Below are 53,962 nucleotides of genomic sequence, written 5' to 3'. Positions count from 1 at the left end.
TCACGCCTTTCACGTAGCCGGAGGATATGCAGACCAGCAGGCCTTCCTTGGTGGCGATCAGGATGTCACGCAGGCTGAACCGGGACAGCAGGGACGCTTCCACGTGACGTGAGACTGGCCCGCCGTCGAAGAAGGGTTGTCCGGCCGCGGCGATGGCGACCACGTGGGCGCCGGCGAGGCGCAGCCCGAAGCGCTCCGCTCGCTCGGCGAGGGCACCCACGTCACGGCGTCCGTGGAGCAGGTCGTCGATGAACTCCCGGCGAAGTGCCTCCTCGCGGCGGATCATCAGGCGCTGGGCCGCCTCGTAACCCTCCACCAAAGCCACGATCGACCGGTCCGCGGCCTTGAAGACCGCTTCCCCGGCGGACCGGAGCTCCTCCGCCCGCCTGCTTCGGACGATGCCTGGCAGAGCGGGCCACGCCAGCCATGTCGCGCTCAGGTGCACATCGATGATGGCGCGCAGGGGCACGCCGTCCCGCGCCGCGGTCCCACCACATTCCCGCATGCGGGCCAGCGCGGCCGCTCCTGGGCGTCGCCCGGTCCGACTGACGTCGGCCAGCAGTGGGAGATAGTCCCTCAGCCACTGGGCAGGAACACCCCCGGCGTCAGCGCTGGCACGAGCGGCGATCTCAGCGAAAGGCAAGTGATCCGCGTGTCCGCCGGTGCCGTGCTGATGTTCCCTGTCCCAGCAATCAGTCATAGTTCCAGATTCTCCCGAAATGGGACTGTTCGGCAAGATAAGGATGGCTATAGGCAGATTTGTCGGTTCCTGCTTACCGAAGTCCGGCAATGGGAGTTGCAGCGATCAACCGGAGAAGAAGCGGTCTGGAATGGCTGGTCCCTGCGGCGGGTCTCACGCCTATGCCGGCGACCACGGCCACGTGCTGCACACGGATTGAGGGTCACACCGGCTTGTTCCGTTGCCCGTGCCGCGCATGGTTCACGCGACCGTGGTGGGCAGGATGGTGACGGCCGGCGCGGTTGCCATGATCGACATGGTGGTCCAGGGGAGCGACGTGGCTCTGATAGACATCAGGAATGCTGTCACCGTCCTGGTCTGCGGTCTCGGCCTCGTGCAGGCGCCGGTAGACACGGTTACGCAGGCGCAAGATCACAGACGCCAGCAGCGCTGCGGCGACAGAGCCGCCGAGCACGGCTATCTTGACGTAGTCGCCGCGCGCGCCACCGGCGCCGAAGGCCAGGTCGCCGATGAGCAGCGACACTGTGAAGCCGATGCCGGCCAGAATCGACAACCCCAGCACATCGACCCAACTCAACCCCTCGTCGAGGTGAGCACGGGTGAACCGAGCCACCAGCCAGGTCGCGGCCATGATCCCGATGGGTTTGCCGACGACCAGACCGACCACGATGCCAAGGGCGACCGGGTCGCTCAGGGCGGTGAAGGCACCGTTCAGCCCACCCAGCTGCACGCCCGCCGACAAGAACGCGAACAAGGGCACCGCCACCCCGGCTGAGAGCGGCCTGAACCGGTGCTCGAAGTGCTCGGCCAATCCCGGCCCGGTTTCCGGCCCGCCCGCGCGCCGGCTGCGCATGACCGGCACGGCGAAGCCCAGCAGCACGCCGGCGACGGTGGCATGCACGCCCGAGGCGTGCACCAGAGCCCAGACCGTTATCGCCAGCGGCAGCAGCAGCCACCAGGAACGCAGCCGGTGCTGCACCAGCACAGTGAAGATCGCCAGTGGAATCAGCGCCACCAGCAACGGCATCAGCGCGAGGTCGCTGGTGTAGAAGACGGCGATGATGACGATCGCCAGCAGGTCATCGACCACGGCCAGGGTCAGCAGGAACGTGCGCAGCGCCGCGGGCAGGAATCGGCCGATCACCGCGAGCACCGCCAGCGCGAAGGCGATGTCGGTCGCGGTGGGGATCGCCCAACCTGCGGCGGCGCCGTCGACGTTCCGGGTGAGCAACAGATAGAGCGCGGCCGGGACGATCACGCCTCCGAGGGCGGCGGCGACCGGCACCGCGGCCCGCCGCGGCTGGCGCAGATCCCCGGCGACGAACTCGCGTTTGAGTTCCAGGCCGGCCACGAAGAAGAAGATCGCCAGCAGCCCGTCAGCTGCCCAGGTGGCCATGTCGAGGTTCAGGTGCAGCCAGGCAGGGCCGATGGTGAAGCTGCGGACCTCCTCATAGGCGGCTGACCACGGGGAGTTGGCGCACGCCATGGCCAGTGCCGCACCCGCCAGCAGCAGGGCGCCGCCGATGGTCTCCTTGCGGAGAATGTCTGCGATGCGACGGGCTTCAGCCCAGGAGCGCCGTCCGAACAGGCGGGGTGCGCTACGCGCGGGGCCAGTCATGAATACTCCACGTTGTACGGCAGGCGGGACCTCGTCCTCCTGCGACCGAGCCGAAACGTTGCGACCGCTTCAAGGTCGTCGCCGCAAGCGGCCCGGCTCGGTGCCGGCGCCGCATCGGCTCACGCGGCTGCAGACGTTCACGCAGGTGCGACCACACCCTCGCCTGCACTCGCGACACGTGCACCTGGCAGACGCCACATTGCGGTGCGAGCCCCGGCCGGCGTCGGTGGCCATGCACCGCGACAACGACGCCACGCGCGGAGGTGCCGTCGAATCTCACCCAGGATCAACGGGACCGCATCAACAGTGAAGGTGCCGCCCCTGCTGATGTCGAAGCTGTCATGGGCCCTCACGACGCCGACATGGCCCCACTGGATGAGATCCATCCGCCTCTTGCCATGCGCGGCCCAATGCGCCTCGCCACACCGTGACGTCCGAACCGTCACAGCAGTTTTCTCCAGCACAGTTTCACCCCCGGCTGTTGTCCCCAACCGAAGACTGCCGGGAGAACGCGACATACGACTAGGACTACCGGCCGCAGCCCTGACGGGTAGTACGTTGCCGCACAACGGCAACTTCCGCAGTCCCGCTCGGCCACGGCCGGCCCGACGGCGGCCCGGGACAGATCGTGGGTACCGCAGCGAGATGATCTCCTGCATCTTGGCTCGCGCCTGCGGGGTCTCTGCATCGCGCCGCCCATCTGTGCGATGCCACCGTGATCCGCGGCCACGAGACCGAGATCGACACCGGCGTCGGTGCGAACCGTGGGAGCAGACCATCGCGGCGCTGTTGCGCAGCGCCTGCCGCACGCCCGCCACTACTCCACTGAACCGGCCGACAGGGCCTTGAGGCGGAAGGCGTGCACGGCCGCGCTGATCCCTGCGGCTACCTCCGGCAGCGGGGCGGCCGGGCAACGCTGGAGCGCTGTCCGCGATGGGCGGCGCTCGCGCCGCTCCCGTCCCACCGCCTATAATTTAGACATAATTCGAATCAGGAGGGGTTGTCATGACCGTCCCCACCGGCCAGTGCTGCGCCCCGATCGCCCGTGAACCGCTGGCCGAGGACACTGCTGCCGAACTCGCCGTCATGCTCAAGGCGGTCGCCGACCCGGTACGGCTGCGCCTGCTGTCGATGATCGGCTCGCACGCCGGCGGCGAGGCCTGCGTGTGCGACCTGACCGACGCCTTCGACCTGACCGCCCCCACGATCTCCCACCACCTCAAGGTCCTGCGCACCGCCGGGCTGATCGACGGCGAACGCCGCGGCACCTGGGTCTACTACCGCATCATCCCCGAGGCGGTGAACAAGCTTGGCGCCCTGTTCGCCCCGCTCACCGAGTCCACTCCTGGACCCGCCCCCCGGCCTGCGGCGGGACGCACTGAGCTGGAGCTGCTGCCCGCATGACGGTCGCCCCGGCCCGTCGACGTCCAGGTGTCGGCGGCGGGTCGGCGGGCCTGGCCGCCAGCTACTATCTGCGCCGCGCGAGAGCCGACTTCGTCATCCTCGACGCTCAGGACAGCGCCGGCGGCGCTTGACGGCACCTCTGGGACAGCCTGCGCCTGTTCTCGCCGGCCCAGTACAGCTCGCGGCACACATGTGCACACCGCGCGGCGAGCGCGTGATCATCGAGATCGACGGCCGCGCCCTGTTCGACCTGGCCACCCGCCGCCACCGCCCGCCCAGGCGGGCGAGCAGGCCGGGAGCATGGCCGTCCCGCCCGTGCGCGAGGCCCGCGAGCGGGGCGTGCTCAAGGCCAGAGCCCATGTCCGTCCCGCCTGCACCTGCTCGGCTATGGCGACTGGACCGGGCCCGCCTCGGCCGCCCTGATCGGCGCCGGCTGTACCGCCCGGCAGCTCGCCGCCGAGATCACTCACCCAGCCGCAGTACGCTTCGCGCCGCGCCTAGCAACTAGACCCATCATGATTAGATGCTCATCTATCTTGACGGATATCAAAATGTTCTGAGATCGTGGCATCTGCTTCGACATTCATCTAATTTTTGGCTGGGGTGGGCACTCCGCCCTGCTCAGTAGGGAGACACGATGACGAACCAGGCCGGCGGCGGCTTCCTCGGGAACCTGGATGAGGCATTCGCCCCGCCCGCTGCGGGAGGTTGCTGTGGCGGCCCCTCCGCCCCCACCGGCGAGCCATCCGCCCTCGCAGGGCAGAGCGCGGAGCCGGCCGCCGCCGAGCAGGCGGCTCATAGAGGTTGCTGCGGGCAGGACCCGGCTCCGGCCGGTCTCCGGGCCGACTCTCAGGCCGGTTTTCAGGGTGCCGCCGGGTGCTGCGGATGACCTGCACAACATCCGACCTCGGCCAGGGCGAGCCGGATCTGGCCGCTGTGGTGGAGGCGGTGTCGGCCACTCGCATGCACGCCACGGTGCGCGAGCTGGCCGGCGACCGCTACGCCGGGCGGCGTGTGGGCTCGCCCGGCGGCCGCGCGGCCGCTGTCTGGCTCGCCGAGCAACTCGGCGAGCTGGGCGCGCAGGTGCAGGTGTCGGAGTTCGACGTTGCAGGGCTGCGCGAACTGTATGAGACGCCCGTGCTCGAATGGAGCAGCGCCGGGCAGACGCGGCGCCTGGAACACCGCCGTGACTTCGTCGAACACCTGGCCTCCACCGAACTCTCGCACCCGCGCACCGCCCTCCTGACCAAGGCCCCCGAGACCGGCTCCGAGACCGGCTCGCCGGCCGGCCTGCGCGGCCGATGGGTACTGGCCGACGCCACCACCTGGGGGCGAGCGTGCGAGCTGGCCGAGGCGCAGGGCGCGGCCGGAGTGCTGACCGTACGCGGCACCGACGCCGAAGGCTGGATGCCCAAGCTGATCGCCGGTCCGGCTGCCCGCACGGTGGCCGTCATCGCCGTGCACCCTGAGGTCCACAGGCGCCTGGCCGAAGCGCTGGATGGCGGCCCGGTTCAGGTGACGGGCTCGATGCCGTTGCGGCAGGTCGCCACCCGAGGCCGCAACGTCTACGCCCGCTTCTCGCGCCCTCCTCGTACCGAAACGAACACTCTGACCGGCAGCCCCGCCGACGGCGGCAGAGGCGGCACCGATCACGGTGGCGCGCAGGCCGGGCTGCGCATACTGCTGAGCGCGCACTACGACGGCGTCGGCGACGATCCCGGCCGGCGCCTGCCCGCGGCCGCCGACAACGCCTCCGGGGTGGCCGCGGTCCTGGAGGCCGCTCGCGTGCTGGCGGCCGCTGCGCCACCCGGGGAGCTGGAGCTGACGGTGGCCTTCCTGGACGCGGAGGAGGCGGGCGCGTGGGGCTCGGCCCATCACGCCGCCGCCCTGCCACCGGACACGCTCGTGATCAACCTCGACGGTGCCGCGCAGTTGCACGAGGCCGCCGCTGTCGAGGCGGGCGGACCCGCCCACGCTTTGCTGGCCGCCCTGGACCAGGCCGCCCGCCTGACCGGCGTGCCATTGAAGGCGGGCGCGATGGCCTCCGACAACCGCCGCTACGCCGCCGCGGGCCTGGCCTCGATCGGCATCGGCATGGGCATGCCCGGCTACCAGACTCCAGCAGAGACTCCGGATCGCGTTGAGCCGGACACACTGATGGCCGCCGCCCGGCTGCTGGTGGCGACCGTCATGCTGCTCAACGCGTAGGAGGAGCGCCAGAGCGGGAAACAGCTCTCGTCACCTGGGCCATCAGGCTGGCCAACGCCGGTTCGATGGCTGACCGGAGAGCTGGCCAGTTCACAGTCCGGATGATGACGGACGACGGCCAGCGTGGTGGGGCGCTAGCCGGTCGGCGGCGCGCCGTCTCGCGCGGCGAGGGCGGCGAGAGCCTCGGCGCACCGCCCAGTGGAGGAGTTCTCCTGGTCGCCGCGCCGTCGTGATCGTCCATGTACGTGATAACAGTTCGTTGTCACGTACATGGATGGCCTGGGCGAGAAGGAAGAACCGGGCTTCCGCTCGCCTAATTAATCGAATATCGTCGATGAACGATGAACGAGAACAAGGGGCCCTTGCCGCGTGCGGAGGCCGAGGAGTACGCGAGCTGGTTCAAGGCTTTGGCTGACGCCACCCGCATCCAGATCGTTTCGCTGCTGGCGCGGCGGCGCGCGCCGATGAGCGTGGGGGAGATCGTGGCCGCTTCCGGGGTGGGCCAGTCCACCGTCTCCCACCATCTGAAGATCCTGGCCGAGGTGCGGTTCGTCCTGATCGATCGGCAGGGCACGTCCAGCCTGTACCGGATCAACGAGAACTGCGTGAACTGTTTCCCGACCGCCGCCGACGTGGTCATGGGCAACCCCGTCCCGGCAGCGCCCACCTGCGAGTGAAGGAGCCTGGTCATGGCGCACGACGAGATCATCGACCACTACTCGGCCCTGGCCCGCGCCGCGGACGCCGGCCGGACGGTCGCCGACTGCCGGCAGGACGCCTTCGTACAGGGCGGCTTCGGCGCGGCCGGCTACGACGACCTGACCGTGCTCCCCGAGGGGGCGGTGCGAGCCAGCCTGGGCTGCGGCAACCCGGTGGCCGTCGCCGACCTGCGACACGGCGAGACGGTGCTCGACCTCGGCTCGGGCGGCGGCATCGACGTGCTGCTGTCGGCGCGCCGCGTCGGCCCGTCCGGGACGGCGTACGGGGTGGACGCCAGCACGGACATGCTGAGTCTGGCCCGGCGCAACGCCGAGCAGGCCGGCGCGGCCAACGTGGAGTTCCTGCACGGCACGATCGAGGCGATCCCGCTGCCCGGTCACGCGGTCGACGTGGTCATCTCCAACTGCGTGATCAACCTGTCCGGGGACAAGGCGGCCGTGCTGGCCGAGGCGTTCCGGGTACTGCGGCCCGGCGGCCGGTTCGGCGTCAGCGACGTTGTCACCGCGCACGTCCGGGACGAGCGGGCGCGGCAGCGGGCTGAGCAGCGCATCGGCTGCGCGGCCGGGTCGCTCGCCGTACGGGAGTACCGGGACCTGCTGGCCGCTGCCGGCTTCGTCAAGATCGCCATCACGTTGACCGCCGATCACGGCGACGGGGTGCACTCGGCCATCGTCCAGGCCGTCAAACCCGCCATCGGGCCCGGCCTGGAGATCCGGCCGATGCGTGAGGGCGACGCCGCCGAGGTGCTGGCGATCTACCAGGCCGGGCTGGACACCGGCCAGGCCAGTTTCGAGACCACCGCGCCCGGCTGGGAGGGGTTCACCGCGAGCCGGTTGCCGCATCTGCGGTATGTGGCGGCCGATAGCGACTCCGGCGAGGTGCTCGGCTGGGTGGCCGCCTCGGCGGTCTCCGGCCGCCCGGTCTACGCGGGCGTGGTCGAGCACAGCATCTACGTCCACCCCGGCTGCCAGGCCCACGGCATCGGCCGCGCGCTGCTGTCGGCGTTCATCGCCGCAGCCGATGACGCCGGCGTGTGGACCATCCAGTCGGGCGTGTTCGGCGAGAACGCCGCGAGCCTGAGTCTGCATCAGGCGCTCGGTTTTCGGATGGTGGGCACGCGCGAACGCATCGGCCGCCACCGCGGCGTCTGGCGGGACGTGCTGCTGATCGAACGCCGCAGTGTTGTGATCGGAGCCTGAAAGACCGCAAGGGCCGCCGTTGGCCCGGCGTTCACCTGCGCGACCTATCCCGGCCGGCTGAGAGCAGCCACCCTTGTTCCAAGCAGGTAGAGACAGATGTCAATATAGACATACGTCAATTTCGATGAACATCTATACGGGAGGGTAGTGGATGGAACTGCTGGAGATCTTGGAGTGCAGCCCGCCGCTGACCCGCGAGCCGCTGGACGCCGAGCAGGCGGCCGGGGTGGCACGGGTGTTCAAGGCGCTGGGCGACCCGGTACGGCTGCGCATCCTGTCGATCGTGGCCAGCCGCGCCGGCGGCGAGGTGTGCGTATGCGACATCACCGACGCCTTCGAGCTGTCCCAGCCCACCATCAGCCACCACCTGAAGGTACTCAAGGAGGTCGGCCTGCTGACCTCCGAGCGGCGCGCCTCGTGGGTGCACTACCGGCTGGTGCCCGAAACGCTGGGCGAGCTGTCGGCGCTGCTGACGTTGCCCGCTGGTGGGCCCGCTGGTGGGCCCGCCAGCGGGTCTGCCAGCGGGTCTGCCAGCGGGTCTGCCAGCGGGTCTGCCGGCCTGCCGGGCGCTGCAGCGGCGGTGTCACGGTGATGTCGGCTCGACCCGCACAGGCCACCGCGCCACCGGCCGGCGTGATCGGCGCTCTGTCGATGCTGGATCGGTTCCTGCCGGTGTGGATCATCGCGGCCATGGGCGTCGGGCTGCTGCTCGGGCGTCTGCTGCCCGGCCTGGACACCGCGCTGGACGCCGTCAAGATCGGTGAGATCTCGCTGCCGATCGCGCTCGGCCTGCTGTTGATGATGTACCCGGTGCTGGCCAAGGTCCGTTACGACCGCCTGAACACCGTCACCGGCGACCGCCGTCTGCTGGTCTCCTCGCTGGTGCTCAACTGGGTGCTCGGCCCGGCGCTGATGTTCGCGCTGGCCTGGATCTTCCTGCCCGACCTGCCCGAGTACCGCACTGGACTGATCATCGTCGGGCTCGCGCGCTGCATCGCCATGGTGCTCATCTGGAACGACCTGGCCTGCGGGAACCGGGAGGCCGCCGCCGTTCTGGTCGCGCTCAATTCCATCTTCCAGGTGGTCGCGTTCGGCGCGCTGGGTTGGTTCTACCTGCAGGTGCTGCCCGGCCGGCTCGGCCTGCCGGGCTCGGAGCTGGAGGTGTCGGCCTTCGACATCGCCTTCTACGTGCTGGTCTTTCTGGGTATCCCGCTGGCCGCCGGTTACGCCTCGCGCAAGCTGGGCGAACGCTCCCGTGGCCGCGACTGGTACGAGCAGCGCTTCCTGCCGCGCATCGGCCCGATCGCCCTGTACGGGCTGCTGTTCACCATCGTCATCCTGTTCGCCCTGCAAGGCCACACCATCACCTCCCAACCGGCCGATGTGGCCCGCATCGCGCTGCCGTTGCTGGCCTACTTCGCCCTCATGTGGGGCGGCGGCTTCCTGACCGGCAAGGCGATCGGCCTGTCCTACGACAAGACCACGACGCTCGCCTTCACCGCCGCCGGCAACAACTTCGAGCTGGCCATCGCGGTCGCGGTCGGCGTCTTCGGCGTCACCTCCGGCCAGGCCCTGGCCGGAGTGGTCGGCCCGCTCATCGAGGTTCCCGTCCTGGTCGCCCTGGTCTACGTCAGCCTGGCCGGCCGCCGCCTGTTCACCCGCAAGGAGCCCACCCGTGCCTGACCGCACCCCCGACAAGCCCAGCGTGCTGTTCGTCTGCGTGCACAACGCCGGACGCTCCCAGATGGCCGCCGGCTGGCTCACCCACCTGGCAGGAGACCGCGTCGAGGTCCGCTCCGCCGGATCGGCGCCGGCCGATCAGGTCAACCCGGTCGCCGCCGAAGCGATGCGCGAGGTCGGCATCGACATCACCGCTGAGCAGCCCAAGGTTCTGACCGTCGACGCCGTACAGGCCAGCGACGTGATCATCACCATGGGCTGCGGCGATGCCTGCCCGATCTTCCCCGGCAAGCGCTACGAGGACTGGAAGCTCGACGACCCGGCCGGACAGGACATCGAAGCGGTCCGGCCGATCCGTGACGACATCCGCCGCCGTATCGAGAAGCTGCTGGCGGAACTCGTGTCGGCCTGATTCTCCGCCGCAGTCCCCGTCGTAATCAGGTGGTGGGCCTGCGTCATGTCCGGGGCACGGCAGGTGATCCAGACGCGCGCACCCGGCCACCCCTTGCTGTCGTGGGTGAGCTACGGCGGCGGGGAGCGGCGGACGGCCGGGTGCAGGGTCGTTGACGATGCCGTGGGCACCCTACGCGTGTTCGGCCGCGCTACATTCCGCGCTTACCTCGGGCCATCTGGTCGGCGAGGTATCCGGGGTGGGGGGTCAGGCCTGGATGCGGGCCATGAGCACGGCGATGTCGTCCTCGGCCGGCGCGTCGCCCACGATGGAGCCGATCACTGCCGCGCACACCCGTTCGAGCGTCGCCGTCTGCAGTGTCGCTCGGACGAGGGCGTCGCCGAGCCTGGCCATGCCCGCGTCGAGGTCGGCCTGCCGCGTCTCGATCAGGCCGTCGGTGTAGAGGGCCGGCAGGGTCCCGGCCGGCAGGTGGAGGTCGTGCGACTGGAAGGTGCCCAGCCCCACGCCGATCGGAGTGCCGGTGGGCAATGACGGGAAGGTCACGTCGCCGGACGGGGTCACGATCGCGGGCGGCGGGTGCCCGGCCGCGGCCATGGTGCAGCGGCTGGTCTGCGGATCGTAGACGGCGTACAGGCAGGTGGCACCCGTGGCGTCGAAGCCGCGGGCGTCGTTCGCCATCAGGTGGTCGAGGTGGGTGAGCAGCTCGTCCGGCGGCAGGTCCAGGTAGGCCAGGGTGCGCACGGCGGTGCGCAGCCGGCCCATGGCGGCTGCGGCGTTGATGCCATGCCCGGTCACATCGACGACGACTAGGGCGATGCGGTCGCCGGGCAGGTGGATGGCGTCGTACCAGTCGCCTCCCACCCCCTCGTGCGTGTCGGAGGGCAGGTAGCGCGAGGCCACCTCGACGTTGCTGCTGCCGCACAGGTCGTGCGGCAGCAGGTCGCGCTGGAGCGCGAGCGCGGTCAGCCGCTCGCGCGTGTACTGGCGCGCGTTGGCCAGGCTGAGCGCGGCCCGCGTGACCAGCTCCTCAGCCAGGAGGAGGTCGTCCCTGCTGAACGGCGCCGGGTTGGAGGTGCGCCCGAACACCGCGACGCCGAGCACGTCGCCGCGCGCCTCCAGCGGAATGACGATCAGCGAGTGCATGCCGGTCGCGTGGATGGTCCGCGCCCGGTCGGGGACCAGGTCCAGCCAGGTACCGGGCGAGGTGTCCAGCACGGGCTCGAAGTGCGGCCGGCGCGAGTGCAGGACCTCCATGAACGGGGATCCCGGCGGCACGAACACAGTCTCCTTGCGCTCCCGGAGAGACTCGGGCACCCCGTCGTGCACCGAGGCCGCGCCGGCCCGGCGGAAGACGGGGATGCCGGCCTCTGTCGCGGCCGGCCGCTGCAGCGGCTCTGCGCCGGGGAGCATCGCGTCCGGAAGATCGACGGTCACGTAGTCGGCCTGACGTGACATATACGGTTACACCGCGTGTACGCGCAAGGATTTTCGGCACGGCCCTGTCCAGGGCCGGGGATCTACCAGAACTTTCGGCCCGCGCCCGCGCCCCGGCACCTACCCGGACCGAACTCGAGGAGCTGCTGTGGAGGCCCATGCAACGGACGCTTTGGCCACAATCGCGAGGTTCGGTTCTTCAGCTCGCCGTCCATGCCGGATGCATCAGGAGCTCAGGCCGGCGCTGATCAGCCAGATGTGTTCGCAGGTCGCGGAAACCTTTGTGCGGCTTCTCGCAAGAGTCTTGCGAAGCGTGGTGGAAGGTCCGCTCGATCATCCGGCTCAGGGCGCGTCAGACGACCTGCGCGGTGGCAGGACGGTGATCTCGGTGGGGTTGACGTGGCGGGGCGGGGCGGCGACGAACGCCTCCGTTGCGACGGTTACGGCCTGTGATCACGCGGCGGCGTCGTCGTGCGCGGTGGCGGCAGACTTCTCACGCCAAGATGCCGCGTCCTGCTCGATCCGGTCCAGTTTGACCTGCAGCCGCTCGAGAGTGTCGGGCCCGAGGTACAGGTGCCCCGGCAGCTTGTCCTGGCAGGTGACCTCGTAGATCAGAGCGGCGCTCTTGACCGGGTCGCCGAGCTGGGTGTGGTTGGCCGTACCGGCCCAGTCCAGGGTGACATGGGCGGGAGTGCCGTCGTAGGCGCCGATGCGGTGCTTGGCGGTGGACAGGGAGCTGGCATCGAGGAAGTCGGTGCGGATGACACCGGGCTCGACGACCATGCACTGGATCCCGAACGGTGCCAGCTCCGCCGACAGCGCTTCGCTGATGCCCGCGACGGCGAACTTCGAGGCAGCGTACATGCTCACCCCAGGCTCGCCCTCGAAACCGGACCGGGACCCGATGTTGACGATCTTCCCGCGACCCGCGGCGCGCATGCCCGGCAGCACGGCGCGGATGAGGTTGGCCAGGGCGAAGACGTTGAGGTCGAACAGGGAGCGCGCCTCGGCGTCGGTGATCTCCTCCAGCGCGCCGAGCAGGCCCCGGCCCGCGTTGTTGACCAGGACGTCGATGCTCCCGAAGCGCTGGGTGGCCGACTCGACGGCCTGGACGATCTCCTCGCTGCGGGTAACGTCGAGCCGGACGCCGAGCACCCGGTCGGACCGCTTGAGATCGTCGGGGAGGCCGGCCGGGTCACGGACCGCCGCCACCACGGTGTCGTCGTGCGCCACGGCGGTGCGGGCGATCTGCAGACCGAGTCCCCGGGAAGCGCCGGTGATGAACCACGTGGACATGTGAACAGCTCCTTCGTGCTGATGGGGAGAACGGGCCGGAACTGGTCGCGGCGCGGTGCGCCCCGCTTCCGGCCTGGCTTCCACTGAACCAGCTCTGAGCAGCGATAACAGGCTCGAATATAGCCCAAGCGATCGGGGGACAAACTGGGCCACCCTTGCGGAGCGGTGCCCTGCGGGAAGCGGCGACACTGGAGGTATGGAGCGTGACCACACCAGCGCCCCGCTCGCGGGGTTCCTGCGCTCGGCCCGCGCCCGGCTCAGCCCGCACCAGGCCGGGATCGACGAGCCGGCGCTGGGCCGGCGCCGCGTGTCCGGGCTGCGGCGCGAGGAGCTCGCCCGGCTGGCCGGAGTGAGCGCGGACTACTACACCCGTCTGGAACAGGGCCGCAGCCGCAGCGCCTCACCCGAGGTGCTCGACGCGCTGGCCACCGCGCTCCACCTCGACGACGCCGAACGCGAGCACCTGCACACCCTCGCCCGCCCGCAGCCCGCCCGGCGCCGTCGGCGACCGCGCCCGCAACGCGTCCACCCCGCCACCTGGCGGCTGCTGGACACTCTGGAGGAGGCGCGCCGGCCCGCCTTCGTCCTGGGCCGCCGCCTGGACGTCCTGGCGCACAACCGGCTCGCCGGACGCCTGATCGCCGATTTCCGGGCCATGCCCGCGGACGAGCGCAACCAGGCGCGCTTCGTCTTCCTCGATCCACACGCGCGCGAGCTGTACGGGAACTGGGCCGCCGTCGCCGCCGACACGGCTGCCATGCTCCGCCGCGACGCCGGCCGCCACCCCGACGACCCCGCCCTGGATGCGCTCGTCGGCAACCTGTCCATCCACAGCGAATCATTCCGCCGCTACTGGTCCGACAACAAGGTCCACCAGCGCACCACCGGCAGCAAGGACTACCACCATCCCCTCGTCGGCGACCTCACCATCACCTACCAGGCCCTCACCCCCGCCGACGACCCCGACCAAACGCTGTTCATCTACGACGTCGAGCCCGGCAGCTCGTCCGAGACCTCGCTGCACCTGCTCGCCCAGTGGAACGAGCAGACCACTGACAACCACCTCACCACGAACAGAAAGGGGTGACGGGCATGCGGACGAAGAGTCGCGTCAGTGAGTTGGACGGGAGCTGCCTGGGGGCCACCTCGAACCCGTCACCGGGCCTCGCCAGGAAACCGCCAGAGGTCTCGCCGCCATCAGGCGGCGGTTCAGCACGCGGCCTCTCATCGGCGCGGTCCCGCTCCCGGCAGGCGGATCACAGCCGGATCAGGTCGGCGACCTCCTCGGGCAGGCCCGGTGAAGTCATGACATGGCCCATCCCGGACACGACGTGCAGTATCGCGCCCGGAATCGCGGCAGCAGGTCAGGGGCGTCCATCCACGCGGCCCGGCCATGGTCGGCCGCGGCCGCCGGGTCGGCAGCCCGCGACAGCGCCAACTCCGGCATCGCCCGGGCGGCCGGCTCGTCGAACGGCCGAGCCGCCCCGTTGAAGACCCGGAACAAGGCCACGTCGGACTCCACACCCAGCGGCAGCCCGGCGGCCAGATGCGCGAGAACCGCAGGCGACGGCGGCGGCAGATCATCCGGGTCGGCCGGCTCCCCGGCCCTAGCCCGTGCCCGCAGGCCAGCCATCCGACCCATCAGTTTCCCGGGCTGATCTCGCGTTCGACCTGGTCACGTCCGCCGAACAGCGCGTGGTCGCTCAGGGCCGCCGAGATGACAGGGGCCGGTCAGAGGTTGGGACCGGTACGGAACCTCACGGCGTGCTTCCTATCCGACCTTGAGGGCCAGCTTCCCGACATAGTGATCCTTCAGGGCACGATGCGCGTCTTCGACCCGCTCCATCGGGAAGGTCCGGGCGACGTGGACCTCGAAGGAACTCGCCTGGACGATCGCGTTCAGCCGATCGGTGGTGGTGCGGCTCCGATCCCCGTCGTAGTAGGACACCGGCGCGCCCGGCGATGTCGCGAGCACGGGCAGGACACCGTTCGGCCAGGCGATCCGTCCCGAGTTGTTGATCGCGCGAAGAGATCGTTCAGCGATCTCGCCTCCCACGGTGACCAGAGCCGCATCGAGCCCGCCCGGTGCGAAATCGAACGCCGCAGTTAACACATCGTCTTTGCGGCCGTCGACGGCGTGGTCAGCGCCCAGCCGCCGGGCCAGGGCGACACCGTCGTCACCCGAGGCCACGGCCAGCACTCGGATGCCGTTGTGCCGCGCCAACTGCACGGCCAGGTGGCCGATACCCCCGCTGGCCCCGAAGACCATGAGCGTCTGGTCCGGCCGCAGGGCGAGCAGATCGAGGCCGCTCAGTGCGGTCAGGGCATCCCAGGCCATCGCGCCGGCCTGCTCCGTCGGCAGCCGATCGGGCACGCGCGCGACGTACTCCGCCTCGACGACGCCGTACTCGGCGTAGAAGCCGCCACGCGGCACCGGCATCGTCGCAGCGTAGACACGCTCGCCCACGTCGAACCGGGTGACGTTGCGCCCGACCGCGGCCACCGTGCCCGCCGCGTCCCAGCCGAGGACATAGGGGAAGGCCGACGCGACGCCGAAGGCGCCGTCGTAGTCCCCCTCGCGCTCGACCGCGTCCCAGGATCCGACCCCTGCGAACTCCACCCGGATGAGGACGTCGTCGTCGCCGACCTGCGGGAGTGGTATCCGGCGCGCTGAGAGTTCGTCGATTCCGCCGAAGCGGTCAAGGACGACCGCGTTCATCTGCGGCGCCACGTTCGCGCCGCCCGCTCTGCGCTCGGCTCTGCTGTCCATCGGCCCTCCATGTTATTTGAGTGAATCAAGCATCATTGGACCACAGCTATTTGAGTGAATCAAATAACTCCGCTAAGCTGGCGGCCATGGCGCTGCCGAACGGCCCCGTAGCCACCTCGTCCAAGGCCGAAGCCGTCTTGTTCGACCTGGTGGACATATATGACCGCGCCTACGAAGCGGCCGCGGCCGAGGTGTCGCTCAGCTCGGCGCAGGCATGTGTGCTCGGGCGACTCGACGAGCGACGCGGCATGGGCGCCCTGGCCGAGGAGCTCGGCTGCGATGCCTCCAACATCACCCAGATCGTCGCGCGTCTCGAAGCGCTCGGCCTCGTGACCCGCGAGCCGAATCCCCGGGATCGCCGCGCACGACTCGTCGCGCGAACTCCCCGAGGAGACGAGACCAACCAGCGGTTCGCCACGGCCTTCACCTTCGCCCGTAGGGCGGTCGGACGGCTCTCACCCGACGAACAGGATCAGTTGACGGCGCTGCTGCGCAAAGCGCTGGGCTGACGCGCACCCGCGGCCGGTAACCATGTTCGGCGTCGTGGGGCTGCTGGTCACGGCGTGCGCGGGGGAGGGCCCCGGCTCCGACGACGCCGCTGCCCGGCCGGCATCGGCTGCCACCGTGCTTCCGCAGAAGTTGTCCGAACCGCCCGCGATGCCGGAGGAGGAGCCGTCTCCTGCCGACGACGCCACGTTGAGCGAGAATCTGGCGTACGAATTGCGCCGCAAGACCCTTGACATGGCCGAGGCCGCGGGCGAGGTCACCGCCCGGTGCCCCCAGAAGGTGGCGTCGAAGAACGGTACCCGGGTCACGCTACCGCGACAGCATCGACTATGCCCTCGGCGTCGTCCACGAAACCCTCGCGGCCGCTGCCGAGGGCAACCCCACTGACCAGCCCCGACTTCCCGAGGAGCGCGCCGTGCCACTGCCGTGGATCCCGCTCGACGACCCGAGTGTGCTGGCCCCGGCCAAGGCCCGCCAGCAGCTCGCTCACGACTGCGCGTTTCTGCCGACGTGGGACGAGCCGACCGACAAGGAACGCGAGGGCTCCCTGCCCGATGCCCGCAACTACCTGGAGTCGGCGGTCAACGCCGGGCTCGTCCCGGCCGTGGAACTGATCGACAGCGGCTGGCGCGCGCGAGCCTGACCAACAGCAACGACGAGATCGAGCGGCAGGCCACCGCCATGGCCACCGCGGCCGCCGACCTCCCGCCACGCCGTGAACATCATCGGCTGTCGGCCAGCTTGACCATCGTATCGAGCAGCGTCGTGTAGACAGTGCTGGGTTCAGCGGATTCCTCCCAGCTCGACTCCTCCCCGGCCGCCGGACTGGTTTCCGCCGCCGGAAAGAACAGCCACCACAGGTTGTGCCACGGGTCGAGGAACCGGGCGATACCGTACCCGCCGTAGAAGGGAGACGCCGGAGTGACGACGGTCGCACCGCGTTCGACCGCTCTGCGCATCGTCTCCTCGGGGTCGGCGACGTACACCTGGGTCAGGGCCGGGGTGAACGGCCAGCCGGTCTTACGGTCAGCGACCATGAGCAACGAGTTGCCGAGTTTGACTTCGGCGTGGATCAGCGTTCCGTCTCCGGCGTAGAAGTCAGGGGTGCGGGCTTCCTCCCGCTCAGTCCCATCAAAGACAGCGACGAGGAAGTCGATGAAAGACGCGGCTCCGTCAACGACAACGAATCCGTTAACGGTGTTCTCACCTCGGGGTTCGGGATCTTGCTTAGTCATCTCCATGCCGCGAGGCTAGAGAGAATTGCGGTCAGCTTCTTGCCGCGATAGCCGGCCCCAGACGACGCCCTGCCGGCTCCTCGGCCGCCCCCATCAGCAGGGCCGGGCCGCTGCACGATCATCGCCTCCGGCACGAACGCGGCCTTGGCACCGCGCAGTGCCCGCAGGAACTTCACCGCCTCCAGCACGCTGCGCTCGGGGGTGCCGGCTTCCAGCTCGATCGCCTCCTGCGCCACCGTCCGCGCGGCCGCGTCCAGCCGCCCGGTCACGGTCTGGAAGAACCCGGTGTTCACCTCCGTGCGGATCGCCTCCTCGGCGACCTGCCGGACCCGGGCCGCGTCGTGGACCACCCCCAGCCGCTTGCGGACGAACGCTCGATGTCGGCTGGCCGACATCGGCGCCGCTCGCCGCAACTCCACCTCGTCGGCCAACCCCAGCGCACCGCGAACGTGCCCGACCACTACCGCCGGAACGTCCCAGACCTTTCGGGAAGTACCCGGGCCGCTGGTATGACTTCAGCCACACCGCTCACGCCCACAGATGGTTCTCATCCTGCGTCCGGCCACGCGCCCACTCGATCTCGGCCACTATCGGCGTGAACGCCTCCGCCGGCTCCCGCGCCGACGCCAGCCTGGCAAGTCCCGGGCGCGCAGTCCGATCAGCCGAGCTCGCCCGTAACCCCCAAGGCCACCACCAACACGACGACGATCGACCGTCAGGTTCCGCAGTGTCCCTCGGCCGTTCCCCGAGAGGGCGCACAGGGCTGTCGTAGGCGGCGATCGGGAGCACGTAGGCCGAGGTCTGCGCGCCGACGGCACGCCCGTTGCCGATCCGATGCGCCTGGGCGGGCTGCGCGCGCATTTACATACATGTGGTATGTATGTAATCTCCTGAGGGATATTTCCAGGAGGAACGCTTATGCAGGCGATACAACAATCGGCGTGGGGCGACACCGAGACCATGGCGCTGGTCGAGGTGGCGAAACCGGCGCCGGTCTTCGGCGAGGTGCTCGTCAGGGTCGTGGCGGCCGGGGTCAATCCGGTGGATGTCTACACACGCCGCGGGCAGGCGTACAACCGGGTGCTCGACCTGCCGTTCATCAACGGCTGGGACGTCGCCGGGGAGGTGGTGGAGACCGGCTACGGCACGCCCCGGTTCCAGCCGGGCGACAGGGTTTACGGAATGCCGTGGTTCCCCCGCGCGGCAGGCGGCTACGCCGAGTACGTCACCGCCCCCGCCCGTCATTTCGCCCGTATGCCGGAGGGCCTGGCCTTCACCGAGGCGGCGGCGCTGCCGCTGGCCGGCCTGACGGCGTGGCAGATGCTCGTCGAGGTCGCCGCCCTCGCCCCCGGACAGCGGGTCCTGGTCGCGGGCGCGGCCGGAGGCGTGGGGCACCTGGCGGTCCAGATCGCCAAGGCCCGCGGCGCGCACGTGACCGGCACCGCGAGCGCCGCCAAACACGCCTTCGTCCGCGGACTGGGCGCGGACGAGGTGATCGACTACACCACGGCCGAGGTGTCCTCCGTGGTGCGGGACGTGGACGTCGTCATCCAGATGTTCGGCGGCCGGGCGGCACTCGCGACGCTGGAATGCCTGCGGCCGGGCGGCGTCCTGGTCAGCGGCCAGGCAGCCTGGACTCCGGGGTTGCACGAGCGTGCCGGCGAGCTCGGCGTGCGCGCCGTGGACTACCTCGTCGACCCCGACGGGGCGGGGCTCGGCGCGCTGGCCGAGCTCGTCGCCGGCGGGCGGCTCAAGGTGCATGTCGACGCGGTGTTCCCGCTGGCGCAGGCGCTCGCGGCCCACGACCGCATCGCCGACGGCCACACCACCGGCAAGATCGTGCTCGCCGTGGGTGAGCCCGCGTGAGACGAGGAGACACGGAGATGTCCGAGAAGCACGTCACGCCGACCGAGGTCGTACGGGCCTACGCACGGGCGAAGAGCCGTGCCGACATCCCGGCGGCGATGCGGTTCTGTCACCCGGACGTCGTCTTCGAGACGATCGCCCTCCGGGCCGTCGCGACCGGCTGGGACGAGGTCGCCCGGCAGAACACCGCCTTCCTGCGCGCCTTCCCCGACTACGGCGTGGAGTTGGAGTACCTCGTCGAGGCCGGTGAGCTGGCCGTCGGCGCCGGGACGGTCCGGGCCACCATGATGGAGAGCCTGGTGGGGATCGAACCCACGGGCAGGTCCTTCGCACTGCCGTTCGCCTGCCACTGGACCGTGCGGGACGGGCTGATCGCACACGAACGGTTCTTCTTCGACTTCCATCAGATGTGCGAGCAGCTCGGACTGTCCACCGAGGCCTCGGCGGCACAGTTCACCGCCTGGCGCGAGCGTGCGGAAGAGGCGGCGCGATGACGACGTACGTGCTGGTTCATGGTGCTTGGCACGGCGGCTGGTGCTGGCGCCGCGTGGCCGCGCGGTTGCGGGAGGCCGGGCACGAGGTCCACACCCCGACGCTGACCGGCCTCGGTGAGCGCGCCCACCTGGCGGGGCCCGAGATCGGCCTGCGGACGCACGCTGACGACGTCCTGGGCCTGCTGAGGTACGAGGATCTCCGGGACGTCGTGCTCGTCGGGCACAGCTACGCCGGTCTCGTCGTGCGCGAGGCCGCCGACCGCATGCCGGAACGCGTCTCCCGCATCACCATGGTCGACGCCTGGGCGGGCCGGGACGGGGAGTCACTGGACGACCTGGCCCCCGCCTTCTTCCGCGACTGGATCGAATCGGTCACCGTCGACGGCCTGATCCCGCCCGCCCCCGCGGCCACCGTCGGCGTGACGGAACCGGACCAGGTCGCATGGCTGGAATCCAAGCTGACGTCCCATCCGCGGCGAACATTCTCCGAGCCGGCCCGGTTGTCCGGGGCCGTCGACGCGATCCCGTGCCGCGCCGTGCTCTGCACACCCGGTGGCCCCATGCCGTTCGCTCGGATCGCCGACGAGCACGGCTGGGCGGCCACGGTCCTGGACGCCGGCCACGACGCCATGGTCATCGCACCGCGCGCCCTGGCGGACGTCCTCCTGCAGGACGCATGCGGCTCCTGACCCGATGCCAGGAACGAAATCCCGTACAGAAAGGTGCGACGTGGCCGAGGTGAAGATCGGTTACCTGCTGCCGACCCGCGACCGTGCCGCGGGCGGTGACGACGACCTGGCCCGGCTGATCGAGCTTGCCCGCCACGCCGACGTACTCGGGTTCGATTCCGTCTGGACCGGAGACAGCCCCCTCACCCGGCCCCGCGCCGATCCCCTGCTCCTGCTGTCCGCTGTCGCCGTCGCCGCACCGCGGCTCACGATCGGCACCGCGACGATGCTGCCCGCACTCCGGCATCCGATCCTGGTGGCGCACCAGCTCGCCACGCTGGACCGGCTCGCCGGCGGACGGCTGATCGTCGGGATGGGAGCCGGATTCCCCACCGCCGGCACCCAGGTGCAGTTCGACACGATCGGCGTCCCCTTCCGGACCCGCTTCAGCCGTCTCGAGGAGTCGATCGAGGTGATGCGGCGGTTGTGGAGCGGTAAGGACGTGTCGTTCACCGGCCGGCACTTCGACTTCAGCGGGGTCACTCTCGCGCCCGCTCCGGCCCGTCCCGGCGGCCCGCCGATCTGGCTGGCGGGAAGCGGCGAACCCTCCCTGCGGCGGGTGGCCCGCCTGGGCGACGGCTGGTTGCCCTATCCGCCCGACGTCGCCGACTACGCTCGCGAGCGGGCGGCCGTCCACCGGCTGGCGCCCCGTCCGGTCACCGCCGCCCTGTACGCGACACTCTGCCTTGACGACGATCCCCAGCACGCGCGCACGCTCCTGCGCAAGAGCATCGAGCGCTACTACAACGCCCCGTTGGAGACGGTGGAGAGAATCCAGGCCATGTTCGCCGGCCCTCCGGCGGACGCCGCCGCCTGGCTGAACCACTACATCGGGGCAGGGGCCGGGCACCTCGTCATCCGCCTGGCGGCCGGCGACCACCACGCGGCCGTGGAACGGTTCGCCGCCCGTGTCCTGCCCCTGCTCGACGTGTGAGGGCGACCGGCCACGGCTCGTTCGGGACGCCGGCGCCGCGTACGTTCTTCTATCCTCGGTTCAGATCGGGAGGATAAGGGTGACAACGAACACAAGCGCGCGCCGGAGCCAGCAGGAACGCACCAGGGCGACCACGGGCGCCCTGGTCGCGGCGGCTCGCGAGCTTTTCATTGAGGAAGGTTTCACCGCCACCTCCCTGGACGCGATCTGCGCCAGGGCCAAGGTGACGCGCGGCGCCTTCTATCACCACTTCAGCAACAAGGAACACATCTTCCGCGAGGTCTACGCCGCCGACCAGAAGGAGCTTGGCGCCACCGTCCGGCAGGCGTTCCGAGCCCAGACAGATCCATGGGACGGAGTGTTCGCGGGCTGCCGCGCGCTGCTGGAAGCGTCCTTGGAACCCGCCGTCCGCCGGATCACCCTGCTGGAGGCGCCGGGCGCGCTCGGCTGGTCCGCCATGCGCGACATCCAGGCTGGATGCAAGGACCAGATGCGGCGCGGGCTCGCCATCGCGGTCGAGGCCGGGTGCATCTCCGAACGGCCGCTGGATCCCTCCACCTCGCTGCTGTACGGCGGGATCTGCGAAAGCGCCCTCGACATCGCGCGCGCCACGGACCAGCGTGCCGCGCTGGACGACTCCCTGGCGGAACTCCGCCGGGTGCTCGCCGGCATCTCCGGCCGTTCGACCGCGGGCTGCGCCCACAAGGAGCCTTCCGGCACTGCCGTTCCTGGCGTACCTGACCATCGATGACCTCGACCGCGAAGCCGACTCGCGCGGGACGATGCGGCTGCCCGGCCGCATCCTCGCGGCGGCGCGCAGCGCCGACTGGAACAGAACCGCAGCCAAGGCCGCCCCTCTCGTCGACCTGGGCGCACGGCACACCGACGCCGCCTCGTTCGTGAACCTCTTCGTGGCCGCCGAAGGCCACGACGCGGACCTGGCCGAGGAGGCGGACGTCGACACGTCTTGGCTCCAATGCCGTTTGGATAGGAAAGGATCATGGTCTCGCCTGTGTGGTCGATGGCGTGGGCAGGAGTGCGACCGTCGGTGGCCCTGCGTATCGGATGCCTTTGCCGGAGGGGCGTCGCTCGCGGTAGCTGCTCGTGCGAGAGCGTTTGACGGCTCGCGGGCAGGAACGGTGGCGGCGGTGCGGATCAGCGTGCATAACGCCCAGTGCGTGAGCAGGAAGGCTCAGATCTCCTGACAGGCCAGCTCGGGGGTGCGGGAGCGCAGGATCCGGCCCGGCCCGCGCAAGTGCGTCCTGAGCTGATCGATGCCGGTTTCGGCCTCCCAGCGATCATGGTGGCAACGGGCCAGCTCTTCCTGCGATCGGCGCAGGCCGGTGGGTTGGGTGATGACGGCGAGCCAGGACCCGTCGGCCAGGTCACGCAGCCAACACGGGCGAAGCCCGGCCTGGACACGCCAGAGCAAATGCGCGCCACTGCGAACGGGCCTCGTTCCAGGCGGGAAAGCTGTAAAAGCCGCGGTCGGCGGTGAGCGGCATCTCCTCGGTCAACACCGGCTCTCCCAGTCGCCGGCGGTGCCGCGGTGCTCGGGCGCCACTTCGCCGCGCGGATAGTAGGTGGTGTTGCCGGCCTCGGCGTAGCGGCGAATCAGCTTCAGCGCCTCGATCGCCGGCTGGTAGGCAATGTTGTTGCCCCTGAACTCCAGGGTGGCCAGCAGCGCGATCAGGCCACGCCGGTAGTGATTGGTGCAGGAGGCGCGCAGCGTGGTCTGCACCGTGGTGCGGTAGGCCGGGCTCTTGGTCTTGAACTCGTGCACCAGAGCGCGCAGCGTCTGCTCGCCACCGCTCACGGCCGGGAAGATGACCGCGCGGACGGATCGTCGGGGTGGTCCAGGGCGGTATCGGCGACCTTGAGCCGTCAAACGCTCTCGCACGAGCAGCTACCGCGAGCGACGCCCCTCCGACCAAGGCATCCGATACGCAGGGCCACCGACGGTCGCACTCTTGCCCACGCCATCGACCACACAGGCAAGACCATGATCCTTTCCTGCCTGAACGGCATCGGTCTTGGCTCACCCCCTGCACGATCTCGTACGGCGGGCGGCCGCGGCCGGTCACGGCGAGCACAGCATCACGGCTCTCACCGAGGTGTTCAAGATGCCGGGTGAGGGCGGCCCGGCTCAGCGGTAGGAGTCGATGAGCCGGGCGAGGTGCCGACCGGCGATCTCCAGCGGCGCCTCGCTCTGCGCCACCTGTGCCGACAGCTCCGCGCCCTCCAGCAGGTTGATCACAGTGTGCGCGAGGTCGTGCGCCACGTCGGCGGCGAAGCCGGAGCGCTCCAGCTTCTCGCGGACCAGCCTGCGCCAGTTTTCGTAGGCGTCCTCCGCGGCCTGCTGGATCTCCGGCTCCCGGCCTGCGCTCTCCAGCGCCGTGGTGGTGACCGGGCAGCCGTCCAGCCACCCGGACTCGCGCAGCCCGCTCGCCAGGTCGCGGGTGCAGGCAACCATCGCGGCGGCGGGGTCGTCGTCCCGATCGAACGCGGCCCGCAGGAACTCGGCGAACTCACGGTCGCCGTGCCGGACCGCCTCGATCGCCAGCTCCCGCTTGCCGCCTGGGAAGAAGTGGTAGACCGAGCCCAGGGTGGCCTTGGCCTCCTGGGAGATCTGCTTGAGACCGGTCGCCTCGTATCCCTGCCGCTGCATCAGGCGAGAGGTGGTCCGGACGATCCGCTCCCGGGTGCCGAGCTCGTGCTGGGTTCGCATGGTTCCCATCGTACTGGATAGAGCGTTCGTTCTAATGGTCTGCTACGGTCGTGACTAGATAGAGCGTTCGTCCTAGTGATGAGGAGTATTCAAATGGAGTCCGTGACCGTGATCGGGCTGGGCCCGATGGGACATGCCATGGCCGCCGCCTACCTCGACAACGGCTACGAGGTGACCGTGTGGAACCGCACCGCCGCCAGGGCCGATGACCTGGTGGCGCGGGGCGCGAAACGGGCGGAGTCGGCCGGTGCCGCGCTCGCCGCCAACGAGCTGGCGGTGCTGAGCCTGACCGACTACGACGCGATGGACGCCATCCTGGCGCAGGCACCCGAGGCCGCGCTGGCCGGCCGTACCCTGGCCAACCTCACCTCCGACACCCCGGACCGGGCCCGCCGGGCGGCCGCGTGGCTCGCCGAGCGCGGGGCCGTGCAGATCACCGGCGGCGTGCTGGTGCCCCCGCCGGGCATCGGCACGCCGGGCGCGATGACCTACTACAGCGGGCCGAAGGACGCGATCGAAGCGCATCGGGCCGCCCTCGAGGTGCTGACCGGGATCGACTACCTTGGCGAGGACCAGGGGCTGGCCGCGCTTTACTACCAGATCGGGATCGACATGTTCTGGACGGCGCTGGCAGGCTACCTGCACGGCCAGGCGGTCGCGGAGGCCAACGGCATCTCGGCGGCCGACTTCCTGCCGCGCGCGGTGCAGACCCTGGACCTCCGCTATTTCCTTGAGTTCTACGCGCCGCGCATCACTGCGGGCAACCACGAGGGGGACACGGACCGTATCTCCATGGGCGCGGCGAGCGTGGAACATGTACTGAAGACGACGCGGGCGTCCGGCGTGGACGGCTCGCTCCCGGCCGCTGTCCTGGAGCTCTTCCGTCGGGGCGTCGCCGCAGGCCACGGCGGGGACAGTCTCACCAGCCTGATCGGCGTGCTGCGGCAGCAGCGCTGACGGCACACCGGCCAGGCCTGTCGTGGCGCGCTCAGCGGACCTGGTCGTAATGTGGCGATCTCGCCCAGCTTGTAGGCCTCCTGGTGGGGTGAGCGCCCACTTCGTCGCCGGCGGGCCGTCGTCGAATGGGCGCCCGCCGTCGGCGATCTCGGGGAAGATCATGAAATGTGGCGCGGACACTGCCTGGCGGGTGCGCTGGTCGGCCACCGAGCGTGCTCTGATCGCGGTGCACGAAGAGAGCGGCTACTGCGAAGCGACCGGCCCGGCGATCGATGCCCGCAACCGTGACGACCGCTGGCTCTGCCAGCTGCCCGAGGGCCATTTCGGCGCCCGCAGCTGGCAGATGCCCAGCATCACCACCGGCCGCGTCCCGTCGTCCACGCTGCCGCAAACGCATGCTCGAGCGACCCCTTCGACACTTACGGCGGAGGGGTCCCGTCCGTGCCTGGCATTCAGTAGAAGTCGTGCTGCCCCGTATGCCCTTTGATGAGCATGCACAGCTGCGGGTCATCGATGCCGGCGGGATCTTCGCTGGGGGCGTTCGGCTGTGCAGCCCCCGGTAGATGGTCGTCGTCCAGGACGGAGAGACGCACGTCACACTTGGCTGCCGTCACAGGTCGCCGGGCTGCTCTGTCTGAGAGGGGCGACAGTGAAACACGCTGGGAGCTCACCATGGATGCTCGTTTGAACTTCTTCGGCAACCAGGTTGCAGGCAAGTCCCTGAAGCAGCTCGTCGCGGCGGGCAAGGTGCTCGCGGACTCGACGCTGCCGGCCGCGACGCGCGAGCTGGTGATGCTCCGCGCCAGCCAGATCAACGGCTGTGCCGTCTGCGTCGACATGCACACCAAGGACGCCGTGCACGCCGGGGAGAGCAGCCCGCTGGTGACCACCAGCCCGGCCGGCACGGATAACGAGCACGGCGCGGCCTGACGCTGTCTCGCGTCAGTCGTCCGGCCGTGCACCGATCGCCGCCCCGGTTCCAGAACCGGATTCCCCTACAACCCGTAAAGGAAGAGCTCTCATGAACCTCGCCCTGTGGATCTGTGCCGGATTGCTGGCCGTTGTCCTCCTCACCGGTGGCGTCGGCAAGCTGATCGTCCCTCGGGAGAAGATGGCCGCCATGCGCGGTGCGGGTTGGACCGCGGACTTCAGCGCCGGGTTCCTGAAGGTCCTCGGGGCCATCGAGGTCCTGGGGGCGGTGGGGCTCCTGCTGCCCGCCGTGACCGGTATCGCGCCGGTTCTGGTGCCGGTGGCGGCGGTCGGTGTGGTGGTGCTGATGGTCGGTGCGACGGTCACGCACCTGCGCCGTGGTGAGGCCATGTCGGCCGCGGGGAACCTGGTCTATCTCGCCTTGGCCGCCTTCGTGGCGTGGGGTCGCTTCGGCCCCGCGTCCTTCATCGGCTGATCGGGGTGCAGCCAGGGGCCGCACGTCGACATCGTGGACAAGACCGTGGACAAGACCGAGGACGGGCCCGAGGGCGGGGCGGGGATAGCCGCAAGGCCGACGGAGCCGGGCGGCCGGCGTATCGGCGGGTGTCAGTGGGCGCTACCGGATCAGAGTGTCTCGGCCGAGGTCCGGGTCCGAGCGCAGTTGCTCCCGTTGCTCCTCGGAGAACGCGGGTCGACGTCGCCCTCATTCACCACCACCGGTCAGGACTGTACCAACCGTGGCAGAAGTGATCGGCAACGACACATTCCCGTATCAGCGCAGGCCAGGCACTGCCCTTCCGGGCAGGCACCCCCGCAAGGAGGAAGTTCATGGACGTAACGAACGACAGTGGCCGCCGAGCTCTGGTGGTCGGGCTGGGTATCAGTGGGATCGCGGCAGCGCTGCGGCTACGGCAGATCGGCTGGAAGCCGGTCATCATCGAGCGGGCTGCCGGGCGGCGCTCCGGTGGGTACTTCATCGCGCTGTTCGGCGCCGGCCGGGCCGCTGCCCAGCGCCTGGGCATCCTGGACAGGCTCACCGATCGCGGTGCGGACGGGGCCGCCTACGACGTCAACCGGGTCGGCAGGCGCCGCGCCGGGCTGGGTTTCAAGGACTTTCCCGGCCGGCCGTGGATGATGACACGAGGAGACGTGGAAGCGGCCGGTTTCGCCGCGCTGCCGTCCGATGTCGAGATCCGTTACACCACTGTGCCGACCAGGATCGAGCAGGACGCCGACGGGGTGAGCGTCACGCTGGCCGACACCGCCGGCGGGACCCCGATGACCGAGCGCTTCGATCTGGTCGTCGGCGCGGACGGGCTGCGCTCCACGGTGCGGCAGCTGGTGTTCGGGCCGCACGAGAACTACCTGCACCGGATGAACTACATGGCAGTCGCCTTCCAGCTGCCCAGCGCGATCCCGGGTCACGACCAGATCGATTCGGTCATCCTGGCCGAATCCCGGCGGTCGATGTGGATTTTCCCGTTCAAGGATCGTCCGCCGACCGTGTTGCTGAGCTACCACACCGACGATGTGGATGCCGAGTTCACCCGGCCGAAGGCCGAGCGGGTGCGCGAGGTGTTCGGCCCGGAGCCGGCAGGCCCGGCCTTGGGCGCGGTGCTGGACGCGCTGGAGTCGGCCGAGGATGTGCTGTTCGACTCGGTGGAGCAGGTGCACATGGACAGCTGGCATCGCGGCCGGGTGGTGCTCGTCGGTGACGCGGCCTGGTGCGTGACCCTGTATGCGGGGATGGGCGCCTCGACCGGGATGGCCGGGGCCGACCTGCTGGGCACCATGCTGGCCCGCCACAGCGACAGCGTGACCGAGGCCCTGACGCGATGGGAGCAGCAGTTGCGCCCCTCCATCGGTTACCTGCAGGGCAACGGGATGCAGATGCGCAGCCTGTTCGTCCCGGCCACCCGTTTTGAACTCGCACGGCGCAGGATAATGCTGCGGGTGAGCAAGATGCCGGTGACCTCCCCGTTATTCCTTTGGTGGCGGACCAGGAGCAAGGCGGCACGGATGAAGGACGCGGACTTCGCCCACCCCGCCCCGGCTGCGCCCGTCCGTGTCCCCGCCTGAGGGCACGATCGATCGGTGGCACGGCCTTGAGGCCGGCGGAACAAAGCGACCAAGCCGCCCGGAGTCCGGGACCCGGCCACCATGGACAGCCATTCGAGCAGACAGGTGCGAACCGCGAGGTGCCGAGGGTGTCGAGGCCGTGGGCGGGCAGGCAGATGGGCTCCGCGAAGAGCCTCGATACGCGAGTGGGGAAGGGTCGTATGTCGGGTTCAACGGATGTGAAAGAGGCCGTCGGTTACCGGCCGCTGCTGTTTTCCATCGCCTACGGGATGACCGGATCCGTGGGCGATGCCGAGGACATCGTGCAGGACGCGTTCCTCGGCCTGAGCCGGGCGCACCAGGAGGGGACTGTGATCGTCAATCCGAAGGCGTACCTGACCACGGCGGTGACGCGGCTGGGCATCAACTACCTGAGCTCGGCGCGGGTGCGGCGGGAGACCTACGTCGGTGACTGGCTGCCTGAGCCTGTCGTCGTGCCCGCCGACAGGCCGGGGCCGGCCGAGCAGGCCGAACTGGCCGACTCGCTGTCGATGGCGTTCCTCGTGCTGCTGGAGGCGCTCTCGCCGGTGGAGCGGGCGGTGTTCATGCTGCGTGAAGTGTTCGGGTACGGCTACACGGAGGTGGCGCGGATCACCGGCAAGAGCGAGGTGAACTGCCGGCAGATCTTCGCCCGCGCCCGGCAGCGCATCGCCGCCGGAGGGCAGGTGGCCGACAGCACGCCGCCCCGCGAGCGACGGGCGGAAGGCGAGAAGCTCGCCCGCCGGTTCTTCGAGGCCGCCGCGGGCGGCGACATGGACGCGCTGCTCGGCATGCTCGCGCCAGACGTGGTGCTGCACGGGGACGGTGGCGGCAAGGTTCAGGCCTTCGGAAAGCGGCTGGCCGGGCGGCTGCCCGTCGTGCGGCTGCTCCTCGGTGTTTTCCGCCGGGCCGGGATCTTGGGGGTCTCCCTCCGGCCGGCCTGGGTCAACGGCCGGCCGGGCGCTGTCAAGTTCGACGCCGAAGGCCGCGTGATCGGCGTGATCGAGCTCGACATCGCCGACGGCGTGGTCAACGCGATCCACTCGGTGGCCAACCCGGACAAGCTTGCCCACATCGGGATGAAATCAGATAGGGCGTGAGTGCCGGAGGAACCATCTAGGGACGTCTTGAAGATCTTGCTCGGCATGAGCCGGCTCACCCTCTTGTCTGGGGTGGTCGGGGCGAGGGTCCAGGTGCCGCCGCATCGACGAAGCCGTCGTGGAGGGGCCGTCACGAGAGCCGATGGCTCCGTGCTGACCAGCGCATTTGACCTCAACCACAGTTGAGCTGATGGGCTGCTCGCCAGAGTTTGAGGACCAGAGAAAGCGAGCAGCATGGACACCACTACAGACACATCCCAGCCGCCGCCCACAGCCGACCGGCCGTCTCCGCTGACACTCCCGGTGGTCCTGGTCGGTGTCGTCCTCGTGGCGATGTCCATCTCCGGGACCGCGGTCGCGCTGCCAAGCATCGGACGCGATCTCGATACCTCGGGGGCCCCGCTGAACTGGGTTGTCGCCGGATACAACCTGGCCTTCGCGGCCATGACACTCATCGCGGGATCGGCCGCCGACCGGATCGGCCGCCGGCGGGTGTTCATCGCTGCGGCGCTGGTCTTCGCGGCCGGATTTCTCGCGACGGCCCTGAGCCCGGCGATGATCGTCATCGACATGGCCCGCATCATCTCCGGCGCGGGCGGTGCCGGGATCATGGCCGCCGGCGGTGCCATGCTCGCCTCCAGCTATGACGGCGCGGCCCGCAACCGGGCCTTCGCCCTGATGGGCACCATGGCCGGAATCGGCATCGCCATCGGCCCCACCTTGGCGGGGCTGCTGATCGATGCCACGGGATGGCGGGGCGGTTTCGCGGCCTTCACGGTCGTCAGCCTGCTAGTCGCCCTGGGCGCGACCCGGGCCCGCGAGTCCCGAGCCAACGTCAGCGGCCCGGTCGACTGGGCGGGCAGCGCCTTGTTCGTCGCCGCGCTGTCCCTGCTCATGTTCGCGCTCCTGGAGGCGCCCGCGCTCGGCTGGCTCCACCCGGGCATCCTGATCAGCGGGATCGCCGGTCTGGTCGCCCTGGCCCTGTTCGGCCGCGTGCAGCGGCGCAGCCCCGCTCCGGTGCTGGCCCCTGCCTTGGTTGCCAACCGGGGCTTTATGGGCTGGAGTCTCGCGACCCTGACCACCTCGATCGGGTTCCTCGGCGTACTGGTCTTCCTGCCCACCTACCTGCAGGCGGCGGCCGGGCTGTCCGCCTCGGCGGCAGGGGTGGCGATGCTGCTGCTGACCGCGCCCGTACTGGTCGTGCCCATGGTCGCCGTGACTCTGGTGAACAAGGGCGTGTCGGCTCGCTTGCTGATCGTGATCGCTCTGGCGCTGGTCGTGGCCGGGAACCTGTGGCTGACGGCGCTGAACGCCGACCACGCGGTCACGGCAGTCGCGGCACCGCTGGTGATGATCGGCGTCGGCATGGGAGCCTCCTTCGGCATCACCGACGGCCAGGCCATGGCTCTGGTCCCGGCCGACGCCGTCGGCATGGCGGCCGGATTCCTCAACACCCTGCGGGGCGCGGCCGAAGCTCTCGTGATCGCCGCATTCAGCGCCTCCCTCGCCGGGCTCCTCGCCGCGAAGCTCGGCGACACAAGCCGCGCCGCCGCAGTCGGTGCCGGACGCCTCACCAACGGGGCCGAAACGGAGGAACTCGACGCGTTCACCTGGTCCTGGCACCTGACCCAGCTCGGTGTCGGGCTCCTCTGCCTCGTACTGTCGATCGTCGTGGTCACCCTGATCCGCGGCCGCGCCGCGACGTCTCGAGGCACTGCCTGACCCCACCGCTGTCTCGATCACGACGAAGGAGAGATACCGTGCGCGCCAGTCCGGACGACCACCTCACCATCGGTGAGATCATCCGCCGGACCGGTGTGCCCGCTTCCGCCCTGCACTTCTACGAACGCAAGGGCCTGATCTTCAGTGAACGCGGCAGCGGCAACCAGAGGATCTTCTCCCGGCACATGCTTCGCCGGATCTCCTTGATCATCGTGGCCAAGCGCCTCAATATCCCGCTGTCGGACGTCGCCGAGGTCTTCACCACCCTGCCCACCGATCGGGCCCCCACCCACAAGGACTGGCAGCGGGTCTCCCGCATCTGGAAGAAGCAACTTGAGGAACGGCGCCGAGCCATCGAGTTCCTCGAACAAGAGCTCACCGGCTGCATCGGCTGTGGCTGCCTGTCGATGAAGGCCTGCCTGCTCCTCAACCCCGACGACGCCCTCGGCGGCCGGGGCCCCGGCCCGGTACGGCTTCAGGAGCCCAACGTCACCCTTCCGGACGGACCATCCACACGACGAGCTACGTGATCAGAGGCGGCAAAGGGGGGAGGGGACTGCGCGTCGGTGCTCTCGATCGCCGGCGGCTGACCCTGCCCCGGCTCGCTCAAGCAAGGATGAATACCTCCAGGCACCTGCCTACGCGCAATCTGGGCTACAGTGATCTCGGGTCGTGACTGGCGTGTCGAGATGGAATGAACCATCGGGGAGCGGCCCCATCACGGTGATGCAGCGCCGGGCGCCTGGGTCTTCAGTATCGGAGTCGGAGGTTCCGTCGTGGCCCGGAGTTCGGTTGTCCCTTCTGCTTCTCGTGTCCGGCCTCGGCTGGTCGGGATCGTCAACATCACCGCGGATTCGTTTTCCGACGGCGGCAGATTCCTGGCAGCCGACGACGCGTTGGCGCACGCGCGGCGGCTGCGCCTGGACGGGGCCGACGTCATCGAGCTTGGCGCGGGCCGCGACCTCATGCCGGCTCATCGTCATGCATTCGGTTCGGCGCATCGGCCCGGCCACCAAGATACTGACTGATCCGGAGACGGTATGGGCGGGTATCGAGCGCTTCTTCGCCGAGCGGCTGGCCGCGTTGTCGGCGGCCGGAATCGCCCCGTCAGGAGCGTACTCGACCAGCACGATCCCGGGATCGGCCCGTTCGGCATCGTCGAGCACCGCTATCCGTGCCTCTCCGATCCGCGCCGCCTCCACCAGCGTGCACAGTGAGACCCGTCCCGGGCTGGGACGGGCACCGCGCCGATAGGCGACCACGGCCGGTCCCAGCGCCAGCGCGTAAGGGTGCGGATCGGCCAGTCCGTCCAGATCGAGCCTGCTGAGCAGATCAGCTCCAAGCCGCCTCATCCACGGGTACGCGGCGAGCAGATCCTCCAGCCTTGCCATGAGGGCTCCACTCTACGATGCGGCGGGCACGTCCGTCGCTCGACCGGGCCTACCGCCCCGCGCCTTCCGGACGGCTGGCCCAACCCGGCTCGACAACCGATGAGCGCAGTACTTCACGCCCCTGGATGAGCAAGGGTCAAACCCCGTGGATGGGAGCCACACCGATCCAGCGGTGATAGGCGTCCACATCGACGTTGCTGCCGCACACGATGGTGACGACGTGCCGGCCGGCGAAGCGGTCACGGTCTTCGAGGATCGCCGCGACGCCGAGCGCGGCCGACGGTTCGACGACGAGGCCGGCGTGGTCGAGGAGCATCCGCATACCGGCGATGATCGACGCCTCCCGGACCAGGACGGCGTCGTCGGCGACCAGGAGGAGGTCGTCCAGAACGGCCGGGATGGGACATCGGCCGGCGACGCCGTCGGCGATGGTGTCGGTCGAGTCGGTGGTGATGACGCGCCGCTGGTGCCACGAGTGCGTCATCGCCGGTGCGCCCAGCGGCTGGACGCAGATCACCTCGACGCCGGGCGCCAATGCCTTGAGCACATGACCGACCCCGGTGGCCATCGCCCCGCCGCCGAGAGCGATCAGGACGGTGTCGAACGGCGCCGCGGTGTCCGCCAGGGTGTCCACCAGTTCCAGGCCGATGGTCGCCGCGCCCTCGCAGGTCTCGATGTCCAGGCTGTCTTCGACGAGCCGGATGCCGTCGTGCCGCGCGATGGCCGCCGCCCGCTCGCGCGCCATGTCGAAGTCGCCGTCCACCAGCTCCAGCCGAGCGCCCAACGCGCGGATGCGATCAAGCTTGGCCACGGGCGCGAACCGGGAGGCCACAACGGTGACGTCAAGCCCTCGGCCATGCCCGGACCACGCGAGGGCTTGCCCAAGATTGCCCGCGCTGGCGCACACCGCGGCCCCCGAGCCCTCGTCGGCCAGCAGGCTCGCAACCAACTCGGTGCCGCGCCCCTTGAAGCTGCGCACCGGGTTCGCCGTTTCCAGCTTGATGCTCACCGTGCACTCGAGACCGGGCTCCAGCGCCTGGCAGCGGTACAGCGGAGTATCGAGAAAAATCGGGTCGATCATCCGGCGAGCCGCCCGGATCCGAGCAGTGTCGAGGCGCGTCTCCTGCATGACACAGCAGCGTAGTGCCGCGGGCGCTGTTCCATTCGGGTGGACGCCTGGCGACCTCGTACCCCATGAGCGGAGCCAGGAATGCCGTTCCAGTCGTGCAGTGTCCACCCCAGGCCCCAGCCGTCGGCCGACATCGACCACCCGTCCGGGCTGTCAACCTCGCGGCGCTGCATCGCGGCGACGGTGTCGGCGGACAGGACGCGGGTGCCGTCGGCGGCGAGGCCGCCGTCCAGGTGCATCTTGGCGAACCGGGCGACATCGCCGGCCGAGACGATGACCCTGCCGTACGGCCCAGCCGAGCGCGGCATCACGTCCCAGACCGGGTGCCGGCTCGGGGTCCTGTCCGGGTTCGCCCTGGTGGCCCATCGCCACCCGGAAGCGCAGCGCCTCCTCCGGGAGCGTTGTCGAGTGCTCCAGCCCGAGCGGGGCAGGGCAGAGCTCGAACGGGTCAGTCCACGGAGAACGGCACCATCCGGCGCATGAAGGCGTCCCAGCCGCGATCGCCCGCGAGGCGCCGGGCCAGTGGCGCCAACCGGGCCTGGGGTCCGATCTTGTACCGGGGCTTCGGGTGGCGTGCTGCGACCGCTTTGGCGATCACCTTGGCCACGTCCTGGGCGCTCAGCACGCCGCGGGCCCCGTCCCGGTGGGCCCGCTCGATCATTCTGGCCACGCTCTGCTTGAACTCCTTGTAGGGGCCCTCGCCGCCGGTGAGCGGTATGTTCCGCTCGCTGCTCGCCGTGAACTCCGTCCGCACCGCGCCCGGTTCTATGAGCGCGACGCTGATGCCGAACGGTGCGACCTCCGGCCGGAGCGCGTCACTGAACGATTCGAGTGCGTATTTGGTCATCGCGTACGGGCACCCGGTCGGGGGTGTCACGAGTCCAGCTGCGGAACCCACGTTGACGATCGTGCCGGAACGTTGTCCCCGCATCCCGGGCAGGACGAGCTGGCACATCCGGATCACGCCGAACACGTTGGTCTCGAACGTCTCGCGCACCAGTGCGAGTGGAACCTCCTCCACAGGTCCGCTCCCGCCGCGCCCGGCATTGTTGATCAGGGTTCCGACGGCGCCGTGCTCCTCCTCGACAGCCCGTACGACCCGCGCCATGTCGTCCTCGTCGGTCACGTCCAGCCGCCGCACCCGGCAGCCCGCGTCTTTCAGCTCGTCCAGGGTGTCCAACCGCCGTGCCGTGGCCCAGGTGGGATAGCCGGCGCGGGCCAGGGCGAGTGCGGTGGCCCGTCCGATGCCCGTTGAGCATCCGGTGATCAATACCGCGTTGGATGTCATGCTTCTCCTTCGGGATGCCAGGTGACGGGGAGACGGCGCACGCCGTAGGTGATGGAGTCGGTGCGGAAGCCGATGTCCTCCTGCGGGACCGCGAGCCGCAGGGTGGGGAAGCGGCGGAGCAGGGCGTGCAGCGCGACGCGCAGCTCGACTCGGGCGAGCTGCTGGCCGATGCACTGGTGGATCCCGTGGCCGAATGCGACGTGGCCCGAGGTCGTCCTGGTCAGCCGGAGCTCGTCCGGTTCGGGGAAGCGGCCGGGGTCGCGGTTGGCGGCGGGGAGCGAGATCGTCACGGTCTCGCCCGCGGCGATGCGTACGCCGTGCACCTCGATGTCCTTGAGCGCGGTGCGGGTCGGGCCGAGGTGGACGATGGACAGGTAGCGCAGCAGCTCCTCGACGGCGCCGTCGATCAGCGGCGGGTCGGCGCGCAGACGGTCCAGTTGGTCGGGATGGGACAACAGGGCGAGCGTGCCGAGGCCGAGCATGCCCGCGGTGGTTTCGTGACCGGCGACGAGCAGCATGACGGCCACGCCGGTCAGCTCCTCGTCGCTCAGCTCGCCGCCCTCGATCAGGCCGCTGATCAGGTCGTGCGCGGGCTCGGCGCGCTTGCGCTGGACCAGCTCGTGGAGGTGACGGGTGATGTCGGCGGTGGCCGCGCGGGCGTGTTCGGCGGTGGCGTCGAGGCTCGCGATCACGGTCGTGTCCCGCTGGAACCTCTCGCGGTCGTGGTAGGGCACGCCGAGCAGCTCGCAGATGACCAGTGACGGGATGGGCAGAGCGAAGGTCTCGATCAGGTCGATGGGCGGGCCCAGCCGTGCCATCGCGTCGAGGCGCCCGGCGGTGATTTTCTCGACTTCGGGCTCCAGCTCCTTCATCCGGCGCACGGTGAACTGGCCGGTGATCAGGCGTCGGTACCTGGTGTGGTCGGGCGCGTCCAGGTTGATGAAGATCCCCGGTCCTGCGGGCTCTCGCGGGCCGTGCCCGACCGGTCGGTGCTGGAGCTCCGATCGGGCGCTGACGTCGGGATGGGCGAGGACCGCCCGGGCCGCGGCGTGACCGGTCACCAGCCAGCCGAGGTGGCCGTCAGGGTAGGTCATGCGGCTGATGGGACGTAGCGTCGCCAGCTGTGCCGGCGGGTCGAGGGGGCGGGTGCGGGTCGTGGGCAGAGGGTGGGCCATCTCATTCCTCGCTTGCTGCAAGAGGCTTCTCCGGGCTGATCGGCAGGTCGAGGGTGCGGACGCCGGTGACGAGTTCGCCAGGGCGGAGCCGGTTTTCCGGTGCGGACCGTCGGCGGGGTCTGGATGTGTCATCGGTTTGCCCTCGCAACTGAGACATGGGTCTCTTTATCGAGACAGACTGTCTCAATTTTGGGATCCTGTGTCAAGCAAACCGGCGGCGACGTATGATGGCGACAATGATCAGAAGGTCGCCTTTGCGCGAGCACGCCGCCGCCGGGATCCTCGACATCGCCGCGAAGGTCCTCGCGGAGCACGGCGAAGCGGCCAGCATGGCTGACATCGCCAAGGCGGCCGGGATGGGGCGCGCCACGCTCTACCGCTATTTCCCGAGCCGGGAGGCGCTGGTCCAGGCGCTCTACCAGACGGCCGTCCGCGATCTGTTCGACAAGATCGACGACGCCGACCTCGACGCCGTTCCCGCGACGGAGGCGCTGGCCCGGCTGACCAGGGCCGCCGTGAGCGTCATCGGCAAATATCGAGCACTGGCCGTGCTCGACAGCAGGATGGACGGGCTGGAAGAGGCCAACGGACGGATCGGGTCGACGCTCCAGGGCGTCTTCGACCGGGGTGCCGCCGAGGGGACCTTCCGCACCGATCTGCCCGCCTCGACCCTGATGGGTGCCTATGGAGGGCTGCTCAGAGGGATCGGCAACCTGGTGATTCAGGGGCAGATGGGAGTGGAGGACGCCAGCTCGACGATCATCGCCATCTTCCTGGACGGAGGTCGCGCCCGAGACGACGTGCAGAGCGAACGGGCGTAGGTTGCCGTGCCGAACCGACCGACCGCCTGAGACCGGTTGCGTCCACGGGAGTGGTGTACGAGTTGGACCCGGGCATAGGCGGGGCACCGTGAAATGGAGACGGCCGTCGCTTCGACCGTGCGTGAATGCGAACGACGGGAGAAGGAGCGGCTGGTGGGATCAGGGCGGTCGCGGCAGGAGTGCGAAGCACACGAGCGTGCAGGCGGTGAGCACTCCGGCGAGCACCTCGCTCCGGCCGCCGGCATGACGCCGTACCCGCCCTTCCGACCTCCGTATCGGCCCCACGGCCAGCAGCACCAGCCTCGACTCCCAGGCCAGCGTCACGATGTTCATCACGCAACCGGCCAGCACCACCGTCCGCACGAGATGGGGCGCCTGTGTTGCACCTTCGGCGCATCGGTCCGTGGCCGGCCGCGACTTAACGATCGGCGGGAGGAGTCCGGCGCAGCAGGTAGGTGTCCATGATCCACCCCTTGCGGGCGCGCGCTCCGGCGCGGAGTTCGCGGATGCGGTCGCCGACCTCGGCGACGTTCCCGGAAACCAGGATCTCGTCAGGGGTCCCCAGGTAGGCGCCCCAGTGGATGTGGAAGTCGTCCAGACCGGCGAAGGAGCAGTGGGCGTCCAGCATGACGACCATGTCGTCGGCGGTGGCGCCCTCCTCTGCCAAGCGGCGGCCCGTGGTGAGATGGACGGGTCGTCCGACCTGGTTGAGGCTGGTGCGGTGGCGGGCGGTCAGGGCGGCCACGCTGCTGATGCCGGGGATCACCTCGTACTCGAACGTGACGTTCCCGCGCTGGAGGATCTCTTCGACGATGGCCAGCGTGCTGTCATACACACCCGGATCTCCCCAGACCAGGAACGCCCCTGTCTCGCCGTCGGCCAGTTCCTCGCTGATGAGCGCTTCGCAGGCCAATGCCCTGCGCGAGCGCCAGTCTTCGACGGCTGCGGTGTAGGCGGAGGCGTTCCGGTCGCGTTCGGGGTCGCGGGCCTCGACGACCCGGTACGGCGGGCGGCCGTGTTCGGCGATCAGGTCCTGCCGGAGTCGCACCAGTTCGTCTTTCACCTCGCCCTTGTCGACGAGGAAGAACCCGTCCGTGCGGGCGATGGCCTTGGCCGCCTGAAGGGTGAGATGGTCGGGATCGCCCGCGCCGATGCCGATGACGAGTAGCCGCTTCACCCATAAGAGTGTGCCAGAGCGGGAGATATACGATATCGCTCGCTAAAGCACCCGAGGAGGACCGTGGATCTGGCCGAGCAGAGCGACGACTTCGCCGCGTTCTGGCGGGAGCGGCATCTGTGCACGATCGCCACCTCTCGCCCCGGCGGGCCGCCGCACGTGGTGCCGGTGGGGGCCACGCTGGACCTGGCGACGGCGACCGCTCGCGTGATCACCTCCGGATCCTCGTACAAGGCCAGGCTCATCGCCCGGTCCGGCCCGTCCGGCGCGCTGGTCGTCGCCGCCCTGCTCGCGCTGCCGGCCGCCGTGGTCGAGCACGCCCTGGACCGAGCCGAGCCGCGGTTCTCGGTGTCACATGACTGGCGCACCGGCGTTCCGGGACACAGCGCCACCGGTCCAAAAATCTACAATGTAAAGGCGATCGGTTGTTGCAAGATCAAAACCTGCCGAAGAAGGCACGGGCTTCGCCCGTACTCATCAACCAAGACGGGCAAACCGCCGACCGCCATTGAGGGGGCAGACCAAGTACGAGAGAAAGGGATAGTCATGTCCCTGACCTCGAACGGCTGGCTATGACAACGAGATGATGGCCGACACGATGCGCGGGCCATTCGTTGTGGTGGCGGGTCGGTGGTGTCTCCGGGAAGCGATTTGAAACGGGTACGACGGGCCCGCGGCGGGCTTGGTCAGCCGGTGGCGGACGCTGGTGGCCTCCGGGGAGGATCGGACCGGATTTTGGCGCTGCGGAGTCGCTCTTGACGACGATTCGTGAAGACGGCCGTTTGCCCTGGTCGAGGTCCTTAGCGGGCCTGCTCGTGCCTCGTATGGGGCATACGGAGGGGCAGGGCCGGAGGGTGCCGATGGCCCCGCCTGCCTCCTGAATCCCGGTTCATCGGTCCGACCCTCCGCGGTGGCGTTCAGCGCGGGATTGTCCAGTCCGGCGTCCAGGTCCCGGCGGCGCCATGGTCGGCCGCTGTGGCGAGGTGGCCGCGGAGGGTGGCCAGCGGGAGGTGGGGGTTGTCGCGGTGCCACAGGAGTGAGTGCGGGTAGACGGGCGTGGGGCCGATCACCGGGATGCGGCGCAGGCCGTAGCCGGCGGGCCAGTTGAGGCGGGTCTGCTCGCCCATGAAGGTGGCCAGGGCTGGAGTGTGGGCGATGGTGTCGAGGAGCGCGTCGGAGCCGAAGTTGGGTCCGGTCGCCTCGATGGTGAGGCCGAACTCGGCGACGAGGTCGTCGTACGTCCGCCGGCGCTACCTGACCCCGCCACAGCTGCGTCAGTAGGTCAGCGATCGTAGGGGGGGGGTGATGCTCGCTAGCCACGGTCGATGAGCACTTGGACGCTGTCTAGGATGCGATCAAGGCCGAAGTCGAGTGGATCGAGCTCGGTGGAGGTGAATGCGCCGTCGGCGATCGCCTTGGTCAGGGCGGGGAAGCGATTGCTGTGGCGGTTGAGTAGTTCGCTGGTCAGGCGGCCCCATTCGCGGTTGTGGTCCTCGTCGAAGTCGGCCCGTTGCTGGGCGAGGTTGCGTACCTGCCCGGCGATCAGCAGGAAGACCTGGTGGCGTTGGCCGGCGGTCAGGCCGGTGGGTTCCAGGGCGGCAAGTGCGGCGTCCATCCAGGCGAGCTGGTGGGGGCCCATGATCTGCCGGCGCATGGCGGTGGCGGCCAGCAGCCAGGGGTGGGCCTGGTAGACCGCCCACTGGCGGTGGGCCCACGCGGAAAGCCGGGGTCGCCAGCCGGAGCCGGCGGCCGACAGGTCGGGAGGTTCGGCGAGGACGGCTTCCACCATCAATTCGACGAGTTCGGTCTTGCCGGGCACGTAGCGGTACAGGGCCATGGCCGAGACGTCGAATTCGGCGGCGACCTTGTTCATCGAGACGGTCTCCAGCCCTTCGGCGTCGGCGAGGGTCACGGCGGCTTCGGCGATGCGCTGGGGGGTGAGGCTGGGCTTGGGGCCGCGGGCGGGCTGGTCCTGTTCGCCCCACAGCAGTGCGATGCCCGTCGGCAGGTCGCGCGCCTTCTTGTCTTTGTTCTCGCGCGGCTTGGCTGCCCTGGCCATGGTCGCTCCCCTTGGTGAGGTCTTCGCGGACGTCGGTTGACACCCTCCCACAACTGTATATAGCGTAAACGCGCTTGTTACTGCTATAAACAGTTTAAGGAAGTAGCAGATGCTTGGCATCGCCATCGCCGCAACCGCCACCGCGGTCATCACCGTCCCCGCCGCAGGCCTGCTCGGCTACCGCCAGCTCAGGCGCACCGCCCACGCCGAACGACTACGCATCACCAGCCCGCACGGCATCGAGGAATCCGGGTTCGTCCGCGTCGGCGGCATCGACCAGTGGGTGACCATCCGCGGCGAAGACCGCCGCAACCCGGTGGTCCTGGAACTCCACGGCGGCCCCGGCGCCACCAACCTGATCTTCGCCTCGCGCACCCGCTCCTGGGAGCGGCACTTCACGATCGTGCGGTGGGACATGCGCGGCGCTGGCAAGACCTTCGCTCACGGCGGACCCGACGGGCAGGGCGACATGAGCCTGCAGCGCCTTGAGCGCGACGCCCTGGAGGTCACCCAGCACATCCGCGCCCGGCTCGGCGTCGACAAAGTCGTGCTGCTCGGCTGCTCCTTCGGCTCCATCGTCGGGCTGCGCTTGGCCCGCAACCACCCGGAGCTGTACGGCGCCTACGTCGGCACCGACCAGAACATCAACGCCGGCGGCCGCGACCACACCGCCTACCGCGCGCTGCTGGACCGGCTCGGCGCGGCCGGCAAGCGCAAGGAATTGGCCGCCGTCACCACGATGGGCGCGGACAGGTCGGCCTGGGGCGTCGAGGACTGGTCGCAGTACAACAAGCACACCGTCGGCTCCGACCCGCTCACCTTCGACACCATCAAGACCGTCGTGGTCGGCTCCCTGCTGTCCTCGCCCCTGCACTCCCTGCGCGAACTGCCTGCCTACACCAAGGCCATGAGCTTCTCCGAGCGCGTCGCGCCCGAGTCCGCGACCATCGACGAATGGGCCGAAGGCACCACGTTCGCCATCCCGTTCTTCATCTTCCAGGGCGAGCGCGACGTGATCACCCCGCCTGAGCCGGTCCGGCGGTTCTTCGACGACGTCACCGCGCCCGTCAAGAACTTCGCCCTCATCCAGGACGCGAGCCACTTCGCCTCCTTCCGCCACCCCGATCGGTTCCTCGACCTGATGCTCACCAAGGTCCGGCCCATGCTCACCAGCCAACCGATCACCTGGTGAAGCGCCACAGCCCTTGGCCATCACGAACCCGTCGGCCCGGCGACTGGACATCGGAGCCGCTGCTCGAGTCGCTGCGAATGCAATTCGGCTCTGCGTAGCCACGGTGGCTCTGTGCTGTTCTCAGAAATGAGAAGATCAGCACCCGCGTGAAGGTGCGGCCGGAGCTCACCAAGGCGATGGACTTCGCCCGCACCATCAAGCAGGCGGTCCCGCATCAGCGGGTGATCTTCACGGTGCATGAGATGAAGCGCCTCGGGCGGGGCGCGGCCGAGCTGCTGACCATCGCCGAACAGCTGCGGCGGGCCGATATCCAGCTGGAGCTGCTCACCGGCCCGTTGCAGGGCGTGTATGACCCGAGCGGGCACGGGGCCGCGTTGTTCGCGTTCTTCGCCGGGATGGCCGAGTCCGAACGCGAGTACATCCGGGAGAAGTCGCTGGAGGGCCAGGCCTCGGCCCGTGAGCGCGGCCGCCACGGCGGCCGACCGAAGGTGTTCGACGACGACATGTGTCCAGATACAGGCTGTTCCACCAGATGACCGCGTTCAACGCCAGCCCCAGACTGCCCAGCTGATCCTCAAGGCCCTCGCGGTAGCGCTGGCGCAGCTGGCCCCGATTGCCGAAGGCGATCTTCCGGGCCAGCCGGTGGCGGGCCTCCTGCACGTTCAGCTGGGTGCCGAACATCCGCCGGTAGCCTTCGTCGGCGATGAACTGCAGCAGGTGCAGCGTCTTGAAGATCCGACCGTAGTGGGCGAACGCCTCACCCAGGCCGGTGGTGCGCCCGTCGGCCGACAGCATCCGGATCAGGTCGTAGGCGCGCACCGTGCCCATCGTCAGCGAGCCGGCCACGCGCAGCATGTCGCCCAGTGCGCGCGGATCTTATCCAGCCGCACGGTGTGGCGGGACATGTGCTCCAGCGGTCCGTACACCGCTCTGGTGTTGGTGCGCCACAGCCGGGTGTCGGCCAGATCGGCGATACGCGGGGAGAACTGGTAACCGCAGATCGCGAACAGGCCCGAGACGATGTCGGAATAGCCGGCGGTGTCGGTGACCACCGTCTCCGGCTTCGGGCCCCCGTCGAGGTTGTGGATGGCGTCCAAGATGAACAGCGAGTCGCGCAGCGTGCCGGGCACCACCAACCCGCCGATGCCCATCACCTGGTCATTGACCACGTTCAGCCAGGTCGCGCCGCGCTGTCTGCCCCAGTAGGCGGGGTTGTGGCCGGTGTGCAGGTTCTGCACCGGAACCACGAAGCGCAGCCCGTCGGCTGAAGCGATGTGCCCGCCGCCCAGCAAGCGACGATGTCCAGCTCGCCCTGGGCGGCGATCAGGCGGGCGTTGGCCGCCACGATCGTCTCGCCACGCAGGTAGCCCTGATCCACCTGCAGCAGCCGGGCCCGGGTCAGCGCTGGCACGTTCGGCTTTTCGATCGGCACCAGGCCGACGTTGCACGCCTCGGCCACGATCAGCGCGGCCAGGCTGACCCCAAAGTCCTCCATGGAGGCGTCGGCGCCGGAGATATGGGTGAAGTCGGACGGCAGCCCGGTGCGGTCGAAGACCTCCAGCAGCAGCTCGGGAAAGTCCAGCCGGGGCAGCATGTCATCAACCAGCGAGCGCAGCTCCTTCATCAGCGGCGGCTCCTCGGCCGCACCGAGCTTCTCCAGACGAGCCCTCAGGCACCAGTTCGGTCGACCGGCTGCCTGAATCGCCCCGCCGAACGAGTGCCCCACGACATGGGCTCGCTCAGGTCGAAGACCGCCAAGCATCTGCTCCACCCAGGCGGCTTGGTCGTCGAAGGAGGCAAAGGAACGGTGCCGTAGTCGGTCGCGATGTCGCGGCTGCGGGTGGGCGTGGGCGTGGGCAGGGTAGACATGACCTTCTCAGAGGCGGTTCGGTATGACTCGAACCCCTCCAGGCTGCGTCAGTGTCCGACCGGGGCTGACGGCCTGAACTCCCCTGCGAGTGCTCCAGTGATGTCAACGGTTGGGGCTGCTGGGGGCATCCGTCCATGGCCCCGGAGGAGTCCGCCGTCCCCGCATCACCAAACTTCTGGGCGCCGCTGACGACAACCGCGACGCAACGAGGCGGGCACGAACGCGGTGATGGCCGCCGACAACGCCACCCCCAGCACCAGGAACGGCAGGGCCTGCACGCATACGGCCGCGAATACGGTCGCCCAGGTCCCGCAGCGCCGGATGCGTCAGGTGGGGCGCTAGCAGGAACCGCCCCGTCACCAGCGGGGCCACGAGGACGATGAACGCCCAGGGCGGCCGGAACCCGGCCGAGCCTGGTGACCCGGACTCCGGCGGCCGGCCACCGGAACCGGCCGATCCGCCGTACTCGGCTGCGACACCGCCCTCCCCAGCCCCACGCAGGTACGCGGCAGCAGACTGACCCGGCTGTCTCCACGCCTTCGCTCCGATAGTGCGCGAGTCATTCGTGGTGATACGGTCTGTTGGAAATGATTCTCATTTTCTGGAGTGTCTTTGAGAACGTTGCGTGAGTCAGGTTCATCGGGCTCCGGCGCGGCATCCTCACCGGCGGTCCCGGGAACTGGCGACCCGCCCACCGGTAAGGTGACGGGGCCGGCCATGCCGCTGATCGTCGTTCTGCTGGCCGGCGTTCTCGTGGTGTCCGTGCTGCTGGCGATCGGCCTGGGCGCGGCCACCGTGCCACCGGGGGAGACGCTGCGCTTCCTCTGGGCGGCCGTGACCGAAGGCACGATCGGGGCCGACGAGGTCACCGCGTACCAGATCATCTGGCAGGTCAGGACGCCGCGCGTGCTGCTGGCGGTCCTGGTGGGGGCCGGGCTCAGCGTGGTCGGGGTGGCGATCCAGGCGATGGTGCGCAACGCGCTGGCCGACCCGTTCGTCCTCGGCGTGTCGTCGGGCGCGTCGGCGGGGGCGGTGCTCGTCAGCGCCACCGGCGCGCTCACCGCGCTGGGGATCTACGCGGTCTCGGCCGGCGCGTTTCTCGGGGCGCTGCTCGTCTCCGGCCTGGTCTATCTGGCCTCCCGTGGCGCCGCCGGGCTGGCGCCGCTGCGGCTGGTGCTCACGGGAGTGGCGATGGCGTTCGGTTTCCAGGCGGTGATGAGCCTCATCGTCTACTTCGTCCCGGACGGCGAGTCGACGAGCACGGTGCTGTTCTGGTCGATGGGCGGCTTCGGCGCGGCCACCTGGGGAGCGCTGCCGGTCGTGGCGGTCGTCACCGTGGTCACCGTCGTGGTGCTGCGCCGTTCCGGGCGGAGCCTGGACGTGCTCGCGCTGGGGGACGAGACGTCGGTGAGCCTCGGTGTCGACACCGTCAGGTTTCGCCGGGGCCTGTTCGTGCTGACGTCGCTGGCGACCGGGGCCATGGTCGCGGTCAGCGGCGCGATCGGCTTCGTCGGACTGGTCATGCCGCACCTGGTGCGGCTGTGGGTGGGCGCGGCGCACGTACGCGTGCTCACCATCGCGCCGCCGGCCGGGGCGATCTTCATGGTGTGGGCCGACCTGGTGGCCAGGACCCTGGTCGCTCCGCGCGAGCTGCCACTGGGCGTGATCACCGCGCTGGTGGGCGTGCCGGTGTTCGTCGTGCTGCTGCGCCGCCGCGGCTACCTGTTCGGAGGTCGCTGATGACCCGCCTGCTGCTGGACGATCTCTCGGTGTCCATCGACGGCGCCGCCATTGTCAGGGATCTGGCGCTCACCGTCGAGGACGGGGAAGTGGTGGGGCTGGTCGGGCCCAACGGTTCGGGAAAGACGACAGCCCTGCGGTGCGTGTATCGGGCGTTGCGGCCGACGGGCGGCGCGGTGCGGATCGACGGGCAGGACCTGTCGCGGATGCCGCTGCGCGACAGCGCCCGCGTGATCGCCGCCCTCACGCAGGAGGGGCGGGCGGATCTCGACTTCACCGTCGCGGAGGTCGTCGCCCTCGGCCGCGCTCCCCACCTGCGCGGCAACCAGGCGCTCAGCGCCCGCGAGCGCGAGCTGTGCCGCGAGGCGATGGCGCAGATGGAGGTGCTGCACCTGGCCGACCGCGGTGTGCTGTCGCTGTCCGGCGGTGAATGCCAGCGGGTCCTGGTGGCCCGGGCGCTCGTGCAGGAGCCGCGGGTGCTGGTGCTGGACGAGCCCACCAACCATCTAGACCTGCACCACCAGATCCGGCTGCTGTCGATGCTCAAGGGCGCCGGGGTGAGCGTGCTGGTCACCCTGCACGACCTCAACCTGGCCGCCTCCGCGTGCGACCGGCTGGCGGTGCTGTCGCACGGCGCTCTCGTCGCCTGCGGCCCGCCCGCCGAGGTTCTCACTGGAGAACTGCTCCGCGAGGCGTTCGGCGTCGAGGCGAGCGTCGTCCCTCATCCCCTCACCGGGGTCCCCCAGGTGCTCTACGACCTGGGTGCGGCCACGATCATGAAAGGAAACCCCGAGTGAAGAGACCTACCATCGCCGTGCTCCTGGCGGGCACGCTCCTGCTCGCCGGATGCGGCGCGCAGGTGGAGGGTGACGGCGCCGCCGCGAGCACGGTGACGGTCAAGAGGTGCGGCGAGGACGTCCAGTACACCACGCCCCGCCGCGCCGTCGTCTACGAGGGCGGCAGCGCCGACAAGATGTTCGCTCTCGGCCTGACCCAGCATGTGCACGGCTACGTGATGCCGCCCGCCAACCCGTCCGTCGAGGAGTCGCCATGGGCGGCCGAGTACGCCAAGGTCACGTTCCTCAGCGACGACCTGCTCAACCGCGAGCTCGTCGTGGACGCCAAGGCCGACTTCGTGGTCGCCGGCTGGCGCTCGGGCTTCAGCGACCAGCGCGGCATCACCCCCGAGATCCTCGACGGGCTGAAGATTCAGAGCTTCATGCACTCAGAGTCATGTTTCAACTACCCCGGCTACCCTGAGCGGGTGGCGCCGTTCGAGGCCCTTTACACCGACCTCGAACGCCTCGGCCAGATCTTCGGCGTCGAGGCCAAGGCCCAGGAACTGATCGCCGACTACCGCAAGCGCGTCGAGGCGGTTCAGGCGCAGGCGCCCAAGGGCGACCCGACCCCGGTCTTCCTCTACGATTCGGGCACGGACAAGCCGTTCACCGCGGGCAGCCAGGTGCCGCCTACCGACATCATCCGCTTCGCCGGCGGCCGCAACGTGTTCGGTGACCTGGACGCCCGCTGGGGGGAGGTCACCTGGGAGGCCGTGGTCGAGGCCAAGCCGGAGGTCATCGTCATCCTGGACTACGGGGACAAGCCCGCCGCGGAGAAGATCAAGTTTTTGAAGGAGTTCCCCACCACCAGCAAGCTGCCCGCCGTGGTGAACGACCGCTTCTATGTCCTGGACTACAACGAGGGCATCAGCGGCCCGCGCAACATCGACGGGCTTGAAGGATTCGCGAAATACCTGCGCGAACTCGAGACATGACCGGATGAGCAGCGCCGCCCGGGGCGGCTCACCAGGTCGCGTGCGGGTTTCCTGCCTCACCGGCGCGGGCGTAGGCGACCGTCAGGCTGCCCAGCAGGTCAGTGGCGATGTGGGCCTCGACGCCGAAGACGTTCCGCAGCCGTTCCGGGGTGATGACCTCGTTCGGCGGCCCGTCGGCGATCAGCGTGCCGCCGCTCATCAGGACGAGGCGGTCGCAGTGGCGGGCGGCCAGGGCCAAATCGTGCAGGGCCACCAGAATCGTACGGTCGCTGGTCGCCAGCAGGTCCATCAGGGCAAGCTGGTGTCTGATGTCCAGGTGGTTGGTGGGTTCATCCAGCAGGATGCACCAGGGTTGCTGGGGGAGGGCGCGCGGCGATGTGGGTGCGCCGGCGTTCGCCACCGGAGGGCGTCTTCCAGTCCCTGGCCCTCAGCTCGGTCAGGTCGAGGCGTTCCAGCGCGGCGTCGATGACGAGCTGGTCGGTCCGGCCGAGCGCCTTCCACGGGCTACGGGGACGCTGTCGTAGGCGGCCTTGTACTGCGGCGCCACCGTGGTCTTCAGATTCGAGGTTCCGGCCATGCGGTCCTGCGGGCCGAGCGCGAGCAGCGTCTCGGACGAGGAATGGTCCAGCGTGATGACGCGCTCCGGCGGGCTGGAGAACGACAGGCCCTGGCCACAGCTGCTCACCCGCACCGCACCCGGGGCAGGAGCGGACGAAAGAGACGGATCGGGTACCGCCGCAGGCGGCCGAGGACAAGGGCAGCACAAGCCCGGTGAAGACGCTGATCTCACGGAACGGGGGAAAGGCCCTCAGAGAAGTGGAATGATAGTGGTTTTCACTGCCGTGTTGTGGATCGGAAATCTCGATGGTCCTGGTCCCATGGAGGAGTCCGCCTGTGATCGCACCGATGCCCACCGACTCGGACACGTCGCCGTCCGCGGCGCGGTCCATCATGCGCGAGGGGCGGTTCCTCCTGCTGTGGTGCGGCACCACCGCCTCAGGGCTGGCGACCTGGGCGCTGCCGTTCGTGCTGGGGCTCGCCGTGCTGGACCGTGGGCTTACCGCCGCCGCTCTCGGGATCGTGCTGGCCACCCGAACGGTGGGTTTCCTCCTTGCGGTGCCGATCAGCGGAGTCCTGGCCGATCGGTACTCGCGACGGGTCGTCGTGTTGTGGGCGGGGCTGGCCGCCGCGCTCGCCACCCCGTTCATCGCGCTAGGGCTCGGACGGTCGATTCCGCTGATGGCCGCGGCGGCGGCGGTCGTCGGCGCGGGCCAGGGGGCGTGCCGGCCCGCGTTCCAGGCGCTCACGGCCGAAGTCGTGGACGCCGGGCGGCGCAGGCAGGCCAACGCCGCCATGACGCTGGCCGTGCGCGTCACCACCCTGGTCGCGCCGGCGGGCACGGCGTTGCTGGCCGCCGTTCTGAACACCTGGTGGCTGCTGATCGGCACCGGGCTGCTATGGCTGGCCGCCGCCGTACTGCCGCCCCGGGGACTGTCGGCCCCGGCACGTCCGGCGGACGGCGCGCGGTTCTTCGCGGAGTTCGGCGAGGGGGTGCGCGAGGCGCGCCGGCACCCGTGGTTCCTCGCCGGGCTGGGCGCGCTGGCCGCCGTCGTCTTCACCGGCTATTCGGCCACCGGCGTGGCACTCCCGCTGGTCAGCCGCGACCGCTACGGCACCGAGGCGATGCTCGCGGCGGCGCTCACCGCCTACACCCTCGGCGCGCTGGCCGGCGCGCTCCTCGTGGCCCGCTGGACGCCGCGAGCTCAGGGCTGGACCGCCCTGGCTGGCCTGGCCCTGTACGGCTTCGCGCCGCTCAGCCTGCTGCTACCGGTGCACCCGGCAGTGGTGTTCGCCGCCTACGTGCTGGCCGGGCTGGGCATCGAGCTGTTCAACGTGCCCTGGTTCACCGCCACGCAGCGCGAGGTGGAGCCGCGCCTGCTCGCCCGGGTCTCCTCGCTCGACTTTCTGGTTTCCTACGGCCTGGCTCCCGTCGGCTTGGCCTTCCTCGCCCCCGCCATCGACGCCTTCGGCTGGCAGCCAGTCCTGGCCGGTTGCGCGCTGGTGTGCTTCCTCGCCCCGGCCGCTGCGGCCCTGGTTCCCAGTAGCCGCGGATTCGCCCGACCTGAGGGGTCCTGAAGATGTCCTTCGGTATCGTCCCTGACCGCGTCGGCGGTCAGGACGGCGATCGCGTCCGCAACCTGCTCGCCGAGACGGGTTCGGCCAATCTCATTCGAAGGCGAGGTACTTCAGGATCGTCCCGTAACGCGTGAAACCGGCCTCCTTGAGGAGGGCGAGGTCGTCGTCGGTGGAGACCGGCGCAGTGCTCGCGGGCGGCCTGGTGGCCAGGTCCCCGCAGATCCGCGACATCGTCGAACGTGGCGGCGGCCGCGCCCTGGGCCTGGATGTCACCGACCCCGGCGATCGAGAATTTCGATGCGCATGCGCCCGAACTGCGGGTGGGACCATGAGGCGAGGTCGCCGGCGGCGACGACGCCGGGGGCGGCCCGGCACGTCTGGTCGCACCGGATGCCGTCGTCCAGGTTCAGCCCGCTGCCGGTCAGCCAGTCGACGGCCGGGGTCGAGCCGATGGCCACCAGCACCAGGTCGGCTGAAACGTGATCGCCGTCGTCCAGGTTCAGCCCGGTGACCCGACCATCGTGGCCGCACAGTGCGGTCACGATGGTGCCGGAGCGGACCGTTACGCCGCGCTGGGCATGCAACTCGGCGCACAACTGGGCAACGTGACCTCCGAACTGACGGATCAGCGGGGCGGGCAGCGGGTCGATCAAGGTGACGTTGCGGCCGACTTCGCGGGCGATCGCGGCGACCTCCGAGCCGAGGAAACCGGCACCGACGACGGCCACGGAGGTGGCGGCCAGCAGCCCGGCCCGCAGGGCGAGCGCGTCGTCGAGGGTGCGCAGCAGGTGAACGCCGCCGAGTTCGTGTCCTGCGGGCAGTTGCCGGGGGGTGACTCCGGTGGCGATCACAAGCCCGTCGTAGGGCAGCACACCGCCGTCGGTGAGGGTGAGTTCGCGCGCGTCGGTGTCGAGGCGGGTGGCGGCTACGCCGAGCCGCCAGTCCGCGCCCAGGGCGTCGAGCGCGTCAGGGCGCCGCAGCGTCACGCGGTCGGATTGCCATGTGCCGCGCAGGATCTGCTTGGACAGCGGCGGCCGATCGTAGGGCGGCCGGGATTCGGCGCCGACGATCGTCAGGTCGCCGGTGAATCCGTGGTGGCGCAGGGCCTCCGCGGCGGTCAGCCCCGCCACGGAAGCGCCTACGACAACGATGCGGGACAATTGCTTCACGGGCCCGTGAGCGTGATCGCCAGAGCCGGGCAGATCCGCGCGGCCTCGCGGACGTCTTCGTGCAGCCGGGGCTCCGGGCTGTCGTCGAGCAGCACGGCGATGCCGTCGGCGTCGCGCTGGTCGAACACCTCAGGTGCGCTGAGCACGCACTGCCCCGAGCCGGTGCAGGCGTCCTGGTCGACGGTGACCTTCATCTACCTTCTCCTCTTCTGCTTGCTTCACCAGGTGACGGGCAGGTCGCGGACCCCGTAGAAGACCGCGTTGGGGTTGAACGTCAGATCTTGCGGTGGCACGGCCAGAGCCAGCGTGGGAATGCGCCGGAACAGGGTGCCGAAGACGACTTGGAGCTCCACGCGGGCCAGCGGCTGGCCCAGGCACTGGTGGGCGCCGTAGCCGAAGGCGACATGGTGCCGGGCGTTGCGGTGGACGTCGAGCACGTCGGGGTCGGGGAAGGCGGCGAGGTCGCGGTTGGCGGTGCTCTTGACCGCGATGATGCCCTCGCCCCGGCGAATCAGCTGCCCGCCGATCTCAAGATCGGCGGCTCCGACGCGGCGGGCTTCGGTGTGGGTGATGGACAGGTAGCGCAGGAGTTCCTCGACCGCGCCTGCGACCAGGGCAGGGTCGGCGCCGTCGCGCAGTGCGCTCAACTGCTCGGGGTTGGTCAGCAGCGCGGCCGTGCCCAGCGCGATCATGTTCGCGGTGGTGTCGTGCCCGGCCACCAGCAGGAGCTGTCCCATCGTGGCGATCTCGGCCCGGGTCATCGCGCCGGTGCGGTATTGCTCGACGGTCAGCCTGCTGAACACATCATCGCCTGGCTCGGCGTTCTTCTCCTCCACCAGATTCTCCAGGTAGCTGTTCAGCTCCTCGCTGGCGGCCATGGCCTCGGCCGGATCGCCCTCGTCCATGACCAGTTCACCGGCCACCCGCTGGAAGAAGGCGCGGTCGGCGTACGGCACCCCCAGCAGCTCACAGATCACCAGCGAGGGAACCGGCAGCGCGAACGCCTCCACCAGATCGGCCGGGTTCGGCCCGGCGAGCAGGTCATCGATGAGACCATCGACGATCCGCTGAATCGTGGGCCGCAGCACCTCCATCTTCTTGACCATGAAGTCCGCGGTCAGCCGGCGCCGGTGCACCGTGTGCTCCGGCGCGTCCATCTGCATCAGCGTCTTCATCTGCGCGTCGCGCGCCTTGCTCACCGCGTTGGTGTGCGGGAAGCCCGGCTCGGCAACGTCGACGCTGACGCGCGGATCAGCGAGCAGCGCGCGTACGTCGGCGTAGCGGGTGACCATCCACGGCGTACTGCCATCCCAGAGCCGCACGCGCGAGACCGGCGTTTGCTCACCGCGGCGGCTCAGCTGCGGCGGCGGATCGAACGGACATCCCGCCGCACGGGCCATCGGGAACATCGGTGTCTCTTGCGGGGCATCGGTCATGACATCTCCTTCGAATCGAACACGGTCACGGTCGAGAGTCTGCGGTTGGGCTTCACGGCCCGAGGGTGGAATGTGACGCTCACGAGCCAGGCCGGCCGGCTGACGCCGGAGAGCCGGTACGAGATGCCGCGCGGTCGGTGACGGCACCGAACGCACAGATGATCGCGAACCCGAACAGCATGTAACGGGCCGCGTCGAGCATCGAGGAACCGCCCAGGTTGACCAGGGCGCCGGCCACCGCCGTCCCGAACGCGATCGACAGGCTCGTCACCGTGGCGATCGCAGCGGCCGCCCGCTCTCCTTCGCCGGGGTCCTGCGTGCTGGACATCACCGCCACCGACAGGTGCGGATAGGCCAGCCCGACACCGGCACCGGCGATGAACAGCACCGGCACCCACACGAGCACCAGCCAGAGCGGGGCGTCCTGCCGCTGCAGCAGGCCCTGGACGAGGAAGCCGAGCGCCAGGAGCAGCGGGCCGAGCATGCGCAACCGGCCGATCGTGCGCTCCTTGACCGCTGAGGAGCTGACGAGCTGGGTCGCCGACCAGCCCAGCGAGATGGCCGCGCCGAAGAACCCGGCCACGGCCGGGGCCAGCCCGCCCAACCGCTGTCCGAACAACGGCAGGAATGACTCCACCGCGACGCCGAAAGCCAGCAGCGCCAGCGTCAGGTACAGCCACTTCAGCGGCGAACCCGGCCGGTAGGTGCTGCGGGGGAAGACCCGCAGCTCACTGCGCCGCTCATGAGCGACGAAGACGGCCACCAGCAGCAACGCCACCGCGATGCCGGCCGCGATGGCCGCGGCCCCGGACAACACCCCGGCCACGCTGACCGCGGCGGCGGCCGCCGTGACCAGCAGCAGCGAAACCACCGGGACCGGCGCCCGGACGTCGCCGCGGTCGCCGCGTGGCAGTACTCGGGGCACCAGCAAGCCGCACAGCGCCGCGATCACTGCCATCGAGACGAACGCCAACCGCCAACCCCCGAACTGGGCGAACAGCCCGCCGAGCGCGGGTCCGACGAAGTTGCCCACGCCGTACATCGCCGACATCAGCGCATTGGCGCGCGTCCACAACCGGCGCGGCAGGGCGGATCGGACGGCGGCGAAGGCCAGCCCGGACAGCAGCCCCGCCCCCAGCCCCTGGATGCCACGGCCAGCCAGCAGCACCGGCATCACCGGGCTGAGCGCGCAGGCCAGCGAACCCACCAGGAACACTCCGAAGCCGAGCAGATAGGCGCCGACGTCGCCCCAGCGAGCCAGGAAGCGGCTGACCAGCATCGTCGCGATCACCATCGCGACGAGGTAGACCGTCATGTTCCACGCGTAGAAGCCCGCGCCGCCGATCTCGGCCACCGCCGTCGGCAGCAGGCTCGAGGCCAGATAGATGTTGATCGCACCGACGAGCACCCCGACGGCCAGGACGATCGCCACGCCGGCGTGCTCCGGGCTCAACAGTTCCCGCCACGAGACAGCGGCGGGGGCAGAGGGGTCCGTCACGCGGTCGCCCCCGTCCGCGCACCGGGCCTGGTACGTCTCGCTGGACCAGACTCGTCCGTCACGGCGAGAGAGCCGTCCGGCCGGTGGCGCAGCCGTAAGCAGCGGAGCCCGATGCCGGGCTCCGCGTCGCACTGCTCGTTGTCACAAACACTCATGACGTCAAGACTGTCGCTGAACGAGTCCCGGAGACTTTCGCCTCCCGCCGTACCTCCTGCCTGGGCGCGGTAGAGGAAAGCCTCAACACGCGGTGCAACCCGGCCGATCAGCGAAGTCGCCTTAAGTGATCATGCGAACAAAGCATCATCCACCTGGTCATATGATCGACGGCATGGCGACGCGGCTCATTCAGATCCATATGAAGGCTCTGGATCACTCGGTGCTCGGCCGGTGGTGGGCGGAGGTGCTCGGCTGGGGTATTGACAGCGAGGAACCCGGCATCACCGGCATAACTTGCCTCGAGCCGATGGGCTTCGTCTATCCCGACCCCTCCGCCGTCGTCATCGACATCGTTGGCGACCCGGCACCCAAAACGGTGAAGAACCGCGTGCACATTGATCTCGCCACCACCTCTGCGGCCCATCACGCACAGCTGGTCGCGCGCCTCCAGGAGCTCGGCGCGACGCCCGCCGACGTGGGCCAGGGCGACGTGCCGTGGACGGTCCTCGCCGACCCGGAAGGCAACGAGTTCTGCGTGCTGGAGCCTCATCCGCTCAACCAGGACACCGGGCCGATCGCCGCGGTAGTGGTCGACTGCGCGGATCCGCGGGCCATGGCCCGGTTCTGGGACGAGGCGATGGACTGGACCCTGCACGAGGTGACCGACGATCACGCGATGCTCCGGTCCGCCAAGGGTGTCGGCCCGTATCTGGAGTTCCACCGCACGTCCGACGTGAAGACCATGAGGAACAGAGTCCACCTGGACCTCCGGCCATACCCCGGTGACGACCAAGAGGCGGAGGTGGCCAGGTTGAGAGCTCTGGGCGCCATCGACATCAACATTGGCCAGGGCGACGTGCCGTGGACGGTCCTCGCCGACCCGGAGGGCAACGAGTTCTGCGTCCTCACCCCGCGCTGACGCGGAGCCTCTTCACCTGCGGGTCGGGCAACGGCTCCTGAACGGAGTTGTCGGCACTTTCCCGCACAGGGAGGCCATCGCTGCCTGGCCGGAGGCGTCCTGGCGTGGACCTGCGAGCGGCGGCCATCCTCGGCAGCGAGGTGTGACGCCGCACGCCTGCCGCCACACCCATGCCAGCGGTGCTCGATGAGGGCCTAGGGTGATCCCTCGATCGAGATCGCCCGTCCTGGACACAGCAGGGCTGCCTCCCGGGCGGATGCGTGTTGCTCCGCTTCAGGGTACGGATGCAACAG

Annotated in this window: 59 protein-coding genes, 3 pseudogenes and 1 riboswitch (1 of these 63 cut by a window edge); of the genes and pseudogenes, 35 read left to right on the top strand and 27 right to left on the bottom strand. The window is 69.7% G+C overall.

Annotation, left to right across the window (positions count from 1 at the left end; translation table 11 throughout):
* Both ACZ6SA_RS44900 and nhaA read right to left on the bottom strand, forming a co-directional pair.
* Window positions 1-700, bottom strand: partial view of a PucR family transcriptional regulator gene (locus ACZ6SA_RS44900; protein WP_465835320.1) — the 5' portion only. 536 nt of this gene lie to the left of the window's left edge; the window shows 700 of its 1,236 coding nt (coding positions 1-700); its start codon is at window positions 698-700; its stop codon lies off the left edge, out of view.
* Between the two features lie 202 nt (window positions 701-902).
* The gene (nhaA, locus tag ACZ6SA_RS44895; protein ID WP_465835280.1) at window positions 903-2,318 is read right to left on the bottom strand and encodes a Na+/H+ antiporter NhaA; all 1,416 of its coding nucleotides are present in this window, start codon (window positions 2,316-2,318) and stop codon (window positions 903-905) included.
* Window positions 2,319-3,323: 1,005 nt separating this feature from the next.
* Here nhaA and ACZ6SA_RS44890 point away from each other — a divergent pair.
* From ACZ6SA_RS44890 to ACZ6SA_RS44855, 8 genes and pseudogenes are all read left to right on the top strand, one after another.
* Window positions 3,324-3,722: a metalloregulator ArsR/SmtB family transcription factor gene (locus tag ACZ6SA_RS44890; RefSeq protein WP_347648628.1), complete on the top strand. Its 399-nt coding sequence runs from the start codon at window positions 3,324-3,326 to the stop codon at window positions 3,720-3,722.
* Window positions 3,719-3,850: pseudogene (locus tag ACZ6SA_RS44885) on the top strand (NAD(P)-binding protein); the annotation flags it as partial. The gene ACZ6SA_RS44890 and the pseudogene ACZ6SA_RS44885, both read left to right, overlap by 4 nt.
* Before the next feature lie 757 nt (window positions 3,851-4,607).
* Window positions 4,608-5,930: a M28 family metallopeptidase gene (locus ACZ6SA_RS44880; protein ID WP_465835277.1), complete on the top strand. Its 1,323-nt coding sequence runs from the start codon at window positions 4,608-4,610 to the stop codon at window positions 5,928-5,930.
* Between the two features lie 341 nt (window positions 5,931-6,271).
* A complete protein-coding gene (locus tag ACZ6SA_RS44875) occupies window positions 6,272-6,607 on the top strand; it encodes an ArsR/SmtB family transcription factor (RefSeq protein ID WP_347648626.1) in 336 nt (111 codons plus the stop codon).
* A gap of 12 nt (window positions 6,608-6,619) precedes the next feature.
* On the top strand, window positions 6,620-7,849 hold the full coding sequence (locus ACZ6SA_RS44870; RefSeq protein WP_465835275.1) for a GNAT family N-acetyltransferase: 1,230 nt from the start codon (window positions 6,620-6,622) through the stop codon (window positions 7,847-7,849).
* A gap of 151 nt (window positions 7,850-8,000) precedes the next feature.
* On the top strand, window positions 8,001-8,441 hold the full coding sequence (locus tag ACZ6SA_RS44865; protein ID WP_465835273.1) for an ArsR/SmtB family transcription factor: 441 nt from the start codon (window positions 8,001-8,003) through the stop codon (window positions 8,439-8,441).
* Window positions 8,441-9,532 (top strand): ACR3 family arsenite efflux transporter, encoded by a 1,092-nt coding sequence (gene arsB / locus ACZ6SA_RS44860; protein ID WP_465835271.1) that lies wholly within the window; start codon window positions 8,441-8,443, stop codon window positions 9,530-9,532. The genes ACZ6SA_RS44865 and arsB overlap by 1 nt, the downstream gene beginning before the upstream one ends.
* Complete coding sequence (locus ACZ6SA_RS44855; protein WP_465835269.1) at window positions 9,525-9,941, top strand: arsenate reductase ArsC; 417 nt, start codon at window positions 9,525-9,527, stop codon at window positions 9,939-9,941. The genes arsB and ACZ6SA_RS44855 overlap by 8 nt, the downstream gene beginning before the upstream one ends.
* Window positions 9,942-10,187: 246 nt before the next feature.
* Here the strand turns inward: ACZ6SA_RS44855 and ACZ6SA_RS44850 are convergent, their stop codons facing one another.
* Both ACZ6SA_RS44850 and ACZ6SA_RS44845 read right to left on the bottom strand, forming a co-directional pair.
* Entirely contained in the window at window positions 10,188-11,396 is a 1,209-nt protein-coding gene (locus ACZ6SA_RS44850) for a PP2C family protein-serine/threonine phosphatase (RefSeq protein ID WP_465835267.1), read from the bottom strand.
* Window positions 11,397-11,828: 432 nt separating this feature from the next.
* Complete coding sequence (locus ACZ6SA_RS44845; protein WP_347648620.1) at window positions 11,829-12,671, bottom strand: SDR family oxidoreductase; 843 nt, start codon at window positions 12,669-12,671, stop codon at window positions 11,829-11,831.
* 196 nt (window positions 12,672-12,867) lie between these two features.
* Here ACZ6SA_RS44845 and ACZ6SA_RS44840 point away from each other — a divergent pair, with 196 nt between their 5' ends.
* A complete protein-coding gene (locus tag ACZ6SA_RS44840; protein ID WP_465835265.1) occupies window positions 12,868-13,758 on the top strand; it encodes a helix-turn-helix transcriptional regulator in 891 nt (296 codons plus the stop codon).
* Window positions 13,759-13,974: 216 nt separating this feature from the next.
* Here ACZ6SA_RS44840 and ACZ6SA_RS44835 read toward each other — a convergent pair whose 3' ends face one another.
* Both ACZ6SA_RS44835 and ACZ6SA_RS44830 read right to left on the bottom strand, forming a co-directional pair.
* On the bottom strand, window positions 13,975-14,304 hold the full coding sequence (locus tag ACZ6SA_RS44835) for a hypothetical protein (RefSeq protein ID WP_465835263.1): 330 nt from the start codon (window positions 14,302-14,304) through the stop codon (window positions 13,975-13,977).
* Window positions 14,305-14,442: 138 nt separating this feature from the next.
* A complete protein-coding gene (locus ACZ6SA_RS44830; RefSeq protein ID WP_465835261.1) occupies window positions 14,443-15,441 on the bottom strand; it encodes a quinone oxidoreductase family protein in 999 nt (332 codons plus the stop codon).
* Between the two features lie 86 nt (window positions 15,442-15,527).
* On the opposite strand from ACZ6SA_RS44830, the gene ACZ6SA_RS44825 reads away from it, so the two are divergent.
* Together ACZ6SA_RS44825 and ACZ6SA_RS44820 are read left to right on the top strand one after the other, a co-directional pair.
* Window positions 15,528-15,950, top strand: a complete 423-nt coding sequence (locus tag ACZ6SA_RS44825; RefSeq protein ID WP_465835259.1) for a MarR family winged helix-turn-helix transcriptional regulator — start codon at window positions 15,528-15,530, stop codon at window positions 15,948-15,950.
* A 413-nt stretch (window positions 15,951-16,363) separates the two neighbouring features.
* A complete protein-coding gene (locus ACZ6SA_RS44820) occupies window positions 16,364-16,591 on the top strand; it encodes a hypothetical protein (RefSeq protein WP_465835257.1) in 228 nt (75 codons plus the stop codon).
* A 79-nt stretch (window positions 16,592-16,670) separates the two neighbouring features.
* On the opposite strand, the gene ACZ6SA_RS44815 is transcribed toward ACZ6SA_RS44820, so the two are convergent.
* Window positions 16,671-17,189 (bottom strand): VOC family protein, encoded by a 519-nt coding sequence (locus ACZ6SA_RS44815; RefSeq protein ID WP_465835255.1) that lies wholly within the window; start codon window positions 17,187-17,189, stop codon window positions 16,671-16,673.
* Window positions 17,180-17,614, bottom strand: coding sequence for a hypothetical protein (locus tag ACZ6SA_RS44810; protein WP_465835253.1), 435 nt, complete (start codon window positions 17,612-17,614; stop codon window positions 17,180-17,182). Before ACZ6SA_RS44810 ends, ACZ6SA_RS44815 begins: the two co-directional genes overlap by 10 nt.
* Window positions 17,615-18,101: 487 nt before the next feature.
* On the opposite strand from ACZ6SA_RS44810, the gene ACZ6SA_RS44805 reads away from it, so the two are divergent.
* The 5 genes from ACZ6SA_RS44805 (at window position 18,102) to ACZ6SA_RS44785 (ending at window position 21,956) form a co-directional block, all read left to right on the top strand.
* Window positions 18,102-19,049 carry an NADP-dependent oxidoreductase gene (locus ACZ6SA_RS44805; RefSeq protein WP_465835251.1) on the top strand — a complete coding sequence of 316 codons (948 nt, stop codon included), beginning with the start codon at window positions 18,102-18,104 and terminating at the stop codon, window positions 19,047-19,049.
* A gap of 17 nt (window positions 19,050-19,066) precedes the next feature.
* On the top strand, window positions 19,067-19,543 hold the full coding sequence (locus tag ACZ6SA_RS44800; RefSeq protein WP_465835249.1) for an ester cyclase: 477 nt from the start codon (window positions 19,067-19,069) through the stop codon (window positions 19,541-19,543).
* Window positions 19,540-20,232, top strand: a complete 693-nt coding sequence (locus ACZ6SA_RS44795) for an alpha/beta fold hydrolase (protein ID WP_347648609.1) — start codon at window positions 19,540-19,542, stop codon at window positions 20,230-20,232. The genes ACZ6SA_RS44800 and ACZ6SA_RS44795 overlap by 4 nt, the downstream gene beginning before the upstream one ends.
* Before the next feature lie 40 nt (window positions 20,233-20,272).
* On the top strand, window positions 20,273-21,205 hold the full coding sequence (locus ACZ6SA_RS44790; RefSeq protein ID WP_465835247.1) for an LLM class flavin-dependent oxidoreductase: 933 nt from the start codon (window positions 20,273-20,275) through the stop codon (window positions 21,203-21,205).
* A 79-nt stretch (window positions 21,206-21,284) separates the two neighbouring features.
* Window positions 21,285-21,956, top strand: coding sequence for a TetR/AcrR family transcriptional regulator (locus ACZ6SA_RS44785; protein ID WP_347648607.1), 672 nt, complete (start codon window positions 21,285-21,287; stop codon window positions 21,954-21,956).
* Between the two features lie 441 nt (window positions 21,957-22,397).
* Here ACZ6SA_RS44785 and ACZ6SA_RS44780 read toward each other — a convergent pair whose 3' ends face one another.
* Both ACZ6SA_RS44780 and ACZ6SA_RS44775 read right to left on the bottom strand, forming a co-directional pair.
* The gene (locus ACZ6SA_RS44780) at window positions 22,398-22,637 is read right to left on the bottom strand and encodes a hypothetical protein (RefSeq protein WP_465835245.1); all 240 of its coding nucleotides are present in this window, start codon (window positions 22,635-22,637) and stop codon (window positions 22,398-22,400) included.
* A gap of 81 nt (window positions 22,638-22,718) precedes the next feature.
* Window positions 22,719-23,021 (bottom strand): hypothetical protein, encoded by a 303-nt coding sequence (locus ACZ6SA_RS44775; RefSeq protein WP_465835243.1) that lies wholly within the window; start codon window positions 23,019-23,021, stop codon window positions 22,719-22,721.
* Between the two features lie 217 nt (window positions 23,022-23,238).
* Here ACZ6SA_RS44775 and ACZ6SA_RS44770 point away from each other — a divergent pair, with 217 nt between their 5' ends.
* Complete coding sequence (locus ACZ6SA_RS44770; RefSeq protein ID WP_347648604.1) at window positions 23,239-23,361, top strand: hypothetical protein; 123 nt, start codon at window positions 23,239-23,241, stop codon at window positions 23,359-23,361.
* Here ACZ6SA_RS44770 and ACZ6SA_RS44765 read toward each other — a convergent pair.
* On the bottom strand, window positions 23,352-23,933 hold the full coding sequence (locus tag ACZ6SA_RS44765) for a TetR/AcrR family transcriptional regulator (protein WP_443156856.1): 582 nt from the start codon (window positions 23,931-23,933) through the stop codon (window positions 23,352-23,354). The genes ACZ6SA_RS44770 and ACZ6SA_RS44765 overlap by 10 nt on opposite strands.
* 93 nt (window positions 23,934-24,026) lie before the next feature.
* On the opposite strand from ACZ6SA_RS44765, the gene ACZ6SA_RS44760 reads away from it, so the two are divergent.
* The 9 genes and pseudogenes from ACZ6SA_RS44760 to ACZ6SA_RS44720 form a co-directional block, all read left to right on the top strand.
* A complete protein-coding gene (locus ACZ6SA_RS44760) occupies window positions 24,027-24,890 on the top strand; it encodes an NAD(P)-dependent oxidoreductase (protein WP_347648602.1) in 864 nt (287 codons plus the stop codon).
* An 88-nt stretch (window positions 24,891-24,978) separates the two neighbouring features.
* Window positions 24,979-25,377, top strand: coding sequence for a hypothetical protein (locus tag ACZ6SA_RS44755; protein ID WP_465835239.1), 399 nt, complete (start codon window positions 24,979-24,981; stop codon window positions 25,375-25,377).
* Window positions 25,378-25,562: 185 nt separating this feature from the next.
* Window positions 25,563-25,820, top strand: a complete 258-nt coding sequence (locus tag ACZ6SA_RS44750) for a carboxymuconolactone decarboxylase family protein (protein WP_465835238.1) — start codon at window positions 25,563-25,565, stop codon at window positions 25,818-25,820.
* 91 nt (window positions 25,821-25,911) lie between these two features.
* Window positions 25,912-26,295, top strand: a complete 384-nt coding sequence (locus tag ACZ6SA_RS44745; RefSeq protein ID WP_465835236.1) for a DoxX family protein — start codon at window positions 25,912-25,914, stop codon at window positions 26,293-26,295.
* 353 nt (window positions 26,296-26,648) lie between these two features.
* Window positions 26,649-27,899 (top strand): FAD-dependent monooxygenase, encoded by a 1,251-nt coding sequence (locus ACZ6SA_RS44740; protein WP_465835234.1) that lies wholly within the window; start codon window positions 26,649-26,651, stop codon window positions 27,897-27,899.
* Between the two features lie 200 nt (window positions 27,900-28,099).
* On the top strand, window positions 28,100-29,017 hold the full coding sequence (gene sigJ / locus ACZ6SA_RS44735; protein ID WP_347648598.1) for an RNA polymerase sigma factor SigJ: 918 nt from the start codon (window positions 28,100-28,102) through the stop codon (window positions 29,015-29,017).
* A gap of 303 nt (window positions 29,018-29,320) precedes the next feature.
* On the top strand, window positions 29,321-30,739 hold the full coding sequence (locus tag ACZ6SA_RS44730; protein ID WP_465835231.1) for an MFS transporter: 1,419 nt from the start codon (window positions 29,321-29,323) through the stop codon (window positions 30,737-30,739).
* 38 nt (window positions 30,740-30,777) lie between these two features.
* A complete protein-coding gene (soxR, locus tag ACZ6SA_RS44725) occupies window positions 30,778-31,269 on the top strand; it encodes a redox-sensitive transcriptional activator SoxR (protein ID WP_347648596.1) in 492 nt (163 codons plus the stop codon).
* Window positions 31,270-31,401: 132 nt separating this feature from the next.
* Window positions 31,402-31,494: riboswitch (ZMP/ZTP riboswitch) on the top strand.
* Window positions 31,495-31,563: 69 nt separating this feature from the next.
* Window positions 31,564-31,689: pseudogene (locus ACZ6SA_RS44720) on the top strand (dihydropteroate synthase); the annotation flags it as partial.
* A gap of 577 nt (window positions 31,690-32,266) precedes the next feature.
* On the opposite strand, the gene ACZ6SA_RS44715 reads toward ACZ6SA_RS44720, so the two are convergent.
* Genes ACZ6SA_RS44715 through ACZ6SA_RS44700 form a run of 4 tightly spaced genes read right to left on the bottom strand, consistent with a single transcriptional unit; the run spans window position 32,267 to window position 35,722 of the window.
* The gene (locus ACZ6SA_RS44715; protein ID WP_465835229.1) at window positions 32,267-33,259 is read right to left on the bottom strand and encodes a threonine ammonia-lyase; all 993 of its coding nucleotides are present in this window, start codon (window positions 33,257-33,259) and stop codon (window positions 32,267-32,269) included.
* Window positions 33,208-33,690, bottom strand: coding sequence for a serine hydrolase (locus ACZ6SA_RS44710; protein WP_465835318.1), 483 nt, complete (start codon window positions 33,688-33,690; stop codon window positions 33,208-33,210). Before ACZ6SA_RS44710 ends, ACZ6SA_RS44715 begins: the two co-directional genes overlap by 52 nt.
* A gap of 17 nt (window positions 33,691-33,707) precedes the next feature.
* On the bottom strand, window positions 33,708-34,547 hold the full coding sequence (locus ACZ6SA_RS44705) for an SDR family NAD(P)-dependent oxidoreductase (protein ID WP_443156868.1): 840 nt from the start codon (window positions 34,545-34,547) through the stop codon (window positions 33,708-33,710).
* Complete coding sequence (locus ACZ6SA_RS44700; RefSeq protein WP_465835226.1) at window positions 34,544-35,722, bottom strand: cytochrome P450; 1,179 nt, start codon at window positions 35,720-35,722, stop codon at window positions 34,544-34,546. Before ACZ6SA_RS44700 ends, ACZ6SA_RS44705 begins: the two co-directional genes overlap by 4 nt.
* Before the next feature lie 236 nt (window positions 35,723-35,958).
* Here ACZ6SA_RS44700 and ACZ6SA_RS44695 point away from each other — a divergent pair, with 236 nt between their 5' ends.
* A complete protein-coding gene (locus ACZ6SA_RS44695) occupies window positions 35,959-36,543 on the top strand; it encodes a TetR/AcrR family transcriptional regulator (protein WP_347648589.1) in 585 nt (194 codons plus the stop codon).
* A gap of 159 nt (window positions 36,544-36,702) precedes the next feature.
* Here ACZ6SA_RS44695 and ACZ6SA_RS44690 read toward each other — a convergent pair whose 3' ends face one another.
* The gene (locus ACZ6SA_RS44690; protein WP_465835224.1) at window positions 36,703-36,906 is read right to left on the bottom strand and encodes a hypothetical protein; all 204 of its coding nucleotides are present in this window, start codon (window positions 36,904-36,906) and stop codon (window positions 36,703-36,705) included.
* 55 nt (window positions 36,907-36,961) lie between these two features.
* Window positions 36,962-37,720 (bottom strand): precorrin-6A synthase (deacetylating), encoded by a 759-nt coding sequence (gene cobF / locus ACZ6SA_RS44685; protein WP_465835222.1) that lies wholly within the window; start codon window positions 37,718-37,720, stop codon window positions 36,962-36,964.
* Window positions 37,721-37,783: 63 nt separating this feature from the next.
* On the opposite strand from cobF, the gene ACZ6SA_RS44680 reads away from it, so the two are divergent.
* Entirely contained in the window at window positions 37,784-38,296 is a 513-nt protein-coding gene (locus tag ACZ6SA_RS44680) for a pyridoxamine 5'-phosphate oxidase family protein (protein ID WP_465835220.1), read from the top strand.
* A 341-nt stretch (window positions 38,297-38,637) separates the two neighbouring features.
* Here ACZ6SA_RS44680 and ACZ6SA_RS44675 read toward each other — a convergent pair whose 3' ends face one another.
* Together ACZ6SA_RS44675 and ACZ6SA_RS44670 are read right to left on the bottom strand one after the other, a co-directional pair.
* On the bottom strand, window positions 38,638-38,847 hold the full coding sequence (locus ACZ6SA_RS44675) for a hypothetical protein (RefSeq protein WP_465835218.1): 210 nt from the start codon (window positions 38,845-38,847) through the stop codon (window positions 38,638-38,640).
* A 185-nt stretch (window positions 38,848-39,032) separates the two neighbouring features.
* The gene (locus ACZ6SA_RS44670) at window positions 39,033-39,779 is read right to left on the bottom strand and encodes a TetR/AcrR family transcriptional regulator (protein WP_465835216.1); all 747 of its coding nucleotides are present in this window, start codon (window positions 39,777-39,779) and stop codon (window positions 39,033-39,035) included.
* Between the two features lie 109 nt (window positions 39,780-39,888).
* Here ACZ6SA_RS44670 and ACZ6SA_RS44665 point away from each other — a divergent pair, with 109 nt between their 5' ends.
* Both ACZ6SA_RS44665 and ACZ6SA_RS44660 read left to right on the top strand, forming a co-directional pair.
* Window positions 39,889-40,971 carry an alpha/beta hydrolase gene (locus ACZ6SA_RS44665; protein WP_465835214.1) on the top strand — a complete coding sequence of 361 codons (1,083 nt, stop codon included), beginning with the start codon at window positions 39,889-39,891 and terminating at the stop codon, window positions 40,969-40,971.
* A 134-nt stretch (window positions 40,972-41,105) separates the two neighbouring features.
* On the top strand, window positions 41,106-41,507 hold the full coding sequence (locus ACZ6SA_RS44660) for a recombinase family protein (protein WP_465835316.1): 402 nt from the start codon (window positions 41,106-41,108) through the stop codon (window positions 41,505-41,507).
* Window positions 41,508-41,517: 10 nt separating this feature from the next.
* On the opposite strand, the pseudogene ACZ6SA_RS44655 reads toward ACZ6SA_RS44660, so the two are convergent.
* A pseudogene (locus ACZ6SA_RS44655) lies at window positions 41,518-42,565 on the bottom strand (transposase); the annotation flags it as partial.
* Window positions 42,566-43,558: 993 nt separating this feature from the next.
* On the opposite strand from ACZ6SA_RS44655, the gene ACZ6SA_RS44650 reads away from it, so the two are divergent.
* The 3 genes from ACZ6SA_RS44650 to ACZ6SA_RS44640 are packed head-to-tail and all read left to right on the top strand — an operon-like array spanning window position 43,559 to window position 46,355.
* The gene (locus ACZ6SA_RS44650) at window positions 43,559-44,581 is read left to right on the top strand and encodes a FecCD family ABC transporter permease (RefSeq protein ID WP_465835212.1); all 1,023 of its coding nucleotides are present in this window, start codon (window positions 43,559-43,561) and stop codon (window positions 44,579-44,581) included.
* Window positions 44,581-45,378 carry an ABC transporter ATP-binding protein gene (locus ACZ6SA_RS44645; protein WP_347648665.1) on the top strand — a complete coding sequence of 266 codons (798 nt, stop codon included), beginning with the start codon at window positions 44,581-44,583 and terminating at the stop codon, window positions 45,376-45,378. Before ACZ6SA_RS44650 ends, ACZ6SA_RS44645 begins: the two co-directional genes overlap by 1 nt.
* Window positions 45,375-46,355 carry an ABC transporter substrate-binding protein gene (locus tag ACZ6SA_RS44640; protein WP_465835210.1) on the top strand — a complete coding sequence of 327 codons (981 nt, stop codon included), beginning with the start codon at window positions 45,375-45,377 and terminating at the stop codon, window positions 46,353-46,355. The genes ACZ6SA_RS44645 and ACZ6SA_RS44640 overlap by 4 nt, the downstream gene beginning before the upstream one ends.
* A 28-nt stretch (window positions 46,356-46,383) precedes the next feature.
* Here the strand turns inward: ACZ6SA_RS44640 and ACZ6SA_RS44635 are convergent, their stop codons facing one another.
* Window positions 46,384-46,644: a hypothetical protein gene (locus ACZ6SA_RS44635; protein ID WP_465835208.1), complete on the bottom strand. Its 261-nt coding sequence runs from the start codon at window positions 46,642-46,644 to the stop codon at window positions 46,384-46,386.
* 147 nt (window positions 46,645-46,791) lie between these two features.
* Window positions 46,792-47,040, bottom strand: coding sequence for a hypothetical protein (locus ACZ6SA_RS44630; protein WP_465835206.1), 249 nt, complete (start codon window positions 47,038-47,040; stop codon window positions 46,792-46,794).
* Window positions 47,041-47,261: 221 nt separating this feature from the next.
* On the opposite strand from ACZ6SA_RS44630, the gene ACZ6SA_RS44625 reads away from it, so the two are divergent.
* A complete protein-coding gene (locus tag ACZ6SA_RS44625) occupies window positions 47,262-48,491 on the top strand; it encodes an MFS transporter (RefSeq protein WP_465835314.1) in 1,230 nt (409 codons plus the stop codon).
* Between the two features lie 90 nt (window positions 48,492-48,581).
* Here ACZ6SA_RS44625 and ACZ6SA_RS44620 read toward each other — a convergent pair whose 3' ends face one another.
* The 5 genes from ACZ6SA_RS44620 to ACZ6SA_RS44600 form a co-directional block, all read right to left on the bottom strand.
* Window positions 48,582-48,722, bottom strand: a complete 141-nt coding sequence (locus ACZ6SA_RS44620; RefSeq protein ID WP_347648548.1) for a hypothetical protein — start codon at window positions 48,720-48,722, stop codon at window positions 48,582-48,584.
* Between the two features lie 38 nt (window positions 48,723-48,760).
* Window positions 48,761-49,660, bottom strand: coding sequence for an NAD(P)/FAD-dependent oxidoreductase (locus tag ACZ6SA_RS44615; protein ID WP_465835203.1), 900 nt, complete (start codon window positions 49,658-49,660; stop codon window positions 48,761-48,763).
* Window positions 49,657-49,854 (bottom strand): ferredoxin, encoded by a 198-nt coding sequence (locus tag ACZ6SA_RS44610; protein WP_347648546.1) that lies wholly within the window; start codon window positions 49,852-49,854, stop codon window positions 49,657-49,659. Before ACZ6SA_RS44610 ends, ACZ6SA_RS44615 begins: the two co-directional genes overlap by 4 nt.
* Window positions 49,855-49,878: 24 nt before the next feature.
* Window positions 49,879-51,096 (bottom strand): cytochrome P450, encoded by a 1,218-nt coding sequence (locus tag ACZ6SA_RS44605; RefSeq protein WP_465835201.1) that lies wholly within the window; start codon window positions 51,094-51,096, stop codon window positions 49,879-49,881.
* A gap of 79 nt (window positions 51,097-51,175) precedes the next feature.
* The gene (locus ACZ6SA_RS44600) at window positions 51,176-52,594 is read right to left on the bottom strand and encodes an MFS transporter (RefSeq protein WP_465835199.1); all 1,419 of its coding nucleotides are present in this window, start codon (window positions 52,592-52,594) and stop codon (window positions 51,176-51,178) included.
* A gap of 328 nt (window positions 52,595-52,922) precedes the next feature.
* Between ACZ6SA_RS44600 and ACZ6SA_RS44595 the strand changes: the two genes are divergently transcribed.
* Window positions 52,923-53,669, top strand: a complete 747-nt coding sequence (locus tag ACZ6SA_RS44595; RefSeq protein ID WP_443156577.1) for a VOC family protein — start codon at window positions 52,923-52,925, stop codon at window positions 53,667-53,669.
* Window positions 53,670-53,962 lie beyond the last annotated feature (293 nt).

It is taken from the genome of Nonomuraea sp. NPDC049378, assembly GCF_055586745.1.
The sequence above is the reverse complement of the archived record's forward strand: the minus strand, read 5'-3'. Positions and strand labels throughout refer to the sequence as shown.

Coding starts and splice junctions, on each gene's coding strand:
- ACZ6SA_RS44840 (WP_465835265.1), top strand. CDS start 12,868: ATGGAGCGTGACCACACCAGCGCCCCGCTCGCGGGGTTCCTGCGCTCG.
- ACZ6SA_RS44740 (WP_465835234.1), top strand. CDS start 26,649: ATGGACGTAACGAACGACAGTGGCCGCCGAGCTCTGGTGGTCGGGCTG.
- ACZ6SA_RS44845 (WP_347648620.1), bottom strand. CDS start 12,671: ATGTCCACGTGGTTCATCACCGGCGCTTCCCGGGGACTCGGTCTGCAG.
- ACZ6SA_RS44645 (WP_347648665.1), top strand. CDS start 44,581: ATGACCCGCCTGCTGCTGGACGATCTCTCGGTGTCCATCGACGGCGCC.
- ACZ6SA_RS44830 (WP_465835261.1), bottom strand. CDS start 15,441: ATGGACAGCAGAGCCGAGCGCAGAGCGGGCGGCGCGAACGTGGCGCCG.
- ACZ6SA_RS44880 (WP_465835277.1), top strand. CDS start 4,608: ATGACCTGCACAACATCCGACCTCGGCCAGGGCGAGCCGGATCTGGCC.
- sigJ (WP_347648598.1), top strand. CDS start 28,100: ATGTCGGGTTCAACGGATGTGAAAGAGGCCGTCGGTTACCGGCCGCTG.
- ACZ6SA_RS44595 (WP_443156577.1), top strand. CDS start 52,923: ATGGCGACGCGGCTCATTCAGATCCATATGAAGGCTCTGGATCACTCG.
- ACZ6SA_RS44825 (WP_465835259.1), top strand. CDS start 15,528: ATGGCGCTGCCGAACGGCCCCGTAGCCACCTCGTCCAAGGCCGAAGCC.
- ACZ6SA_RS44865 (WP_465835273.1), top strand. CDS start 8,001: ATGGAACTGCTGGAGATCTTGGAGTGCAGCCCGCCGCTGACCCGCGAG.
- ACZ6SA_RS44635 (WP_465835208.1), bottom strand. CDS start 46,644: ATGGACCTGCTGGCGACCAGCGACCGTACGATTCTGGTGGCCCTGCAC.
- ACZ6SA_RS44835 (WP_465835263.1), bottom strand. CDS start 14,304: ATGGCTGGCCTGCGGGCACGGGCTAGGGCCGGGGAGCCGGCCGACCCG.
- ACZ6SA_RS44815 (WP_465835255.1), bottom strand. CDS start 17,189: ATGGAGATGACTAAGCAAGATCCCGAACCCCGAGGTGAGAACACCGTT.
- ACZ6SA_RS44700 (WP_465835226.1), bottom strand. CDS start 35,722: ATGGCCCACCCTCTGCCCACGACCCGCACCCGCCCCCTCGACCCGCCG.
- ACZ6SA_RS44765 (WP_443156856.1), bottom strand. CDS start 23,933: ATGCGAACCCAGCACGAGCTCGGCACCCGGGAGCGGATCGTCCGGACC.
- ACZ6SA_RS44850 (WP_465835267.1), bottom strand. CDS start 11,396: ATGTCACGTCAGGCCGACTACGTGACCGTCGATCTTCCGGACGCGATG.
- ACZ6SA_RS44715 (WP_465835229.1), bottom strand. CDS start 33,259: ATGCAGGAGACGCGCCTCGACACTGCTCGGATCCGGGCGGCTCGCCGG.
- ACZ6SA_RS44870 (WP_465835275.1), top strand. CDS start 6,620: ATGGCGCACGACGAGATCATCGACCACTACTCGGCCCTGGCCCGCGCC.
- ACZ6SA_RS44610 (WP_347648546.1), bottom strand. CDS start 49,854: ATGAAGGTCACCGTCGACCAGGACGCCTGCACCGGCTCGGGGCAGTGC.
- ACZ6SA_RS44805 (WP_465835251.1), top strand. CDS start 18,102: ATGCAGGCGATACAACAATCGGCGTGGGGCGACACCGAGACCATGGCG.
- ACZ6SA_RS44890 (WP_347648628.1), top strand. CDS start 3,324: ATGACCGTCCCCACCGGCCAGTGCTGCGCCCCGATCGCCCGTGAACCG.
- ACZ6SA_RS44665 (WP_465835214.1), top strand. CDS start 39,889: ATGCTTGGCATCGCCATCGCCGCAACCGCCACCGCGGTCATCACCGTC.
- ACZ6SA_RS44745 (WP_465835236.1), top strand. CDS start 25,912: ATGAACCTCGCCCTGTGGATCTGTGCCGGATTGCTGGCCGTTGTCCTC.
- ACZ6SA_RS44800 (WP_465835249.1), top strand. CDS start 19,067: ATGTCCGAGAAGCACGTCACGCCGACCGAGGTCGTACGGGCCTACGCA.
- ACZ6SA_RS44875 (WP_347648626.1), top strand. CDS start 6,272: ATGAACGAGAACAAGGGGCCCTTGCCGCGTGCGGAGGCCGAGGAGTAC.
- ACZ6SA_RS44605 (WP_465835201.1), bottom strand. CDS start 51,096: ATGACCGATGCCCCGCAAGAGACACCGATGTTCCCGATGGCCCGTGCG.
- ACZ6SA_RS44695 (WP_347648589.1), top strand. CDS start 35,959: ATGATCAGAAGGTCGCCTTTGCGCGAGCACGCCGCCGCCGGGATCCTC.
- ACZ6SA_RS44675 (WP_465835218.1), bottom strand. CDS start 38,847: ATGGGCGAGCAGACCCGCCTCAACTGGCCCGCCGGCTACGGCCTGCGC.
- ACZ6SA_RS44705 (WP_443156868.1), bottom strand. CDS start 34,547: ATGACATCCAACGCGGTATTGATCACCGGATGCTCAACGGGCATCGGA.
- ACZ6SA_RS44750 (WP_465835238.1), top strand. CDS start 25,563: ATGGATGCTCGTTTGAACTTCTTCGGCAACCAGGTTGCAGGCAAGTCC.
- nhaA (WP_465835280.1), bottom strand. CDS start 2,318: ATGACTGGCCCCGCGCGTAGCGCACCCCGCCTGTTCGGACGGCGCTCC.
- ACZ6SA_RS44670 (WP_465835216.1), bottom strand. CDS start 39,779: ATGGCCAGGGCAGCCAAGCCGCGCGAGAACAAAGACAAGAAGGCGCGC.
- ACZ6SA_RS44795 (WP_347648609.1), top strand. CDS start 19,540: ATGACGACGTACGTGCTGGTTCATGGTGCTTGGCACGGCGGCTGGTGC.
- ACZ6SA_RS44625 (WP_465835314.1), top strand. CDS start 47,262: ATGCCCACCGACTCGGACACGTCGCCGTCCGCGGCGCGGTCCATCATG.
- ACZ6SA_RS44620 (WP_347648548.1), bottom strand. CDS start 48,722: ATGTCGCGGATCTGCGGGGACCTGGCCACCAGGCCGCCCGCGAGCACT.
- arsB (WP_465835271.1), top strand. CDS start 8,441: ATGTCGGCTCGACCCGCACAGGCCACCGCGCCACCGGCCGGCGTGATC.
- ACZ6SA_RS44760 (WP_347648602.1), top strand. CDS start 24,027: ATGGAGTCCGTGACCGTGATCGGGCTGGGCCCGATGGGACATGCCATG.
- ACZ6SA_RS44650 (WP_465835212.1), top strand. CDS start 43,559: ATGCCGCTGATCGTCGTTCTGCTGGCCGGCGTTCTCGTGGTGTCCGTG.